The organism is Mycobacterium pseudoshottsii JCM 15466 (assembly GCF_003584745.1).
GTDB lineage: Bacteria > Actinomycetota > Actinomycetes > Mycobacteriales > Mycobacteriaceae > Mycobacterium > Mycobacterium marinum.
In genome coordinates this window covers 3,170,444-3,226,823 of sequence record NZ_AP018410.1, presented here as the reverse complement: position 1 = coordinate 3,226,823, position 56,380 = coordinate 3,170,444, and the positions used below count along the sequence as shown (strand labels likewise).

The window sequence follows — 56,380 nt, the reverse complement described above, 5'->3', positions numbered from 1 at the left end:
CATTGGATCATCGACGGCATGAACGTAATCGGCTCGCGGCCGGACGGATGGTGGAAGGACCGCCACGGCGCGATGGTCGCGCTTGTGCACAGACTCGAGCGTTGGGCATCGGAGCAGGACGGAGCCGGCGGAAAGGACGTCACCGTGATATTCGAGCGGCCTCCGTCAACGCCGATCTGCTCGTCGGTTCTCGAGGTAGCGCATGCGCCCAAGGCGGCGGCCAACTCGGCTGACGACGAGATCGTGCGCCGGGTCGCAGCGGAACCGCAACCGCGCGACGTTCGGGTGGTGACGTCGGACAAGCTATTGGTCGAGCGGGTCACAAACCTGGGTGCATCAACCTATCGGGCGGAACGTTTTCGTGACCTCATCGATCCGCGTGGTGCCAAGCATGGGGGCGAGCGCTGAGGCCGCGTTCGCCAGCGGCCCGGGTGGTCAGCGCCAAATTGGCCTGCTAGATCCTGTTTATCCGCCGGTCGTTGCTGGATAGGATGGCAGCCATGGCGCATCGCAGTTGGCCGATTGCCTTGGCAGCCGCCACAGTTGCCCTGGGCACGATCCCCATGGGTATGGCCACGCGAGCATATGCCGCGCCGGCTCCAGAAGTGGAATACGTCTACAACGTGATGGTGCGGCGCCACTACGATTTTCCGAACAATGACGCGATCGGCTACGGACACGGGATCTGCGGCAAGGTCAGTGGCGGTCAAAGTTACGCCCAGGTGATGGGTGACGTAAAGAATGATGTGACCCCTAACGACGAGTTCGCGGCCAACTACCTGGTGTCCTACGCGGTCAATCTCCTTTGCCCCGAGCAAGTCTGGCAGCTGCGGAACTCGGCGGCGAACTACCGGCCACCGGCGGAGTAACTCGAGACCCAACGTTGGCGCCGGTACGGCAGCCGTGGGCAGAAGTGCGAGTCAACTTCTGAAGGTGTTGCACCCCTAGCCTATTCGGGTGGCATGGCGGGCGGCGGGTAGACGCCGCGCAGAATCCAGGGAAGCCAATTGATCCCGTATTCGATCTCGTCGCTGGCATCGTAGTCAGGGCTGGGGTCGATCGGAACGTTCTCGGGCAAAGCCACCGGTGGCGGCGGCTCGATTGGCGCTGTAACCGGTGGTGTCGCCACCGGGCGGTCGAGCTGTCCGTACATAGCCACCACGACCGTGCGATCCGGGCTGTTCTCTGACCACACCCCGATTTCGGTGTTGGCGCAATCCGACATGATCGCGAAATACGCCGGGTTGTAATACCACTGGTTGAGCAACTCCACGCCGCTGATCGCCAGGGCAGGATTGATGGCCACGGTTTCGGCGACTTGGCCGTGGAAGCCGGCGGCGCTGGCGCGGTCGGAAGGTGCGGATCCGTCAGAACCAATGCCGCCACCGAGGTCGCGGTTGTTCAACACATCGAGGGTGTGCCATTGCGCGGCCAGCTGCAGCTGCGGGTTGATTCTCACGTCATTGGTGCAGCCGGCTTGATGCTGGACGGTGTAGACATTGGCGACCACTCCGTCATTGAGGCGCTTGTTGTCGGCGCGCGCTGCGGGCATGCCCAGCGCAGCGCCGGACACCATGGCGACCGATGCGGACAGAATCAGGTATCGGTGTCGCATTGTCGTCTTCCTTCCCATACTGGCCCTTCGTGACCGGTCCGCCCCCTCGTGTCTGGCCGACTCACACCGGGTCAAATCGCGAAATCAGCCACCGCCCGTCGACCTTGTCGAGGGTGACCCGAACGCTGGATGCGGTGCTGGTGGGCGGGTCCTGGCTCACGATGATGGTCTGGTTCACAAACAGCAGAACGATCGCGTGCTCGCCGGTTGCGACACCGAGGCCCCGGCTGGCACGATGGCCACCGCCGAAATATCCTTCTGTTTGGCCCCCGGGATGACCACATCGCGGGTCAGCGATGTGTAGTCGCTCAGGAATGCGCCGGTCAATTTGGCTCGTGCGGCCTCGAGGTCACTGCGCACGGTGTCAGGCCGGTAGGACAGCAGCGCGATGGTCCCCGCGGTGGCGGCCTGGACGGATTCCGCACGTGCCTGTGCCGCATCGCGAACGGCGCAATCCTGCCACTTCGCAAACCCGGTTCCGCCTGCCAGCAGGAGCGCCAGGGCGGGCAGCAGGCCGTAGGCGATCACCGGCCACCAGCGAAGTCGACGCCGCACCACCGCCGGTGGTTCGCCGCTGCCCGCGGTGTCGGTGTCGCCGCACTCGCCCGCGCCGGGCCGGCTGACGGCGGTCACGGTACGAATCCGACCTTGGCGGCTTTGAATCCGTCGTCGACCCTCTCGAGGGTGATGCGTATCCGCCATATTCGCGGCATCGGGTCGGGTTCACCGCCATTTGAGGTCTGCACCGAAACCGCCACCAGCGCCTGGGCCGTGTCGGCTGTCTCCGACTCCAGTCCGGCCTCGGTTACGGTGCCCACCGTGGTGGCCTTGGCCTGCCGCAGGACCTCGATGAAAGGCTTTGAGCGTTCGGCGAAATCGTTGTAGAACTCCCCCGTCGCGCTGTCCAGAATGCGGTGCACGTCGGAATCGCCATGTTGCCAGTCGATGGTCGTCAGGTTCAGCGCAACCTGCCTGGCGACTCGCAGAGCTTGGCCTTGTCGGGCTTGCGCCTGACCGGCTAGATGAACGCGAAATCCAAACCACCCCAGTGGCGCTGCCAATGCAACAACCACGGCCAGGCCGAAGAGCGTGGCGCGCAGCGGCGCGGACCGGTGTTTCTCGGCGGCGGAGTCCGCGCATCGGTGTTCGAGTGCTTCGTCTGGGGGCGGTCCGGGACTGGTCACCACGCTCATGAGGCCCTCCGTTCTATCGGGGTGATCGTGTGCACCCTTGGCTTCAGGGCACCGGTGGTGGCAACAGCATCGATTGCCATGTCTGGTCTTTCGGAGCGGTTTGGGCCAGGTCGGACCGGGTGTACTGGCGGCCGTCCGGTCCCGTGTAGGTGCCGGTGGCCGGGTCGTACTCGGCGGCGGCGATGGGCGGCGGAGGAGCCTCCCCGGGCCCAGCGGCGGCAGGCGGCGGCGGGCCGGGTGGGAGTTGTGGGATGTCTTGGCCGGAAAGGGTGGAGTTGGGGTCGCCCTTCCAGTTGTAGCCGTCATTGAGCGGCACGTACTGTTCGTTGCTCTCGCACAACTTCACCGTTGGTGCACGCTTGCCGGGAACGGTTTCGCACGGGATATTGCGCGCCCCACGCACATTGAGCGGCGAATCCTGCGGCACCCGGCAGTACAGGTCGCCGGCCGGACGGTTCGGGTAGTCCTCGAAGGTGGGGACTCGCTGCTGCTGGGCTGGCAGGAATCCGGTGGAGCACGGCGGTGGCAGGTTGAGGTTGAGGTTAAAGCTCAGATACTGGCCGTGGTAGGCCTGTTTGGTGTTGACGTTGGCCAGGATTCCGGCTTGTTCGGCGCTGATGGCCATCGGGAACACCACCAGCAGCTGCTCGATGTCGTTCTGGTAGGCCAGCGCGACCTGGCCGACGCTGACGAGGTTGGCAAGCAGGATCGGCAAGGTGGGTTGCACCCGTTCGAGCAGTGAGTTCACCTCGTCCAATGCTGGGCCGCCATTGTCGATGGTTGCGGCGACGGCTTGGTCGTGGGTCTGCAGTTCGGTGGTGACCGCGGCCAGGTGCGACGCCCATCCGGCTATCGCATCCGAGCTATGGGTTTGTGAATCCAGCACCGGCGGGGTCTGGTCGATCAGTGCGATCAGCGGGTCGAGGTTCTTGCGCGCGTCGATCGCCAGGTTGGAGGTGCCCGTGATCAGACGGGAGAGTTCGGGACCGAGGCCGCCGACGGCTGTGTACGACTCATTGATGACGGTTTGCAGGTTCTCGTGCGGGATGGCTCCCAGGGCGGTGTTGGCCGCGCTGAGCAGGGTGTTGATGTCGGGCGGAACCGAGGTGTTGACCAGTCTGATCACGTCGCCGTCCTTGAGCGGGGGCGAGGTGGCGTTGCGGGGCAATAACTCGACATAGGTTTCGCCGATGGCGGTTTGGCTATGCACTTCGGCTTTGAGGTCGGACGGAATGTCGATGCCCGACTTCAGCGATAGGACGGCCACGACCCCGGTGTCGGTCAGCTGCACCGACTCCACCCGGCCCACTTCGGAGCCGCGATAGGTGACATTGCCGGGGGTGTACAGCCCACCGGACTTCGTCAGCTCCATTGTCACCGTGTAGCGGCCGACGCCGAAGAGCATGGCCGGCAGTTTGGCGAAGTGCAGGAACGTGATCGCCAGTACGCTCAGCGCGATGACGGCGAAGATGGTCAGCTGAATCATGACGCGGCGCTCTAGATGCATCTAGGGCCCCTGGTCCCAGTGGTACGGCACGGTGAGTGGATTGCCTGGGGTTCCGCGGTATCCGGCGGTGCACGGGCTCGGGAACTGACCGATGGTGCGTCCCCACTGCAGTTCGAGTTCGGTGAGGTGGCATTCCCAGCGGGTGCCGGTCAGTAGCCCTTGGTCTATTCGACTCAGCGTGAGGTCGACGATCGCCGTCAAGTTGGCGTAATCACCACGCTGGAAGTTCTGGAACGTTTCGTTCGGAAAGGGAAAGGTCGCCAGCAGTGATAGCGACCGGGTCATGCTGGGTCCGGCGTTGGCCAACGATTCCAAAACCGGTCCGAGCTGCCGCAGTTCGCTGACCAGGTTGGCCTTGGTCTTGTTCACCGAGTCGGCGGTTAGGGCGCTGAACTTGCTGAGCTGGTCGGCTGCCGTAACGAGCTTGTCCCGCTCGTCATTGAGCACGGCTAGGGCGTCCGGAATGGTGGCCAGCGCCCGATCCAGGACGGGCTGCTGTTCGGCGAACTTTCCCACCAACCGGTTCAAGCTCTCAGTGGCTTCGATGATGTCATCGGATTGGTCGTCGAGGGTCGCGGTGAAGCTATCCAGCTGTGCGATCAGGCTGCGCACATCGTGCTCGCGCCCGCGGAATGCGGTGCTCAATGCCTCGGTGATGTCTTGGACTTGGCCCAACCCGCCCCCGTTGAGCACCAGCGACAGCGCCGCCAGGGTCTGCTCGGTGCTCGGGTAGACTCCGCCGCGGGACAGCGGAATCAGCGATCCCTCGCGCAGCCTGCCTTGCGGTGCATCATGTTTCGGGGCAGCCAGCTCGATGTGATAAGAGCCGAGCAGGCTGGTGGTCCCGATCCGGGCGGTCGCGTTGGCCGGCAGCGCGACGCCGGCATCCAGCCGGATCGTCACCAGCGCGTGCCAGCCCTGGCGCTCGATTCTTGCCACATGGCCGACCGTCACGTCGGCAACCCGCACCCTCGAGTTCGGCTGGATGTTGTTGACGTCCGGCATCTGCGCCTGGATGACAAACGAACCCGGCCTGTTGCCCTCGGTGCCCGGCAGTGGTAGCGAATTCAGACCGCGCCAGCCGCAGCCGGATACTGCGGCCAAGGTAACCATCGTCACCAGGACTGTGGCCAGACGCGGCGCCACCCGGCGCCGGTGGCGGACGCGCATCAGCCACCTCCCGGCGGGACCATCATGCCGCGTAGCCCGGCGGCGGGGTCGGGTTCCACAGTCACATCTGCTGGTGGTTCCGCAGGCGGCATATCCGGCTGCGGCGGAACGTAGTCCGGTCTCATCCAGTCTTCGCTGTAGGTGACTTCGTTGGGCCGGGCCTGGGCGCCGACGAACAGGTTCTCCCCGAGCGGGGGAAAGTTGTATTGGCGGTTCTTCAGGATCGGAGCCAGATATTGCACGCAGAGTTTGGCTGCCTGTTCGCCGCCCAAGCGGGAGGCGGACTGAATTGCACCGCACAGAAACGAGATTGGGTTGGCGAAGTCGTTGGCGGCCAGCGCGCCGGTGAGCGCCCCGTTGGCCGGTTCGAAGATGTTGTTGAAGTTCTGCAGCACCGTGGGCCCGATGTGCAGGGTCTGCTTGATGTCGTCGAGGCTGGCCACCAGCGCGTTGCTGATCGACGCCAGCTTGTCTGAGGCGGTGCCGACCGCCTCCCGGTTCTCGGCGGCGAAGCTCTGCACATCGGCGACCACCGCGTTGATGTCTTTCACGGCCTGACCGACCTTGTTCGGATCTGTGGCCAGCAGCGAGGAAACCGCGGCGAGGTTGTGGTTGAGTTGCTCGAGCAGGTCGGCACTGTCGTGCAGTGCAGACACCAGCGTGGACAGGTTTCGTACGGTGGAGAAGATGTCATTCCGGTGATCGCTGAGAGTCGAAACCGTCTGTGAAAGTTCGACAATCGCGTCACGAATGGTGGATCCCTGGCCACGTAGATTGTCCGCGGCGGTATTGATGAGGGCACCCAACGTGCTGACGCCGCCCGGCTCGGTGGGCTTGAGCAACTCGGTCAGTCGTTGTAGCTGGTTGCGTAGGTCATCCCACTCCACCGGCACCGCGGTGCGCTGCTGCGAGATGATCGCGCCGCTGGCCATGGTGGGTCCACCTGAGTAGGGCGGGGTGAGCTGGATCGCCCGACCCGTCACCAATTGTGGCGACAGGATCGCCGCCTTGGCGTCGGCGGGAACCTTGTACTTGCGGTCGAACCAGAACGAGATCTTGGACCGCAGCGGCTGCGGCTCGATCTTGACTATCTTGCCTACTGGCACGCCCCGGATGAGGACGTCGTCACCGGCGAACACCCCGTTGCTGTTGTCGAAGTAGGCGACCACGAGCGTTCGGGTCGCGTCCCCGGCGGTGCGCATTGCCGCGATCACTCCGGCGACCAACACCAGGATGAGTGTGGTTGCCAGCACCGAGCGGGTCCGCCGCAACCTCGTGGTCATGACGCACCACCCGGCTGCGGGCCCGGCACCTGGACCGGTCCCGGGGTGGACGCCAAGCCCGGCGGTGCGACCGCGGGCGGCCCCGGTGGTGGCCCCCCGGGCGGTGGAGCCGGCGGTGGCTCCCGGTATGGGTAGCGCGGATCGCCGGGGTTGCCGGTAATCGCGTCCGGCAGCGTCAACCGCGGCTCGCCGCCCTGACCGGTGCGCGGGTAGGCCATCGGCAACGGCGGGATGCCGGGTTGCCCAGTGGGCGGATCGGTCAGCTGCGAGGGCAGCAAGGTGGCCGGGTCCAGCCCCAGATCGGAGAATGCGGCGCCGATGAACGGTTGCACGAACTGGCCCGGTAGCAGGTTGACCACGTAGGCCTTGAAGAAGGGGCCCGAGGACACCGATTCGCCGAGTGACATGACGTAGGTGTTGATCAACGGAATCGCTTGCTGCAGGCGCTCTTTGCGACTCTCGACAATGTCGAGCACCCCGTTGAGTTTGTCCAGCGCCGGCCGTAGCTCCTGGCGGTTGTCGGCGATGAAGCCCTTCAATTGCCGTGCTACCGCGGAGATGTTCGCCCAGATCTGGTCCAGGGCCGCACTTTGGGTCCGAAGCTGCACCAGCAGTGCATTGGTGTCGCGTACCAGGCCCGCGATCTGATCGGTGCGGTTGGCCAGCACGCCAGTGGCTCTGGCCGCGTTGTCCAGCAGGCTGCGCAGTTGCACGTCACGCTGGTTGAGTGTTCGTGCGAGGCGGGCCACTCCCTGTACCGCGTTGCGGAAATCGGCCGGGGTGTCGGCAAAGGTCTGCGCCAGGGTGTCCAGTGATTCGGACAGCTGACCGGTGTTCAATCCGCTGATGGTGCTGGCCAGGTCGCCCAGCGCGTCGGGCAGCTGGTAGGGCGACATGGTCCGCTCGACGGGGATCGGGCCGGTGAGATGGCCCTCTCCACGCGGCATCACCTCGACGAACTTGCTACCCAGCAGGCCTTTGGTCTTGATAGCCGCCTCGGTGCGCTCACCGAGGCGGATGTTCTTGTCGACCTTGAACGTGACCCGGGCGCCGGGCTCGTCGAGCTCGATGCTGGACACCTTCCCGACGGGATAGCCGGAGACCTCCACCGTGTTGCCGGTCCGCAACCCACCCACATCGGCGAAGTATGCGCAGACGCTGGTGCCCTGGTCGAAGAACGGGAGCTTCTGATATTGCAGGGCACCCCCCACGACGCCAGCGGCGGTAAGGATGCCCACGGTGCCGACCAGCAACAGGTTGCGTTCAGCGAATGACTTCATTTCGGTGTGCACCGACCTGTGGCCTGACCGGCGACCTTGATGTACACCGGCTGCCCACCTTTGCCGTTGACCTTCAGCACGACGTCACACAGGTAGAAGGCGAAGAAGTCGCCGTACATGCCCTGCCGTACCAGCGCCTGGTATCTGCCCGGCAACGTGTTGAGCAGATTGTCGAGGTAGTCATGATCGGCCAGCGCGATGGTCGCGACCCGGTCGGTCTCGTGCAGCGCCTTCGAAAACGGTGCGCGGGCCTGCGAGAGCAAGTCGGCGACCGATCCGGCCGCGGCGTTGGTGTATGCCACCGCGTTGGATATGTCGGTTCGGCGTTCGGAGAGCCCCGCAATCAGCTGCGACAGCGACGCCACGGCCTTGTCCAGCCGGTCGCTTTGACCCCCCAGCGAACCAAGCACCACGTTGAGATTGGTGACCACCTGACCGATCAGCTGATCCCGATCGGCCAATGTGTTGGTCACGGCCGCAGCCTGGTCCAGAAAAGTTCCGATGGTGGGGCCCTGGCCCTGAAATGCTTGCAGCAGTTGGTCGCTCAGCGCATTGACCTGGTGGGGGTCCAGGGCGCGAAACAGTGGCCGGAAGCCGCCGATCAAGGCGTCGAGATCCAGTGCCGGTTTGGTGTTGGCCAACGGAATTGTCTGACCGGGCTTGAGGATCGTGAGCCCGCCGGCTCCTTCCTCGAGTGCCAGATAGCGGTCGCCGAAGAGATTGTCGTAGCGGATCACCGCCTGGGTCCCCTGGGTGAGGGTGACCGAATTGTCGGCGGTGAACTCGACTTTCACGGTCGCATCGGGATTGATGGAGATCTTCTCGACCTTGCCGACCTCAACCCCTGCGATGCGGACCAGCTTGCCTTCTCTGAGGTTGGAGACATTGCTGAACTCGGCGTAGTAGGTGTTGCCGTCGCCGAAGCGCACCTGACCGAAGACAGCGACCAGCAGAAAGGCGGTTAGCGCGCAGACCGTCAGGAACACGCCGAGGCGGATCACGACGCCTCTGAGGTCTTCCCGCATTGCTACTCCCCCGCTTGTCTTGACCGGCACGCACCGGCGCCGCCCTGGTGCCGTCATGGGTCTGTCATGGTGATGGAGGCCCCGTCTCCTGCTGGGGTGCAGGGGGTTCGGGTATCGATGCGGGCTCAGTGGGAGCCGGCGGGACCCCCGGCCATAGCGGCACCCCGCCAGGGCCGTACAGCGCGGCCTCATACGGCGGCCCCCCGGGGTTGGGGCCGATCGCCGGCCCCGGCAGGCAGGGGCGCACCGAAGGAGGCTGGGGCACAGCGCGGGTCACGGGCAAGTAGTCGGCCCAGCAAGGATGCCCGATTCCGGGGTTGGGCCGGATGTCGAGTCCGGTTCCCCAACCGGTGTCGGTGACGAGCTGACGCACTGGGAAGTTCTTGGTCGCATCTGGCAATGATCCGCAGCCCGGCGCTCCGCCGGGGCCGCCTTTTGCGGCGACGAGCGGCAGGTTGTCGGGAAAGACATAGGGGTCATTGCCCAGCAGCAGTGCGACATCGAGCTGCAGGGTGCGGCCGTCGGCGCCACCCCAGGCCGCATAGCCGCCATTGTCGAGGTACCACTTGGTGCCCTGTAGCAAGCAGGTGTATTCGGGGTTGTACTTGAGTAGCAGATTCGTGGTCGGCTCGAGGATATTGATCGATGTGGTCAGGTTCTCTCGGTTGTTGGCGAGCAGATTGGTCCCGGTGTCGGCCAAGCCGATCACGTTGAGCAGCAGGGAATCCAGCGACCTCGCGTGGTCCACCACGGTGGTGCTGGTGGTGCTGGCCGCATCGAGGATCGTCAAGATGTCGCGCGCGGCCGCGTCATAGGTGTTGCTGAAATCTCGCAGCGACCGCCAGTTCTGGCGCAGCGTGTCCCGACGTGCATTGAGTCCCTGCAACACCTGGTTCAGATCGGTGGTTGCCTGACCGATGCGTTCCCCCTGTCCGCGAACGCCTTCGGCCACCGCGCTCAGCACGGCGTTGAGCTTCAGCGGATCGATCATGTTGAGCAGGTCGACGACGTTCTCGAAAACGGTGTTGATCTCGGTGCTGAGGTTCTTGGAATGCAATACCGCCCCGGCAGCCAGCCGAGCGCGACTCGGGGTCGGCGGTATCACCAGGTCGACGAACTTCGCGCCGAACGCGGTGGTGGCGCTGATCTGCGCCTCCACATTGGCAGGGATGTAACGGATCTGGTCGGGGTCGATTTCCAGTTCGAGACTGGCGCCATGGTTGCTGTCGATCTGACGGACCCGGCCGACCTGCACCCCACGCAACATGACCTTGGCGCCGGCGTCCATCACCAGCCCGGATCGTTCCGAAGTCAGGGTGACCGCAACATACGGTCGCAAGGTGCCGGTGAAGGACACGGTCGTCACGAGGATGGCCGCGACGATCGCCGCGAACAGGATCACGGTCCACCAAGCATCGTGCAGACGGTGTTTTCCCGGCCCGCGACCCATGCCACTAGCTCGCCAGGTGGAAGTTGGGTGACTGGCCGTAGATGGCCAGCGTCATGATGACGATTGCTATCGAGGCGACGACCATTGACGCGCGTACGGCCCGGCCGACGGCCTCGCCGACCCCGGCCGGCCCGCCGTGCGCATTGTACCCGTAGTAGGTGCAGACCAACATGATCATGAGTGCCACCACGACGACTTCGAAGGACGACCAGAGCACGTCGGTGGGGCGCAGGAACGTATTGAAGTAATGGTCGTACACACCGGACCCCTGGCCGTAGATGGCGGTGGTGCCAGCCCGCGCGGCCAGATATGCGGTGATGAGTCCGACGCAGAACAACGGGATGGCCACCACCACTCCGGCCAGCACCCGGGTGCTGGCCAAGTAGCTGACGCTGCGGATACCGATCACCTCGAGCGCGTCGATCTCTTCGTTGATCCGCATCGCACCCAGCTGCGTGGTGGCGCCGGCGCCGACGGTTGCGGCCAGCGCGACCATGACGGTGCCCGGCTGAATTTCGCGAGTATTGAAGAAGGCCGACGCAAAGCCCGTCAGTGCTTCCACACCCACCGACGCAAACTGGTTGTAGCCCTGCACCGCCACGATTGCGCCGGTCGTCATCGCCAAGAACCCGACGATGACGACCGTCCCGCCGATCACCGCGAGCGTCCCCGCGCCAAAACCCATCTGCGCGATCACCCGCAGCAGCTCGCTGCGATAGTGCATGACCGCATCGGGGATCCCGGTCAGCGTGGTGACATAGAACCGCATCTGTGAACCCAGCCGATTCCACTCGCGCACCAGGCTTTTCGCCGTGCGTCGCAGGCGATGGCGGGAGCTTCTCGAAGCGCTGACTGTCATGGTTTCACCTCACGACACCATGAACGGGATGCCGACGGCGGTCACGACGATGTTGATGACGAACAGCACCACGAACGCGAAGACCACGGTCTCGTTGACCGCTCTGCCGACGCCCGCCGGACCGCCGCCCACCGATATGCCCTTGTAGCAGGCGATCAGCCCGGCCATCAGCCCGAAAAGGGTCGCCTTGATCATCGAGATGACGACGTCGACCGTGTGAGTGAGTGTGGTGAGTCCGGTGACCCACGCACCTGCCGAAACATGCATGAGGAACACCGAACACAAGAATGCCCCGATGAGTCCCGTCGCGATCACCAGCGAACTCAGCGCCAGGGAGACGGTGGTGGCGGCCAGCACTCGGGGAACCACCAGAGCCTGGATCGGGTTGATTCCCATCACCCGTAGCGCATCGAGTTCCTCGCGGATGGTCCGCGCACCCAGATCGGCGCACATTGCGGTGGCGCCCGCGCCCGCGACCACCAGGACGGTGACGATGGGAGCGCTCTGGTCCACGGTGAAGATCGCGCAGCCGGTGCCGGAGAAGTCCGCGGCGCCGATATCGGTGAGCAGCACGTTGAAGAGGAACCCCGAGATCACCGCCCACGGGATTGTCATCAAAACCCCGGGCAGCGTGGATACCCGCGCCACGAACCAGCATTGGAGTAGATATTCACGCCATGCGAACGGCGGCCGGAACATCGACACGAACGTGTCGAGCGTCATGGCGAAGAAGTCGCCGAGCGCTCGGACCGGCTTGGTGACCGATCCGGCCAGCGGACGTGCGACCGGGTCGGCTACCGGATCTGCTACCGGGCTGGCCGCCCGATCGGTCAGAGTCACCATGGTGTCGCGCACCATGTGGCATTGATGCCGAGGCCTCGGGTGGGGTTGCTCACGCTGACCATCCGGACAGGTCGAGTTGGACGGGTGACATCGGTGAGGGTACGCGGCGCAAGCTGCACATGTCCATAGACAATACGCGCTATTGAAGCCTCGGTATCTGTAAATATCGAAGCAAGATGCCAGTTATGGCTAATGATGTATCTTGATAGTACCCTAATGATAGGCGCGCTTGAGGGAGATCGAGTGTGGCGGATGTCCGCGGCGTTCGCGCGCTCTGGGCCGGTGCTGACTTCGCCGTCGAATGCGGCGCCGGGCCACATCCCCTCAGCCCGACATCAGCTCGAGCGCCCCCGACGGGCACAGTTTGACCGCATTGCGCACCCGGCGTTCTTCGTCGGCGGGCACCTCATGGGCGGCCAGTACCACGATGCCGTCGGCGTCCTGATCGAAGAAGGCGTCGGCCGTCATTACGCACATGCCGGTCGCCATGCAGATCTCCCGGTCGGCGGCGACCCTCATGAGAAGGCCTGCAGGGTGAGGGCGGAATTCATGAAGTCCCGGAAGTGCAACCAGCGACCGTCGCGCAACGTGATGATGTGCGCGAACTCCGATTCCCATTCGTGTCCGGTGGCCAGCCGCCGGAACCGCTGCCGGCCCCAGGTCGCGAGATCGTCACCTTGCGCGATGAACTTCCACGGCTCCATCTCGACGATCTCGATCGCCTGGCCAACCTTGGCGAAGAATGTCATCGCCTCGTCGATGCCGCGGTAATCGCCCGCGTAGGGGATCTTTTCGGTCCCGTAGTAGGTGATGCGCACGTCGGGGTCGAGGTGGTGCAGCGCGGTATCCAGGTCGCCGGCCGGCACCGCGGCATAGATGGCCTTGGTTGCCTCGATGTTGCGCGACTCCCGTGACTCGGTGGTGACCGTCATGACAGGTGCAGGGGTAGCCGGACAAATGCGTGGGTCAGCAGGCTGGCCGTCTGCTTGGTGCCGGGGTCGTCGGTCAGCGCGATCTTCTGATAGCGATCCAGCACGGCGTTGAGGACGGCGAGCACCTCCAGTCGGGCCAGTGAGGCACCGAGGCAGAAGTGCAGGCCATGCCCCAGCGAGAGCTGCTGGCGAATGTTCGGCCGGTCGATGTCCAATCGTCCCGGGTCGGGGAACACGGCGGGGTCGCGGTTGGCCGAGCCGAAGAACAACGCGACCCACTCCCCCTTGCGGATCAGCTTGTCGCCGACCTCGACGTCGCGCGTGGCGATGCGGAACAGGCGCTGTGGCGGCCCGTCGAGCCGAAGCGTCTCCTCAACGAAAATGTTCAGCAAGGTCCGATCGGCGCGGACGCGTGCCTGCACCTCGGGCTCTCGGGCCAGCGCGTGCAGCAGATTTCCGATCAGGGATGTCGTTGTTTCGCTGCCGGCTACCACCAGCGTCACACAGAACCGGACGATCTCTTCGGGGGTGAGCCGCTGCCCGTCGACCTCGGCGCGCAACAGCGCCGAGATGAGGTCTTCGGCATCCTCAACGCCATCGCTGGCTTCGCGTTCGGCCAGCCGGGCGGTGTGTTCGGCGAGCCGGGTGGCGAAGGTGCCCACCATCTCCTGGTTGCTCGCCATGCGTTCTTCGGGGGTGAGCGACGAGGACAGCATGAAGGCGTTGGCCCACCGCCGGAACCGCACGTGGTCGCCATCGGGCAGGCCCAGCAGTCGCACCATCGCCCGGGTGGGAATCTCGGTGGCGAAGCCCATGACTTCTACGACCCCGTCCGGTGAGCCGTCTTCGGCCCCATCCCGAGAATCCTTTTCGAGATCGTTGAGCAGCTGCGGGATCAGGTCATTGAGCCACCCCTCCAGTCGCTTGACCCGGCGCGGCGAAAACGCCTGGCTGACCAGTTTGCGTTCGACTTCGTGCTTGGGCGGATCGGTGTTGACCAGCATCAGGCTCGGCGCCGACGACGCCTCCTGCAAGGGATCGCGGGACGAGAAGGTTGCCGCGTCGCGCGCCGCGGCAAAGACCTGGTCGTAGCGGAACAGCGCCCAGGCGGTAACCGGTTCGTCGGCGCCCGGGACGGTTCCAGGGGCCAGTCCCGATACCCCGCAACGGGCGAGAGCCCTCTGAGTTCGTCATAGAGCGGATAGGGATTGGCGATGCCTTGCGGGGTAGTCAGAAGTTCGACGGCTGGCACCGTCCCTGAAACGGTCTCTGTTGACATGTCATCCAGCCTCTGACAACCCCGGTGGCAGGTCGATCCCCCGTTGGGGAGGACTCTTGCCCCCGTAGGAGGGGAGTTTGGGCTTTTCGCCGCGACGGGCCATCCCGGAGAGGACAGTGGGAGGGGTGATCGATGTGGTCGATATGCCCGATCCCCCCGCATTCCCCACGTTGGCCGACGACGAGCACCCCGGCTGGGCGTCGCGTCCGATACGGGAAAGCGATGCCACTCGTCACTATCGGGAAGCGTTCGGCGATTGCAACGTCGATCCCACCGATGACCCCATGGCGGTGGTTGCCGAGGCCATCGACGTCAACGCCGCCGCGGTGCGCCACGCCCTGGAGTCCCTCGGTGACGTGCATGCGGTCAACGCCCTCGAAACGCTGTTGGATTTGTCCTCGCTGGAACGGGAGATGATCGAGGACGGTGCCGCACGCCGCACGCTGGCGCTGTTGCAGGTGCAGGAGGCCTTGAGCAAGCTGCGCGCCGTGGACGACGTCGCGATGATTGTCGACCGGGCGCCGCGTGAACTGGTGGAGTCGTGCGGGTTCGATCGTGGTGTGCTGTTTCGAGTGCACGAAGGCCGAATGGTGATGGAATCGGCCTACTTTGGGGAAGACCGTGAAGGTGCGGAGAAGATGGTCGCCTTCGCGCAATCGGTAGCACCGCTGTTGGATCACATGCTGATCGAAACCCAGATGATTCGCCGGCACGCGCCCGCGATCGTGCGCGATGCCCGCAATGATCCGCGGGTGAATCGACCGATCGTGGACTTTTCGCTGACGCATTCCTATGTGGCGGCCCCGGTGATGCCGACCGGCAAAGTGATCGGTTTCCTGCACGCCGATCGGTTGTACTCCGGGCGCATAGTCGACGAGATCGACCGAGACACGGTGTGGGCGTTCGCCGAAGGCTTCGGATATGCCTATGAGCGAACGGTTCTGCTGGAGCGCATGCGGCGCCAGCACGCCGAGGTGCGCAGTGCGCTTGCGTCCGCGGACGAGGCGGCGCGCGCTCTGCAGGATGCCGATCTGGACCTGCGCAAGATCGAGCCGGTCGAACGTAGCCCCGCGGCAAGGTCGTTGGCCGAGGTGCAGACGCGAGTGATGGCCATGCTGACCCGCCGGGAAGTGGAGGTGCTGCGGCTGATGGCGGCCGGCCGCACCAATCAGCAGATCGCCGACGAACTGGTGATCTCGGCCGGCACGGTGAAATCTCATGTCAAAAGGGTGCTGCGGAAGCTGCATGCGACGAATCGGGCCGAGGCGGCCTCGGCGTACGTCCGGTTGGCCAGCGTTCCCGAAGTTGTTTGACGTCAACCGGTTTCGGGGTAGCCGAGTAGGACGTCGTAGGGTTTTGCTTCGCGTCCGCCGGACAGGTCCAGATGGATCGTCTTGACCTCCGTGTAAGCATCGAGCGCATCGGGGCCCAGTTCGCGACCGACGCCGCTCTGCTTGTAACCGCCGAACGGGAGACGACAGTTGATCTGGTGGGCATCGTTGATCCACACGCTGCCGGATTGGATGCGTTCGGCCATCGCCAGTCCCCTGGCGTTGTCGGACGTCCAGATGCTGGCGGCCAGTCCGTAGTCACTGTCGTTGGCGATCGCGATGGCCTGTTCGTCCCCGTCGTAGCCGATGACCACCAATACCGGGCCGAAGACTTCCTCCCGGGCGATCGCCATGTCGTTGTGCACGCCGGTCAGGATCGTCGGCGCCACCCAGAACCCCTTGTCGAACATTCCGCCCGTCAGTGCCTCTCCCCCGAGCGCCACGGTCGCTCCGTCGGTCTGCGCACCACGGATGTAGTTCAGGATGCGAGTGCGTTGTGCGGCGTCGATGACCGGCCCCAGGTCGGTGTCCCAGTCCCTGGTCGGGCCTACCACGATGGTGGCGGCGCGCTTGACCAGCCGATCGACGAATTCCTGGTAGAGCGTCGTGGGGACCAGTGCGCGGGTGCCGGACTCGCAGACCTGACCCGAATAGGCGAAGCATCCGTAGAGCACACCTTCGACGGCCATCTCGAGATCGGCGTCGTCGAGGACGATCGTCGGGCCCTTACCGCCGAGTTCGAGGGTCACCTGTTTGACGGTGCCGGATGCCAGCCGCATGATCTCGCGTCCGACCGCGGTGGAGCCGGTGAACGCAATCTTGCCCACGTCGGGATGCGAGGCCAGTCTGGCGCCGGCCTCGGGCCCCTCGCCGGGGACTACGTTGATCACTCCGGGCGGTAGTCCGCTGCGTTCGGCGATACGGGCGAACTCGAGTATCGACAGCGGTGTGTGCTCGTCGGGTTTGACCACCACGCTGTTTCCCGCCACAATCGCAGGTCCGACCTTCCACAGGGTCAGTAGTAGCGGAAAGTTCCATGGCGTGATCGCGCCGACCACCCCGATCGGCTCGCGGTGCACGACACTTTGACTGAGCACCGGGAAGGTCTCGATCGGTGCCGGACGCTGGTAGGCGTAGCTCTCGGCAAGGTCTGCAAAATAGCTGAAATGACTTAGTGCGTGACCGATATGGAATCCAGTGGCCAGCCGGATGGTCGCGCCGTTGCACGCCATCTCCAGCTCGATCAGCTCATCGGTGACCTGGTCGGCCGCGGCGACGATGCGGCGCATCACGGCGGCGCGCTCCTGTGGCGTGGCCCGCGACCAGCTACCGTCCTCGAAGCTGGCTTTTGCGGCCGCCACGGCGGCATCGACGTGCGATGCATCACCGCAGGCCACCGTGGCGACCGGGCTCTCGTCGCCGGGGTCGACCAGCGACAGCCGCCGATCGGAGTCCACCGACTCGCCGCCGATCAACATCGCATGATGCGGAACAGCCACCGTCGTCATCGGGTCAGGCCACCTCGGGACTGTTCGCGATCTTTCTCGGCGATCTTTTCGCGGTAGCTGCCGAACAGCGGTTTGGTCAACGGGATCAGCCGCAGGATCTTTCCGATCGGCCCCTTGGCCTTGACCTGGCCCTTGGCCAGGCCAATGGTGAGATTGTAGTTACCGCGCCAGAATTGGTCGGCGACATCGGCGGGCATGGTCATCGTGACGTCGGGTGTGAGATTGCTCGGGCCGCAGACGACTCGGAAATCGTCGCGCAGTGCGACGGTGAGTTCGCAGTCGGGATTTGTGTAGACCACCCGCATGACGATGTTGGCGGCGCGGAATTTCGGCCCCGACTGTGGGTGGTCGCCGGCATCACGAAAGACCCCGCCGATGTACTTGTCGATCTCGCTGCAATCCTTGAAGAAGCCCATGATTGGTCCTGCTCCTGCGCGATGTGCGGTGCTCGATGGCACCGGATGCTGCCTGGATGGTGCGTGGATGGTGCTCACGCAATGCAATCACCGGGTCGAGGCCGTGGTCAGCCCCCAAAGGAGAAGTCTTGGTGCCCCGAAGGGGGGAAAGCGCGGATTGGCAGCTCTTGGCCGACACCGGTGCAAGTGGGCCGCGCAGTCCCATGGATAGCCGGCATGTCTATAACCGATACGCAATATTAGCCAAGGCGTGGACGTTAAACATCCATGTAATGTCGTTTTAGTATCGGATGATGTATCTTGATAATCCGATGTTATCTGTCGCGACCGGGGTGCTGCGGCCACGACCGGAGGAGCTATCCACATGATCGATGCCAGGCGAGCTGACAACAAGTTTGTCCTGACCCGGCGCGGGACGAAGCCCTAGGCGGTGCTTCTGGCAGGATTTGTAACCCCGATGCGCAAGAAGGGAGTTCGAGTCGATGGACTCCGTCGTCGCGCCCGTTAGGCGCCGGCCGAAGGATCGAAAGCAGCAAATTCTGGAGCAGGCCGTTGGGCTCTTCATCGACCGTGGCTTTCATTCGGTCAAGTTGGAGGACATCGCCGAGGCGGCGGGAGTCACCGCGCGTGCGCTCTATCGCCACTACGACAACAAGCAAGCGTTGCTCGCCGAAGCCATCCGGACCGGTCAGGATCAGTACCAAAGTGCGCGCCGACTCACCGAGGGCGAGCAAGAGCCGACACCTCGCCCGTTGAGTGTTGATCTTCCGGACCTGATCGCCGCGGCTGTTGCGTCGCGGTCCTTGACGGTGCTGTCGCAGCGCGAGGCGCGCTATCTTAATGACGCCGACCGTATCGAGGTCCGGCGCCGCATCAACGCGATCGTCGCCGGCATGCGCGAAAGCGTCTTGCTGGAGGTGCCCGGTCTGAGCCCGGCGCACTCGGAGTTGCGGGCATGGGCGGTGTCCAGCACGCTGACCAGCCTCGGTAGACATAGTCTGACGCTTCCCGCCGAGGAGCTCAAAGAGCGCCTGTACCAGGCGTGTATGGCCGCTGCCAGGACGCCCCCGGTGTGCGAGCTGGAGCCACTTGGAACGGCCGCTGGCGGGCGCGACGGGCAGGACGTGCTGTTCTCCCGCTATGAAACCCTGTTGGCCACGGGTGCACGGCTATTCCGTGCGCAGGGCTATCCGGCCGTTAGCACCAGTGAAATCGGCAAGGGCGCCGGAATCGCGGGACCCGGGTTGTATCGCTCGTTCTCGTCCAAGCAGGCGATCCTGGACGCGCTCATCCGCCGCCTTGATGAGTGGCGAAGCCTGGAGTGCATCCGCGCCTTACGCGCGAATCGGCAAGCGGCGCAGCGGCTACGCGGGCTGATCGAGGGACACGTCCGGATCAGCTTGGACGCACCGGATCTGGTTGCGGTGTGCGTGACCGAGCTGAACCACGCCTCCGGCGACGTGCGGGACGGATATCTTCGGAATCAAGCCGACCGTGACACCCTCTGGATTGATCTCATCGGCGAGCTGGTTCCACAGACCAGTTCGGTCGAAGCGCGACTTTTGGTCGCGGCGGCCATCAGCTTTATCGAGGATGTGGCGCGTACCTGGCATCTCACGCGCTACGCCGCGGTGGCAGACGAAATCACCGAGATCGCACTATCAATCCTGACCAGCCGGTCCTGACTTCGAACTTGGTAGCGCACTGTTTGCGCGGTGGAACGGGAGTGTCGCGACCCTCATCGGATCGGATTCTCTTCGGGTGATGTTTTGGATTGGGTTGGGGTCCTTCGCGATCCAAGTGCACAGGTGGGATCCACACGGTCTCACGAACAATTCGGTCGGCGGGTACAGCTCGGTGCCCTGGTGCATTTCGTGCCTGCCGATCGCCCTGGCCGCGCGGTAGCAACGAGAACACGAACGGGCCAGATGATTCCAGAGGGAGCCGCCCGCCGGGGCCAGACGTCGCGTTGGGTGAATGGCGAGCAGACCCCGGTCAGGCTCGAACGGAATCAGTGTGCGAGCTTGAGGCCGATCACGCTTCCAATGATCATTGCCAAGAACGCCACCTTGAGAAGCGACGCCGGCTCATCCCCGGTGGCCATCGCGTAGACCACGGTGAGAACTGCCCCAATGCCCACCCAGACGGCGTATGCGGTCCCGACCGACAGGTCCCGCATGGCGTAGGCCAACCCGGCCATGCTGACGATGAAGGCCACCAGAAACACCACGCTCGGCGCAGGCTTGCTGAACCCTTCGGACCTGCCAAGGGCCGTTGCCCACACAGCTTCTAGAACACCAGACATGACCAGCACGATCCACGACGCGGCGTTTCTCCCCGGGCCGTCTTGTCGCACACCGGGTACGGCACCCATCGTCCGGAAGCCTTGATCAAGGCTCTGTCACGAACTTCTCACACCCGCGGTCGGGTGGCAATGTTAGCCCAGTCACCACAGCGGCCCGCGGAACCTGTCAACCGGAATCAGGCACCGTTTCGGGTATTGACAGGACATCCCGCGCTGGTTGCTTGGGGGCCAGCGACTCGACCGTGAGGTGGTGAACACGCCAAAAGTCAACTCGCACAGGCGCTCCAGACTCACACCGAGAACTGCCTTGTTGTGACCTCTGAAGCCACAGTGGCACAAGGAATTACAGTGACCTGTAGGCGCGCGGCGGTAACGTTGGCCGAGCGGTCAGGGCTCCGGCGTTGTTGATTAGCAGGCTTGTGAGCTGGGTTGATGATCTTTGGTGCCGCGCTATTGGGGCCGGAGTGTAGGCACGGGCTATCTGGAGAACGATCGAGTTGGTTACTGTTCGTCGTTGGTCTGGAGTTGCCCGTGCCTACCGTTTCAGTATTGCGTGTGTCGTCGGTTCCAGAGGTGTTCGACCGCTGGAGTCCTGGTGAGCGCAGCGAGCTCATCGGATCGGAGTTTCTCGATGTGTTGGCCTCGGTGCCAGACCCGAGGGACCCACGCGGTCGGAGGTATTCGCTGATGGCTTTGTTGGCGATCGCGGTTCTGGCCACTGCCGCGGGGATGCGCGGCTATGCTGGTTTTGCCACATGGGCGGCCACCGCTCCCGATGATGTGTTGGCCCAATTAGGGGTCCGGTTCCGGCGGCCCAGTGAGAAGACCTTCCGCGCTGTTTTGTCTCGGCTAGACCCCGCCGACCTCAACGCCAGGATGGGCAGTTACTTCACTGCACACGTGGCCAGCAGCGACCCCAGTGGATTGGTGCCGATCGCGTTGGACGGCAAGATGCTGCGTGGTGCTTTACGCGCCAAAGCGACAGCCACGCATCTCGTGTCGGTGTTCGCCCACCGTGCCCGATTGGTGCTCGGTCAACTCGCTGTCGCCGAGAAAAGCAATGAAATTCCCTGCGTACGTGCCCTGCTCACGCTGCTGCCGGGTAGCTTGCGGTGGCTGGTCACCGTGGATGCGATGCATACCCAGGTCGTCACCGCGAAGTTGATCTGCGCCACCTTGAAGTCGCACTACCTGATGATCGTCAAGCCCAACCAAGCCAAAATACTTGCGCGTATCACCGCGCTGCCCTGGGCCGAGGTGCCCACAGCCGCTACCGACGACTCCCGCGGCCACGGCCGTGTCGAGACCCGCACCCTGCAAATCATCACCGCTGCACGAGGAATCGGCTTCCCCTACGCAAAACAAATCATCCGGATCACTCGTGAACGCTTGATCACCGCCACCGACCAGCGCAGCGTGGAGGTGGTCTATGCCATCTGCAGCCTGCCGTTCGAGCACGCCCGCCCTACCGCGATCATGACCTGGATGCGTCAACACTGGGGAATCGAGAACAGCCTGCACTGGATACGCGACGTCACCTTCGACGAAGACCGTCAAAGGGCACATACCGGAAACGGCGCACAGGCCCTAGCAACGCTACGCAACACCGCGATCAATCTGCACCGCCTCAACGGCGCCGACAACATCGCCGAAGCCTGCCGGATCACCGCTTTGACCGCCAACCGCCGCCTAGACCTCCTCAATCCACAATCCCCCAGCTCACAAGCCTGCTAATCAACAACGCCGGAGCCCTGGCCGAGCGGTGGAGGTGCAAACGAACTATGACAACGCTTCTATGAGCTCGCCCACGGTGTGGCTGGCTTCCAGGGGGTGGCGCAGTCTGCCCTTGGGATTGAGGGTGTAGACATTGCGTCTGCCGTCCTTGGACTTGATCAGGTAACCCTCATCGGTCAAGTCCGCCAGGATCGTCTGTACTGACCGCTCGGTGATGCCGATTCGCATCGAGAGTTCACGAGCGGTCAAATGTTCACTGACTGATACGCACAGCAGTACATGTCCGTGGTTGGTCAGGAATGTCCATCCGCGTTCGGAGTCGCTATTGCGCGGTCGGCTTTGCTTCCCGGCCCTGGCAGCGCTCACAATTTCGATGTTGCTACACCGAGCTTTCATGTAAATTACTTCGCTAATTCAAATAGACGAAAGATTGCGCGACTTTGCTGTCACGATCACCCTGGCGCGCCCGCGCCGTCTCGCGGCCCGCTCGGCGCCAAGGCTGAAGTCGGCGATCCCGGGTTGGCGGCGCGTCATCGGTGTGGGCGCTCTGGCCAAACTCATACGAAGAACTATTGGCGAAGATGATTTCGTCATATTACCTTCGTAGTAGTCCGATGATGCTCCAGCCCGGAAAGCGAAGCCTCATGAAACCCCACCCCGGCACACGACCGCAGTCGTTGGCCACGGGACACGACGGCCACCTCTCCTCCAAGAGGGTCCTGCTCAGCTACAGTGGCTCACTGGCCTTCATCGCAGGCTTTGTCAATGCGGTTGGCCTGCTGCTGCTGGCCTTCCCGGTCGGCAACCTCACGGGAGTGACAACCCAGCTTGGCATGAACACAGCCAATCCCTGGCTGTATGAGGGTCACATCCTGGCCGCGATCTTGATGGGGTTTTGGATTGGCGCGATCACGGCCGGAGCGATTCTCGGCAATAACCAGCATCCCCGGGGGTCGCACCACGCCATCGTGCTGACCGTGGAGGCGATATTGCTGATGCTCGCCTCGCTCGGTGTGGAGGAAACTCAGGTCAAGGCGGGCATTCAGGCGCTGGGCGTCGAGGAACCCGTCGTGCAGGCCCTGTTTATCGCGGCGGCCCTTGGAATGCAGAACGGCCTGACGTCAAGCTTCCGCGGGATGGCGGTTCGCACCACCCACTTCACCGGCACGGTGACCGATCTCGGCTTGATGCTTGGCCGCGCCCGTCGGGAAGGAATCGAGAGCTGGAAGGCCGCAGTCCTTGCGCTGACCTTGGTGCTCTTCTTGGTGGGTGGCGCCGCCGGCCTGCTGATCGGAACCTGGCTTGGCGGATATGCGCTGCTTCTTCCGGCGGCGGCGTGTGCGGTCTTTGCGGCGACGTATTTGCTGCGTAGCCGGAAGACCAAAGTGGCCACGGCGACAACGGCCGAGAACCCAGCGCGAGACGTCGGCGAAACCGCAACAGTGACCGTGTGAGTGCTGGGCGAGCGACGCTCACCACAGTGCGGCGATGGTTCCGCCGTCCGCGATCTGGGTTGTTCCGGTAATCATCGACGAATCGTCGGACAGCAGGAACGCCACGATGCTAGCCATCTCCTCGGGTCTGGCCATGCGGCCCTGCAGCCTGGCAATCATGGTGTTCGCGCCCCCCGTTCCTAGGACCTCGTCGAACATCGCCATCGCACTCTGTTGCATGGGGGTATCCACGAACGCGGGCAACAACGCATTGGAGCGCACATTGGCCGAGCGCAGTTCGGCGGCAGTGACTCGGCTGAGGTGGCTGATCCCGGCCTTCGACATGCCGTACGCCGCGGTTCCGCCCACCCCGATATGGCCCGCCAGTGACGACATGTTGACGATCGCTCCCCCGCCGCGCTCGACCATCTTGGGTGCCGCATGCTTGGTGCACAACCAGGCTCCACGCAGGTTGATGCCGATGACCCGATCAAAGTCCTCGACCGCGGTGTCGAGGATCGGGGCCAGATGAACGACTCCGGCATTGGCGACGAGCTTGTCGAGCCCGCCGAACGATGTGACGCAGGCTTCGACCATGCCGGCGACCTGTTCCTCGGCACTGACATCGACCTGATACCCGACTGCGCCGGAGCCGATTTTTGCCGCTGCTTGCTCGGCCGAAGCGCCGTCGATGTCCGCGCAGAGTACCGCGGCGCCTTCGGCGGCCAGCCGCTCGGCGATCGCGAGGCCGATCCCGGCCCCGGCCCCGGTCACGATCGTGGCTTTGCCGGCCAGGTCCGGGTACCTCACGGGCTAGCCCGCGGCCGCGAGTGGCGTGTCTGCAGGCCCGGCGGCCGCACCAGCCTCGCGAATGGCTCCGAACATCACAAGGCCAAATCCTGGCATGTCGTCGGAGAGTTTGATCGCATACACCCCAAGATCGCGCAGCATCCAGGTCACGGTCTCGGACATGAAGTCAGCGGGGGTCTCCTCGTCAGAGGCGAACAGGCCGCATGCGCGCGGCGGTCCCGGGGGCCGCAGGTATAGGACCACGCCGCTGCCCTGGGCTGACATTGCGCTGAGTGCGCCGTTGAGTTCCCCGCCGCATCGGCACCCGGTCGACCCGAAGACGTCGCCGGTCAGACACTCGATGTGGACGTGCAGTGCCACGGGCACGCCGGAGTCGGGGGCACCGATGATCACCGCCAAATGCTCGCCTCCGGGGTTGGCTGGCCCCAGATCACGAAAACCGATGACGCGGGAATTTGCCGGCCCACGTGGGTAGGGTCGTCTCGGTCAGCCGGATGACCTGCGGTTCGGTCCGTTGGCGATAAGCCAGGAGTTCGGCGATGGACACGACGGCCAATCCGTGTTCCACGGCGAATTCGACCAACTCGGCGCCGTGCGCCATCAGAGTGGGATTACGGCGAGAGACAATCTCACACAATGCGGCGGCCGGCCGGTGTCCGGCTAGGAGGGCAAGGTCTACGGCGGCTTCGGCGGGCTCGCACTTGGTGAGCACCCCGTGCGGCTCGGCCAGTAGTGGGGCCACGTGCCCGGGCCGGAGAAAATCCGCAGCTTGCGAGCCCGCCGACGCGAGAGCCGCGATGGTGCGGGCACGGTCGCGCGCCGAGATGCCGGTGCCGGTTGCTCGCACATCGACCGATACCCGATGTGTCGGGTTGTGATGGCACATCGGCGGTAGGTTCAACCGCGCACACTCGGCGCCCGGCAGCGCGACGCGGACATATCCCGCCGTGTGCCGGACGGTGAAAGCGGCCAGAGACGAGGTCGCGGCCTCGGCCGCGAAGACCAGATATCCCTGGGCGGCGTGATCGTGGGTGACAACGACGGGGCGTCCCGCCGCTATCGCGGTGATCGCCCGGCGCACCCGGACATCGGTGGTTTTCATCCAGGCTCCGTTGCAGGGTGAGCGGCCAACCGGCGGAACCGGCTGCCATGAAAAACCAGTGGCGGTGTCTCGGGATCGGCTCCCAGCGAGCAGATTTCGAGCAATGCGATGGTGTGATCCCCCGCCGGGACCTCGGAGTGCAGCCGGCACTCCAGCCAGGCGCTGGCTCCGAGAACGACCACGCCCCCGCCGGGCAGCTCGCTGTGGAACACCCCGGCGAATCGGTCACCTTCCTTGCGCGAGAGGCTGATACATGCCTCGTCGTGGCCCTCGGCAAGAACGCTGACGCCGAGGCGCGGACGGTTGCGCAACTTCGGCCACGTCGTGGAAGTGTTCTGCACGCAGATCGACACCAGCGGCGGGTCGATCGAAACGGAAGTGAACGAGCTCGCCGCCATCCCGACCGGGGCATCGCCGACCATCGCACAGACAGCAATCACACCGGAGGGGAAGCAGCCGAAGGCGTAGCGCAACGCGGCGCCGTCGAGAGGGTCGACGGTCTGCGGAATCATGTCGAAGGTGCAACTCACTGCCGCAGCCCCCCAAGGAATTCGAGTAGCAGCCGGTTGGTCTCATCGGGCGCTTCCTGCTGAATCCAGTGCCCGACGTCGGCCACCATGTGGGTGCCGCGGTAGTCGGACATGACCTCGTGTGCCCGCGCTATGGCCTCGGCTCCCCAGGTGGTGCCGACATCGTATTGACCACCGATGAACAGCGCGGGCGCAGACAGCGGCTTGCCTTCCTGGTCGGCGAGGTCGTGCCAGTCGTTGTCGATGTTGTGATAGAAACTCAGCGGTCCACCGAAGCCGGAGCGTTCGAACTCGCCAGTGTAGAAGTCAAGATCGGCATCGGTGAACCAAGCGGGCATCGTCTCCGGGTAGACGAACGCGTCCTTGAGCCGCGCCCCATCGGCCATGCACAAGGGGCCGGCCCGGATAACGTCGATCGGATCCATGGATGCCAGATCGACACCCGCATCGGCGGCCGCCTTGGTGGCCGCGATCATGCCGTCGCCGGACACCGTGTAGGTCAGCCCGAGTAGCCAGGTCCGCACATCTTCCTCGATCTCGGCGATGATGCCATCCTGAGCGGAGAAGTAGTCCTGATACCAAACCCGGCCTTCGCCCGCCAGCTCGAGGTGGTAGTCATTGGGCCGATGCTCGCCAAAGGGGCTGCCCGGCAAGCCGATCACACCACGCCCGGCGAATGGAACGCTGATCCCCACCACCCCGGCGCATCTTTGCGGATATAACCAGGCGAAGGTCCAAGCGACCGGCGCGCCCCAGTCGTGACCGATAACGAATGCCTTGTCCGCACCATAGGCATCGACGACACCAAGCACGTCACCGACTAATTCTTTGATGCGGTAGGCCTTTTGCACCCGGTACTTCGACGATCTGCCATAGCCACGCTGATCGACGGCCACCACCCGGTAACCCGCGGCGGCCAGCGCCGGAATCTGATGGCGCCACGAGTACTAGGACTCTGGAAACCCGTGCAGCAGTATCACCAGCGGTCCTTCGCCGTCTTCGACGGCATGGATGCGGGTGCCCCGGCAGTTCAAGATCCGATGAGCCTGCGCCATGGTCGCCTTCCTTATCTCAGATCACCCACGGTCACCAGCTGGTCCGCGGGTTCGGCAGGTGCGGTGTGGTTTTCGTAGTTGCGGGCGATCAACGTCTTCTGGCCGGACAGCCTGGTTCGCGCCCATTTACCGATGACGCGGCTGGCGATTCCGGGCTTCATGAGCGCCAGCGGCGGTTTGACCAGGTGGACGACGGCCAGAAACTCGCGGTAGGCGTCGAGGTCGTCGTGCACCAGCTCCAACAGCCGATCCATGTACCAGGTGAGCGCACCGAAATAGAACGGGCGTTTCTTGTCGACGTCCTTGAGCCAGTTGAAGCGCAGGTTCTGCTCGCGGATCACGAACCAGGCGGTGTCGGCCATCTTGGCGATCGTTCGGTAGTACTTGCGCGGTAGCTCCCGGTGCGTGGGACCGTATTTGGACAGCAGCAACTGCATCTCCCGAACTTCCTTGAGCGCCAGACTCATGCCCAGCCCGGAAACGGGGTCCGCACTGGTGTAGGCGTCGCCCACCGCCAACAGAGCGCGCGGCAGGTTGCGCTTCTTTTCGTAGTGCAGCCGCAGCATGTTGGGATATCGGAAGTTGTAGATCGGCGAGGCCGGCTGAAGTCCGTCGATGTTCTCTCCGATGACCGGTGACGGCATCAGATCGGCGAACTCGCGAAATTCTCGGACGGTGCGTGGCGGCGAGTAGCAGTTGTAGGCCACCAGTGAGGTGGGCAGGATGGTCCGGGAGCTGTCGGTGTAGTACTGCGCGGCGTAGGTGTCTTCGTAGGGCCGGTACGCATAACAGATCACCATCACCTTGTCTTGCCACTGCCGCTCCGGCGGCACCTGGTGTTGCATGGTGGAGTAGAAGCAGTTGATGATGTCCTGCTCGACCTCGGGGGCTCCAATGCCGATGCGCTCCAAGAACTCCGGCACGTGGGTGTTCTTTCCCGAGGCATCCAGGACGAACTCCGCGGGAATCACCTCCGGTTCGCCGCCGTCACCCGGGACGGCAACCCCGATGACGGCGTTGGTGGCGCGATCGAACACCAGGTCGGTGACCTCTGACTCGTAGCGGAAGTCGATGCGCGGTTCGTCGTCGAGTCGACGGCGCACGCACCATTCCAGCAGCGGCCGCCCGGCGCACACGATCTCGATGTCGCTCGTACCGGGTTTCTTCCAGGTTCCGCCCAGCCGAATCCGGTACTGGGCTGCCATGTCGACCTTGAATGCGCCCTCGCGCACCATGTCGTCGACGATGCCGGGGAAGAAACGTTCGAGTTCGATCTGCCCGGCGGTGAGGAGGTGGTGCAGGTGCCAGCCCTGCGCAGCGCCCGGTCTGCCCTCGCGGCGGCGGTGGGGGTCGTCCTTCTCGAGCACGATGACGCGGTCAAAGGTGTCGCTGCAGACCTTGGCCGCGGTGATGCCCGCGATGCTGCCGCCGATGACCACAGCGATACCGCGACCGCTGCGCCGCACCGCGGCGAGATCCAGGGCCGAGTAGTCCAGGCGCGCCGGCGTGCGGCGGCGCGCCGCCCCGCTGGCCACGAACTTTTCGTGGTAGAGCCCAGCTCGGTGAAAGCCATTGGCCGACAACCAGGTGCGGGTAGCCTCGACCATCGCAGCGGGGCCGCACAGGTACACGTCGGCGTCGCCGCCGGCCAGCATCGCCTCGTCGAGCAAGTCGGTGACCAGCCCGGTGCGCCCGGACCAGTCGTCGTCGCGGCGCGCCACGGTGACGTGCACCTGCAAGCCCGCAACACGGTGCTCGAGCTGTTCGAGTTCGTCGAGCTTGCACAGATCTTCGGCCGAGGTCACTCCATAGAGCAGACTTACCGGTTGGCCGGGATCGGCCGGCAGACTCTGGGCCATGGCCAGGATTGCTGACAGGCCGGTACCGCCGGCGACCAGCACCACCGGCCGTACAATCGGGCGAAGATAGAAGTTTCCCTTGCTGCCCCGCAACGCAATTCGATCACCCTGTTTGGCGTGGTCCCGCAGATAGTTCGACATCGCGCCGTCGGGCAACAATCGGATAATGAACTCGAGCTCACCACCTCCGTCGGCCGGATGCGCATAAGAGTAGTTGCGCCACTGGTCGCTACCGGGAACCTGCAGCTGGGCGAACTGGCCCGCTCGATATCCGATCGTGCCGGCCATGGCCGAGACATCGACACGCAGGACGGCGGTGCCCGGTGACACCATGTCAACACCGGTCACCACGCCGTCGCCGCTTACCAGCAACGCCGCGTTGTCGTCGACGGGGTACTGCAGTTCGATCTCGCAATCGGACTCGGCAAAGGTCTGGCAGGTGAGGATCTTTCGGGCCGCTCGCTCCACATCGGAGAGGCCCTCGGTACGTCCCATGTCGTACCGGCCGGCGGTGCAGGTGGCCACGCAGGTGCCGCAGATTCCGCTTTGGCATTCGTTGACGATGGCGACACCGTGTTCTTCGGCGGCCTCCAGTATCGACTGGTCGGGCCGCACCGGCATGGTCTTGTGCGTTCCGTCCGAGTAGCCGACGGTAACGTGCCGAACTGTCATGGCGGTGCCCTTCTCGCCTTTGGTTCGCTAGACGATCGCGGCTTCGGGCTTTGGAGGTTTGTGGGGTCCCCCCGGCTTCTTGGCGATGCGAGCATCGAGCCGGGGCATGACTTCCTCGGCGAGCAGCCGTAGTGACTCTTTCCATGGCCCCGGGTTCTCCCGGTAGTCGAATCCGAGAACCAACAGGTGACCGAATCCGCCGACCTGGTCGTAGGTGGCTTCGAGTTTGTCGACCACGGTGTCCACCGAGCCGACCACGAAGGTGTTTTCGGCGAGGTACTCCGGGGTCACGTCGTCGTCGGGCACCGAGGGGTTGTGCTTGTAGAACTTGGTCATGCCGAACATTCGGAAGGTCGGCAGGACGTACTCGCGCATGGCTCGCCCCATGGTCCCGTCGACGGCGTACCGGAATGCTTGCTCATCGGTCTCCGCCACCAACACCTCACGCACGAGTCGCCAGTCGCGGCGGTCGGACGTCCGGCCGCTGCGGGCGGCGCCTTCGAGGACCGCATCCCAGTGGGTCGCGACATACTCGGTGTTCAGGTCCAGGCTCATCGGAAGGTGGCCCCGCTCGCCGGCCAGTTTGAGGGTTTCCGAGCCGGCGCTGAACCCGGTTACTCCGATCGGTGGGTGGGGTTTTTGGTAGGGCTTGATGTGGCGCCTCATCAGACCTTCGAACATCGGCGCAATACCGTTGGCGTTCCAGTACTTTCCGCGATGTTCCCAGGGTTGGTCTTCGGTCCAGATCCGCAACATGATTTCGAGGGCTTCGCGGGTCATCTCGCGATGCTCGCCATTCTTGCCGTCCACGTCATAGAGTGCCCAGTCTCCTGGGATACCGCTGGCTCCGACGCCCAGCATGAAGCGGCCCTGTGCCAGGTGATCGAAATACGCTACGCGATGGGCAAGTTCGACCGGGTGATGATAGGGCAGCAGGTGCGCGCCGGGTGCGAGCTTGATCTGCTTGGTACGCAGCAGCGCCTGGGCCAACAGTAGATCCGGGGCGCAGATCGGCTCCCACGGCACGGTGAAGTGTTCGCCGACCCAGGCTTCGACGTAGCCGAGTTGGTCGGCCAGTTCGATGATGTCGAGGTCCCACTGGGTGGCGTCGTAGAGAGTGCGTTCCGGCGGATGGGCCGGCATGAGGAATATTCCGATCTCCATCATTAACCCTTCTGGTCTGTCCCCGGCCCTGATGTGTGGCGCCGTGATCGCGTCTTCTGTAGGTATACCACAGTACTAGCAAGATACTTGACTGCGCACAAGACCCAATTTGCATGCGAGTTTATGTGTCATGGATCCCCTGATAGGCCGTATTAGCTATGGACATACTGGTCCGTAGCCGCGTAACCTCGCACAGATCACCCGTTCAGCGCCCAGTGAGCAGTAAGGAGCCGCCATGAACGTCGCCGGTGTCAGTCCAGTCGATCGCTGGTCCAACGGGAAGCGTGCGGCGCCGGACTTCACATACGTCCGGTACGAAACGATCGACGACGGCCGTATCGCGACGATCACCCTGAATCGTCCGAAACAGCGCAACGCGCAAACGCGCGGAATGCTGGTGGAGTTGGGTGCCGCCTTCGAACTTGCCGAAGCTGACGACACCGTCCGGGTGGTCATCCTGCGCGGCGAGGGGCCCGCCTTTTCCGCCGGGCACGACCTGGGCTCGGCCGATGATGTCCGGGAACGCGCCCCGGGGCCCGACCAGCACCCCACCTATCAGTGCAATGGCGGCACCTATGGCGGGGTGGAGTCACGCAACCGCCAGGAGTGGCACTACTACTTCGAGAACACGAAGAGGTGGCGCAATCTGCGCAAGATCACCGTCGCCCAGGTGCACGGGACGGTGCTGTCGGCGGGTTTGATGTTGGCCTGGTGCTGTGACTTGATCGTCGCTGCCGATGACACCGTATTCGCCGATATCGTGGGCACCCGTCTCGGCATGTGTGGAGTCGAGTACTTCGGCCACCCGTGGGAGTTCGGCCCGCGCAAGGCCAAGGAGTTCTTGCTTACCGGCGACTCGATCGGCGCGGACGAAGCCCACGCGTTGGGCATGGTGAGCAAGGTATTTCCGGGCGAGGATCTAGCCGATAGCGCGATCGAATTTGCGCGCCGCATCGCCAAGCTACCGACGATGGCTGCGCTGCTCATCAAGGAATCGGTGAACCAGACCGTGGACGCCATGGGTTTCACCACGGCGCTGGACGGGTGCTTCAAGATCCATCAGCTCAATCATGCCCACTGGGCCGAGGTCACCGGCGGAAAGCTGTGCTACGGCACCGTCGAGTATGGACTCGACGACTGGCGGGCCGCTCTGGAGATTCTGCCCGCGACCAAGCGGCGGCCCTGAGCAAGGGAGCGCCGCACGTGGACGTCGCTTACCCGCCCGAGGCGGAAGAGTTTCGCGAGCGGGTCCGCGCGTTCTTGGACGAGCACCTGCCGTGCGGCTGGTCGGGGCCTGGCGCTCTGGCGGTGCAGGACCGCAAGGCCTTCGCTGCGAGGTGGCGCCAACTCCTGGTGGCGGCCGGGTTGATCGCGGTGTCCTGGCCCAAGGAGTACGGCGGGGGCGGTTACTCCCCCGTCGAGCAGGTGGTGCTCGCCGAAGAGTTCGCCCGCGCGGGAGCACCCGAGCGCGAGGAGAACGATCTGTTCGGGGTCGATCTGCTGGGCAACACGTTGATCGCCCTGGGAACCGAAGCGCAGAAGCGGCATTTCCTGCCGCGCATCCTCACCGGCGACGATCGCTGGTGTCAGGGTTTCTCTGAGCCCGAGGCCGGCTCGGATCTGGCCTCCGTGCGGACCCGAGCCGTACTCGATGGTGACCAGTGGGTGATTAACGGTCAGAAAATCTGGACATCGGCCGGATCCACCGCCAATTGGATCTTTGTCTTGGCGCGAACGGATCCCGTTGCGCCCAAGCACCAGGGGCTGTCGTTGTTGTTGGTGCCGATGGACCAGCCCGCCGTGGTAGTTCGGCCGATCGTCAATGCCGCCGGACATTCCCTGTTCAATGAGGTCTTCTTCGCCGACGCCTGAACCGGCGTTGCCAATGTAGTGGGCGAAGTCGGCAGCGGCTGGACGGCCGCCATGAGCCTGCTGGGTTTCGAACGCGGCGCGCAGGCGACCACGGGGGCGATCGACTTCGCCCGTGACCTGTCGCGGTTGTGCGATCTGGCCCGAGCGCGGGGCCTGGACAGCGACCCGCGCATCCGAGACCGGCTGGCGTGGTGTTATTCCCGCACCCAGATCATGCGCTACCGCGGCTACCGCAGCCTTACCTGGGCACTGAACGGGGTGTTGCCAGGCGCTGAAGCGGCGATCAGCAAGGTCATCTGGAGTGAATACTTCCAGCGCTATACCGAGCTTGCCGTGGAAATCCTCGGGTTGGACGCGCTCTGCCCCAGCGGCCCGGGCAATGGTGAGGCGCGCGTTGTTCCGCAGGCCGGTACCGCCAACTCCCCTGCCTGCTGGATGGACGAGTTGTTATACGCGCGCGCCGCGACGATCTATGCCGGCAGTTCGCAGATCCAGCGCAATGTGATCGGCGAGCAATTGCTCGGGCTCCCCAAGGAACCACGCCGAGAAGCCGTGCACTGACATGGATTTCCGCTATAGCACCGAGCAGGACGACTTCCGCGAGTCGTTGCGGGGCTTTCTTCGCGATCAGGCCCCACCGGCGCGGGTACGTCAGGTTGCCGCCGTGGGTGGCCATGACAAAAAACTGTGGCACCGGCTTTGCGCCGAACTGGAACTGCCCGCGCTACACGCCCCGCCGGAGTACGGCGGAGCGGGCGGCACGCTGGTGGAGACCGCGATCGCATTCGGTGAACTCGGCCGGGCACTGACCCCGGTTCCCTTCGCCGCAACGATCCTCGCGATCGAGGCGATACTGCGCATGGGTGATAGCGAGCAGCGCAAGGGCCTGCTCAGCGGTCTGCTCTCCGGCGATCGGATCGGGGCGCTGGCGGCGGCCGGACCCGACCTATCCGTGACCTCGGTGCGAGCCGGCCGGCGCGACGGTCGCCCGGTACTCACCGGCGAGTGCGCCCCGGTGTTGCATGGCCATGTCGCGGACCTGTTCGTCGTCCCGGCCGAATCCGACGGTGCGGTGATCCTCTACGTGGTGGACGCCGCTGCCCCAGGGGTCGCCGTCGTCGGACTCCCCTCGTTCGACATCACCCGTCCGGTCGCCAAGCTGCGACTGGTTCGGGCCCCGGCGGAAGCCTTGGCCGCGAGCTCAGCCGACGAGGTAGCCCGACTACTGGACGTGGCCCGGGTGCTGCTGGCCGCTGAGATGCTCGGTGGTGCCGAGGCATGCCTGGATCTGGCGATCGAATACGCCTGCAGTCGCAAGCAATTCGATCGGCCGATCGGCTCGTTTCAGGCCGTCAAGCACCGCTGCGCCGACATGATGATCGAGATTGATGCCACCCGCGCTGCGGTGATGTTTGCGCAGCTGTGCGCGGCAGGCGGGGACGAACTGCACGCCACCGCCCCGCTGGCGAAGGCGCAGGCCGCGGACACCTACGTATTGTGTGCGGGCTCGGCTATCCAGGTTCACGGCGGGATCGCCTTCACCTGGGAACACGACCTGCATCTGTATTTCCGCCGGGCCAAGACGACCGAAGCCTTGTTCGGCAGCAGTGCGCATCACCGGTCGCTGTTGGCCGATCGTGTCGGCCTCTAGCCGGTGAGCGACGGTGCCGATCTAGGTGCCGACTGCTGCCAGCGCCGCTTCGTAGTCGGGCTCTTGCGCGATTTCCGGCACCAGTTCGGTGTAGGAAACTTTGCCGTCGGCGCCGATGACCACGATGGCCCGGGCAAGGAGTCCGGCCATCGGGCCGTCGGTGATGGTGACGCCGTAGGCCTCACCGAAGCCGTCGCGGAACGCCGAGGCGTTTGTCACGTTCTCGATCCCCTCCGCCCCACAGAATCGCTTCTGCGCAAACGGCAGGTCTTTCGACACGCAGAGCACGTTCACTCCGCTGGCGGCGGCACGCTCGTTGAAGGTCCGAACACTGGTTGCGCACACCGGTGTATCGATGGACGGGAAGATATTCAGCACGACGGCCTTGCCGCGGAACTGGTCGCTGCTCACCGTTCCCAGGTCATCACCGGTAAGGGCGAATGCCGGGGCAGGAGATCCGACGGCGGGCAGTTCGCCGACAGTGTTGATCGCATTTCCACGCAGGGTTATCTGTGCCATGGGCACAGTCTGCCAAGACCGTCAAAGCGACCCACGATCAGGTCCAGACCGGGCTGACCCGCCGCTGTTGGTGCCCAAAGGACACCTTCAGCATGAATACGAAACCCGCGCTCCGAACGCCTCGACCACATGGGTCGCTGTGACCTCATGGACCATGGCGCTGAACTGTTCGTCGAAGAAGCCCCGATCCTCGAGGTGGGCCTCGATGCGCGGCAAGATATATCGATCGATCGGGCAGTCTTGCAGGATGTGGCTGTCGAAATTGCGTGCGATCGGGCTGGTGTCGCAGGCGCCGAGGAACGGGCACTGCGTGCAGACCGAATCCTTCAGTGCTGTCTCTTCCGCGACAAGGTAGCCGTAGGTGGCGCCATCCACGATGTCCTCGATGGTCGTCTCGGTGATATTGCCGAGGTCCCCATGCTCACGGTAGGCATCGCAGCTGAGTCTGCCGTCACGGTCGATGACGAGGACGTCGTTACCCAACAGCGCACGGTCTTGGCTCGGGCGCTCCAAGCCCATGCGCTTGAGGATCACGGTGCGCAGATACTGATCAAGAGGATCGACCCGCGGGGTCATACCGGCCGAGACCCGCAGGTCGAAGAACACCATCAACGCGTCGAGGATGTCGGACTTGTCGACGGTGACGCCGTTCATCGGACGCGCCGCGGGACCGCTGAACAGTGGGAGCAGTCGTGTCGGCTTCTGGAGCTGGCTGATCTCCTCGAATACGCGCTGAATCTGGCTGACGGTGTGCCCAGCCAACACCGTGATGATGCTGAAGGGTAAGCCCCGGTCCTGCAGACGGCGGATGTTCGAACGTACCGCCGCCTCTGTCCGCTTGCCTCCCGCCGTCAACCGCACGCCTTCGGCGAAATCTACCGAGATACCCAGTTCAACGTCATGTTCTTCGAAGACGTCGAGGTGCTCGTCGCGAACGGAATACAGGTTCGTTTGCAGGACATTTCTGACCCGGCGGCTTTGTAGCCAGTCGCTGGGGAAAACCTCTCTCTGCAATGCGAACACTCGTTCAAAGTATTCACGCGGCAACAGTGTGGGCTCGCCCCCGTGCCAAATGATGTCCACGGGGATGTCGTAGCCGCAGCGCCGGGTCGTCAGATCGGCGTAGTCCCGGATGGCGACTAAAGCGTCCCGCCAGACCGACTCCGACATCCTTGTCGGGTCCGATAGGTGCCCAGGGCTCCGGCGTTGTTGATTAGCAGGCTGGTGAGCTGGGGAATTGTGGATTGAGGAGGTCTAGGCGGCGGTTGGCGGTCAAAGCGGTGATCCGGCAGGCTTCGGCGATGTTGTCGGCGCCGTTGAGGCGGTGCAGATTGATCGCGGTGTTGCGTAGCGTTGCTAGGACCTGTGCGCCGTTTCCGGTATGTGCCCTTTGACGGTCTTCGTCGAAGGTGACGTCGCGTATCCAGTGCAGGCTGTTCTCGATTCCCCAGTGTTGACGCATCCAGGTCATGATCGCGGTAGGGCGGGCGTGCTCGAACGGCAGGCTGCAGATGGCATAGACCACCTCCACGCTGCGCTGGTCGGTGGCGGTGATCAAGCGTTCACGAGTGATCCGGATGATTTGTTTTGCGTAGGGGAAGCCGATTCCTCGTGCAGCGGTGATGATTTGCGGGGTGCGGGTCTCGACACGGCCGTGGCCGCGGGAGTCGTCGGTAGCGGCTGTGGGCACCTCGGCCCAGGGCAGCGCGGTGATACGCGCAAGTATTTTGGCTTGGTTGGGCTTGACGATCATCAGGTAGTGCGACTTCAAGGTGGCGCAGATCAACTTCGCGGTGACGACCTGGGTATGCATCGCATCCACGGTGACCAGCCACCGCAAGCTACCCGGCAGCAGCGTGAGCAGGGCGCGTACGCAGGGAATTTCATTGCTTTTCTCGGCGACAGCGAGTTGACCGAGCACCAATCGGGCACGGTGGGCGAACACCGACACGAGATGCGTGGCTGTCGCTTTGGCGCGTAAAGCACCACGCAGCATCTTGCCGTCCAACGCGATCGGCACCAATCCACTGGGGTCGCTGCTGGCCACGTGTGCAGTGAAGTAACTGCCTATCCTGGCGTTGAGGTCGGCGGGGTCTAGCCGAGACAAAACAGCGCGGAAGGTCTTCTCACTGGGCCGCCGGAACCGGACCCCTAATTGGGCCAACACATCATCGGGAGCGGTGGCCGCCCATGTGGCAAAACCAGCATAGCCGCGCATCCCCGCGGCAGTGGCCAGAACCGCGATCGCCAACAAAGCCATCAGCGAATACCTCCGACCGCGTGGGCCCCTCGGGTCTGGCACCGAGGCCAACACATCGAGAAACTCCGATCCGATGAGCTCGCTGCGCTCACCAGGACTCCAGCGGTCGAACACCTCTGGAACCGACGACACAGGCAATACTGAAACGGTAGGCACGGGCAACTCCAGACCAACGACGAACAGTAACCAACTCGATCGTTCTCCAGATAGCCCGTGCCTACACTCCGGCCCCAATAGCGCGGCACCAAAGATCATCAACCCAGCTCACAAGCCTGCTAATCAACAACGCCGGAGCCCTGGATAGGTGCTCCCACTCGTAACAGTATTTGCAACTTAGATTGCAGAGCTTGCTGGTCTTAATTACCCATTGCATAGCGGCACTCCCAGTCCGAAGACTGACACTTCTTCCCCTATTGGCATCGCTGCCGATCAACCGGCAGGAGGTAGAACACGGCCCAATCGGGGATATCTCCAGCCGCGGCGGTACCACCTACCAGGCGGCCATTTTCAATCACCAATGTCTTGCCGCAGGCCAGGACGTAGGTGCCGGTGGGTGTGACATCGATGGTCGTGCCCGCCGAGACCAACTCTGCCGCTGTAGCGGACTTGCTGGTCAGCGTGCTGACTCGGATCTCTTGTCCGTCGATGGTCTCAAGTGTGATGATGCTCGGGCGGAAAGTGTTCTTGGAAGCCGTGTTTCGTCCTTCGGCGAGGGCCGAAATGACCGACGTAGCGGTCGCCGACTCCAACGCCTCGATGATCACCTTGCTGACGGCTGATTGGGCGGTTTCCTGCAATATCGTCACGTTGTACTCCTTACGTTAAGTGGCTGTACTGCTATCGCTTGCTCGATGTGGTCAATGTGGCATATGTGACCTATTCGGCCTATGCGGCTGAGTGACAGCCGCCCTTCGCCAACGACGCAAGACAATGTGGTATGCAAACCATACACGATATTCATCATGATGTCTGCATTGGCGAAATGCGGCCGCAAATTCGAGCGCAATTCTAATTTGCCATTCTGGTATCGGGTTCACCCCAGGGCTCCGGCGTTGTTGATTAGCAGGCTTGTGAGCTGGGTTGATGATCTTTGGTGCCGCGCTATTGGGGCCGGAGTGTAGGCACGGGCTATCTGGAGAACGATCGAGTTGGTTACTGTTCGTCGTTGGTCTGGAGTTGCCCGTGCCTACCGTTTCAGTATTGCCTGTGTCGTCGGTTCCAGAGGTGTTCGACCGCTGGAGTCCTGGTGAGCGCAGCGAGCTCATCGGATCGGAGTTTCTCGATGTGTTGGCCTCGGTGCCAGACCCGAGGGGCCCACGCGGTCGGAGGTATTCGCTGATGGCTTTGTTGGCGATCGCGGTTCTGGCCACTGCCGCGGGGATGCGCGGCTATGCTGGTTTTGCCACATGGGCGGCCACCGCTCCCGATGATGTGTTGGCCCAATTAGGGGTCCGGTTCCGGCGGCCCAGTGAGAAGACCTTCCGCGCTGTTTTGTCTCGGCTAGACCCCGCCGACCTCAACGCCAGGATGGGCAGTTACTTCACTGCACACGTGGCCAGCAGCGACCCCAGTGGATTGGTGCCGATCGCGTTGGACGGCAAGATGCTGCGTGGTGCTTTACGCGCCAAAGCGACAGCCACGCATCTCGTGTCGGTGTTCGCCCACCGTGCCCGATTGGTGCTCGGTCAACTCGCTGTCGCCGAGAAAAGCAATGAAATTCCCTGCGTACGTGCCCTGCTCACGCTGCTGCCGGGTAGCTTGCGGTGGCTGGTCACCGTGGATGCGATGCATACCCAGGTCGTCACCGCGAAGTTGATCTGCGCCACCTTGAAGTCGCACTACCTGATGATCGTCAAGTCCAACCAAGCCAAAATACTTGCGCGTATCACCGCGCTGCCCTGGGCCGAGGTGCCCACAGCCGCTACCGACGACTCCCGCGGCCACGGCCGTGTCGAGACCCGCACCCCGCAAATCATCACCGCTGCACGAGGAATCGGCTTCCCCTACGCAAAACAAATCATCCGGATCACTCGTGAACGCTTGATCACCGCCACCGACCAGCGCAGCGTGGAGGTGGTCTATGCCATCTGCAGCCTGCCGTTCGAGCACGCCCGCCCTACCGCGATCATGACCTGGATGCGTCAACACTGGGGAATCGAGAACAGCCTGCACTGGATACGCGACGTCACCTTCGACGAAGACCGTCAAAGGGCACATACCGGAAACGGCGCACAGGTCCTAGCAACGCTACGCAACACCGCGATCAATCTGCACCGCCTCAACGGCGCCGACAACATCGCCGAAGCCTGCCGGATCACCGCTTTGACAGCCAACCGCCGCCTAGACCTCCTCAATCCACAATTCCCCAGCTCACCAGCCTGCTAATCAACAACGCCGGAGCCCTGGGGTTCACCCTTAGCAAGTAATGGCGTTGGAACGAGGGATTCCGGCTGGCGGTGCCGGCATCACGCCGGTCGCGCGCCGCTCGGCCTTCTCGCTGCCGAGCTTGCGCCGCGGTCGAGATGTAGCGGCCGCCGAGATCCTGTTTACGGTTTCGGGGTCGGGCCAGCACAATCAACAAGCGCGGATTGATGCGGCGGGTCGACTTAGCGAAGGCGGGCCAATGACGACACGGCAGGATCGAAAGGCCAAGCGGCGCAGCTTGATGCAGCACCTCACGGCGCTGTGCGTGCGCTACGTCGAACGCTTCATGCCAGATCCGTACCTGTTCGCGGTCCTGCTTACCGTCATCGTGGTTGCGTTGGTCGCGCTACTGGTCCGGGGCGCAACGCCGAGCGGCGTCCTCAACGCCTGGTACGACGGTGTCTGGGGATCGCAGAACATCTTTACCTTCGCGTTCCAGATGGTGCTGATCCTGGTGACTGGTTACACGCTCGCCGAAGCGCCACCGCTGAAGCGGGCGATCGTATTCGTCGCCAGTAAGCTAACGAACCAGATTCAAGGCGCTCTGCTGTGTTTTAGCCTGAGTGCCGCATTGTCGCTGCTGAATTGGGGGCTCGGTCTGGTGGCGGGCGCCCTGGTCGCTCGCCAGGTGGCGAAGCGACTCGAGGGCGTGCATTTCGGCTACCTCATCGCAGCCTCATTCATGGGCTTTATCGTCTGGCCCCAGGGCCTGTCGTCGTCGATCGCGCTGGCGAACACCGACTCCAAGAGCCCAATCAATGTGATTCACAAGATGACCGGAATCAACGTGCCGCTGCGGCTGACGATCTTCCAGCCCTACAGCTGGGTGGCCGCGGCGGCGGTACTGGTGCTGCTGGCCATCGCGATCCGGCGCATGGAGCCGGCGCGTCGCCTCGAGCCGGACCCCGCGGTCTTCGCGGACGAGGAAACGCCATCGGGCCCCGCCACAGGCCACCGGACGTTTGCTGACTGGTTGGAAAACCTGTGGATTCTCAACGTGATCGTCTTTGTCGCGGGACTAACATACTTCTGGCTAAGTGGTTTTGCGCTGAACATCTCGTCGATGATCATGCTGTTCACCGTGACGGGAGCGTTGCTACATCGCACGCCAATTCGCTTCATCCGGGCGTTTTCCGGCGCGGCCAGAGTGTCGGGCCCGCTGCTGCTGCAGTATCCGCTGTACGGTGGGATCATCGGGCTTCTGGGTTATCTGCCCTCGCAAGCACCCGCGGGTTCGGGCAAGCCGCTGCAGACGGTGCTCGCCGAGGTGCTGGTCAGCGGCGCGAACCAGTACACCCTCCCTTTCCTGACCTTCGTCGGCTCGATCATCATCTCGCTGTTTGTGCCCTCCGGCGGTGGACACTGGGCGGTGCAGGGGCCAGTCGCGGTCGACTCGGCGCTCGTGCTGGGCCAACATTCGCCGGCCTACCTCGGACTGATCTCAATGTCGGTGGCAATCGGCGAGGCGGTTGCCAACATGATTCAGCCGTTCTGGCTGCTACCATTGCTGGCAATCGCGAAACTCAATGTCCGTCAGGTAATGGGATTCACCATCATCGCCTTCCTGATCGGTTCGGTGGTCTCCAGCGCCGCCGTCCTCATCGCGCTGCACATCCTATGAATCGATCAACTCCGGCGCCTACCAATGCACTGACATGTGCTCCCCTGGACTCATTACTCGGCTGCCGGTGCGGCGGGGACACGCCGGCAGCTGACGGCCTGGCCTAATTTGTGGGGTACCCGACCTAGACGACATAGCGGAACCTGAGCAGCATTGAGCCCATGGCCCGCAAGGTGGTTATCGTCGGTTTCCCCGGGGTCCAACCGCTCGACGTGGTGGGACCGTTCGAGGTGTTTGCGGGTTCATCCCTGCTGAGCGAGGGCGGTTACGACGTGGCGCTCGCATCGATCGACGAGCGTCCGGTGGCCACCGGAATCGGCTTGGAATTCATGACCACGCGGCTGCCAAACCCGAGTGCGCCGGTAGACACCGTTGTGCTCCCCGGTGGCGGTGGCGTCGATGCCGCACGCGACAACGTGGCGCTGATGGACTGGGTCAAAGCCGCTGCGGGTACTGCACGGCGCGTTGTCACCGTGTGTACCGGCACATTTTTGGCCGCCGAAGCGGGGCTGCTCGACGGTTGTCGGGCCACCACACATTGGGCCTTCGCCGACCGACTGGCTCGTGAGTTTCCCGCCGTCGACGTCGATCCTGACCCGATCTTCATCCGCAGCTCCCCGAAGGTGTGGACTGCCGCGGGAGTGACGGCGGGTATTGACCTCGCGCTCGCCTTGGTCGAGGGCGATCACGGCACCGAGATCGCCCAGACGGTTGCCCGCTGGCTGGTGTTGTATCTGCGTCGCCCCGGCGGCCAGACGCAGTTCGCGGCACCGGTGTGGATGCCACGGGCCAAGCGGCCTTCGATCCGGGACGTGCAGGAGGCGATCGAGGCCCAACCGGGTGGCCCGCACAGCATTGAAGAGCTGGCCCATCGGGCGGCGATGAGTCCCCGCCATTTCACGCGGGTATTCACTGGTGAAGTTGGCGAGGCGCCGGGCCAGTATGTCGAACGCGTCCGCACGGAGGCCGCGCGACGACAGTTGGAAGAGACCGAGGACACCGTCGTGGCAATCGCGGCCCGCTGCGGGTTCGGTACCGCTGAGACGATGCGGCGCAACTTCATTCGCAGGGTTGGCATCTCACCAGACCAATACCGCAAGGCCTTCGCCTGACCGGAAGGGAGAATACCGATGCCCCAGTTCGCTTTCGTTGCTTACCCGGGTTTTACCGCTCTGGACATGATTGGCCCGTACGAGGTATTGCGCAATCTCCCCCACGCCGAGGTGCGTTTTGTCTGGCATGATCCCGGACCGATCACCGCCGACTCGGGGGTGCTGGTGCTCGGCGCCACGCATTCGCTGGCTGAAACTCCTGCGCCTGATGTGGTCGTGGTTCCGGGTGGCCCGGCTACTCCCGTGCATGCGCGCGATGAGAAGCTACTCGACTGGCTGCGCCAAGCCCATCGGAGCGCCAGCTGGACTACTTCGGTGTGTTCGGGCTCGGTAATCCTGGCCGCGGCCGGCTTGCTCAAAGACCGGCGCGCGACTTCACACTGGCTGACCATCCCGGCGCTGAAGGCGTTTGGCGCGATTCCGGTCGCTGACAAGCGAATCGTTCAGCAGGACAACATCATTACGAGTGCTGGCGTGTCCGCGGGACTGGACTTGGGGCTGTGGCTGGCCGGGCAAATCGGTGGCGAGAGCCGGGCGAAAGCGATCCAGCTGGCCCTCGAATACGATCCTCAGCCGCCGTTCGATTCCGGTCACATGTCGAAGGCATCGGCGAGCACGAAGGTTGCCGCGACGGCGCTGTTGTCGAAAGATAGCGCCACGCCGGTCAACTTGAAGGCCGCCACCATGTTGGCGTGGCAGCAGGCGCTGGCGGCGGCTCGGGCGCGACGGCGCAAGCGCCAGCCGGTTGACTCGACGCCGTAGCGGACCCGGCCCGTCTTCGCGCGGTCGCCATTGCTCCAGCGACGCCATTTCCACCTTCACGCCTCCGGCTGGGGATAGCTGGGACAAAACAGCGGTGCATCACCGAGGAGTAAGACGGTAAGGTACAGCCCGGTTGCCCTGACGACCATGCCGGCGCCGAAAATTGCTGGCAGCCGGATCCATTCGCGGCCCCGTATGAATGTATAGCTGAGCACGAGGTAGAACCCGCCGAACAGCAGCGCCGAAACAAACCCGACGGACAGTTGCACAAAACGAGGGTTGGCCATCATCAGCGGATCGGCACCGCCTATCTGAGCGTAGAGGAGCCGTGCTGCCGGGTTGTGCGAATGCGGATTCGGGCGGCCAACCATGTTGGCGGTATCGATCACCAACGATGTACATGCGAACGTTGTGAATGCGACGACGAAGAACCAGTGATATCGTCGCTCGCGCAGCGGGATCGACAACGATGGGGCATCGTGTCGACCGGTATGGTCAGGCCCGGCGGGCCTGGTTGTCATGCTCCGAATGGTAGGCGGGTCACCCTTGGGTGTGGATGAATCCACCACGGACAGCGGCCCCGCACCGATGTTGGGGTGCGGCCGTATGGTCTGGTCTATGGGACAGATTGTGTTCGACACCGCGACGACTCTCAACGGCTGGATCGCCGACGAAAACAATTCGCTGGCTTGGCTGTTCGCGGTCGACCAAGGCGGACTGCCCGAAAGCGGACTGGTTCCGACCGAAGCGACAGTCATGGTGGAGGGCTCGACAACCTACCAGTGGGTCATTGAGACGGAGAGCATTCTCGACCACCCCGAGAAGTGGCAGCAGTTCTATGGCGACAAACCAACATTCGTCTTCACTACACGTGAGCTGCCCGTCCCCGCCGGCGCAGATGTGCGGTTCGTATCCGGCTCAGTCCTCGATGTGCTGCCGACGATAGAAGAGGCCGCGGGCGCCGGAGACATCTGGGTGGTCGGTGGCGGAGACCTTGCCGGCCAGTTTCTCGATGCCGGCGCCCTGGATGAGATCAGGTTGTCCGTTGCGCCCGTAGCCTTGGCCGGCGGAGCGCCGCTACTCCCGCGATGCATCGGGGCCGATCGGCTCCGCCTGGTTTCCGCCGCTGCTCATGGGCAGTTCGCCCGTCTTGTCTACACCGTCACCTCACCAGAGTGACCCCCTACTGCCATGAAGTCCCCGGGCAGGTCAGTCCCGACGGTCCGACCCCGTCGCTCGCGCGCCGATGATCCGCTCTGCGACCTCGGTGAACGCATCGCGCACCGCGACCGGCTGTTCGATCCAGGGGAAGTGCCCGGCCTCGGCGATGACGCGCCGGATCACGTTGTGTGCCTGGAAGCGCTCGGTTTGCCACAGCGACTGCGTAACGATGCGATCGGCCGCGCCGCTGACGATGAGCGTCGGTAGTCTGGTCGGCCACCAGGCCAACCGGTAGCTGCGATCGAAGTTCGCGTCCGACCATTGCGTCGCACCCGTGTTGTAAGGCAGCCGGGCCAGCATCCGCGCGCCCCTGGCGACGCTATGTTCAGCGAAGTTCCAGGGCGCCGACTCGACGGTAACGGCGCGAAGATTCTCCGGTGTTTGATCGGATTGGTAGCGGGCCATCGCCTGCTCGACGCCCGGCAGCCAATTGTTGCGGGTCATCTCCTCGAAGGCCGGCATCCACGAGGCATCAGGAGCGGTGCTGATCAATACCAGCCCCTCGAGCACTGCATCCAGCGCGGGCGTCGACAGCAGGTACTCGCCCCCGGTGGAATGCCCGACAAACACGGGATGCGGGACTTGTCGGGCCGCTTCCGCGACAACCCGCGGCCACAGACGATAGGGATCCTCGGAGGCACCCGGCGCATTGACGTTGGAGCCATCGCCGGGAAGATCGACCAGCCAGCAGGTGCCGGGGACATCGACCGTGTCGACCAGTTCGTGCAGGCTCTCGGAGCCGATTCCCGGGCCACCGGGCAGAAATAGCCAATTGAGGTCACCGGCGCGAGCGATCCGGCGAATCAGGCGTACCCCGGATCGGGTCCACTGGACGTGGTGCATGTGCGCGTCGGCCCAGCCGGGTTGCGGCAACCTAGGGCCCGGGCTGCAGGATCTGGTCGGAGGCGAGCTGGCCGCCGGCCAGCAGCCAGGCAGCTATCACCCGTGGCGCATCCCGGTCGGGGTTATAGATGTCTTCCTCGCTGCAGAACAGGCCGTCGCCGGCGTAGACGAGTCGAGTCCAGTTCGGGAACCAGAACGGCTCACCGTTTGGATCGGTCGGGTAGTCAAGGCTGTTCTTGATCATCAGGACAACAGCATCGTTGTCTTGGTCGTAGGCGGTCCAATCCGAGGGAAAGCGCATATGCGGGAAAGGCGCCATGACCGCAACGATCCACTCGCGCACCGCCTCGCGGCCATGGAAGACCCCATAGTGGTGTTCGGTGTAGACGACATCCTCGGTGAACAAGTCTGCGAACGGTCGCCAGTCGCCGGAGGCTGAGCACCCCTCGACGACGGTGGTGTAGTGCCTGACGGCTTGTTCTATCTCGGCCTTGGTGAACCTGCCCATACCGGACACACTAGAACGTGTTTCGGTTGGAGGTCACCGTCTGAAGGGACTGGCGAATGAGCGTGTTGGATCTGTTCGACTTGAGCGGCAAGCGCGCCCTGATCACCGGGGCGTCCACCGGCATCGGAAAGAAGGTGGCGCTGGCCTATGCCGAGGCCGGGGCCCAAGTCGCCGTTGCGGCAAGGCATTCCGATGCGCTGCAGGTGGTTGCCGACGAGATAGCTGGGGTCGGCGGCAAGGCGCTGCCTATCCGCTGTGATGTCACCCAGCCTGACCAGGTCAGGGGCATGCTCGACCAGATGACCGGCGAGCTGGGTGGGATCGACATCGCCGTCTGCAACGCCGGCATCGTCTCGGTGCAGGCGATGCTGGACATGCCACTCGAAGAGTTCCAGCGCATTCAGGATACGAACGTGACCGGTGTCTTTCTCACCGCACAAGCGGCAGCCCGGGCGATGGTCGATCAGGGCCTTGGCGGAACGATCATCACGACCGCGTCGATGTCCGGACACATCATCAACATTCCTCAGCAGGTCAGCCACTACTGCACGTCCAAGGCGGCGGTTGTTCATCTGACCAAAGCCATGGCCGTGGAGTTGGCTCCGCACCAGATCCGGGTGAACAGCGTCAGCCCGGGCTACATCCGCACCGAGCTCGTTGAGCCATTGGCGGACTACCACGACCTATGGGAGCCAAAGATTCCGCTGGGACGAATGGGCCGGCCCGAAGAACTCACCGGCCTCTACCTCTACCTAGCCAGTGCGGCTTCCAGCTATATGACCGGCTCGGACATCGTGATCGACGGTGGGTACACCTGCCCCTGACCCCGAATCCGGATGCCGCTCGGCTCGCTTTGCAATGAACCACGCATTCAACGAACCACGCACGGGCGCCCGAATAAGGTTCGTACTCCGGGAGAGAACAGGGCACGCAGGTGTTTGCCGGCCGGCCGCACCCCGCTGGCCGCGGTGAGCTCATCGTCGAGTTCGAGGATCTGGGCCGAGTGCAACGGCCACGATCCGTGCTCGTTGGGCATCCACCACGTCCGTCCCCCATGGCGGGTGTGCGCTCCCCAGCGCGCGGTGAGCCAAGTCTCCAGCGGAGTCGGTTCAACCGCGTCGCCCACGCGGATCGTCAGCAGGCTGCGCAGGCCGCGGTGGGGCCAGCGCCGCACGCTTGCATAGCTCAGGCGCTGGCCCGACCATGTCATCTGCATTTTCGCCCAGGTGTAAGGAATGCCCATCCCAATCCGGGTGACGGGCACAACGGCCAGCCGGGCCGTTTCCAAGGAACGGAACAACACGCCGTGGCGCCCGGAGTCATCGATCGAGTAGAGCCGGATGTTGGTCTCCAGAAACCTGCCGAAATATGGGAGCGGGAGCGCGGTGCCGATCTTGGTGCTGGTCATCGCGAACGGAACAAAGCCCAGATATGTCAGACCGTCGGCGAAGATGTCGGGACGAGTGCCGGGCGGGTACATGTGCGCGACGCTGTCCGGCAGCACGGGCCAGTGGACGAAGGTCAGGTCACTCCAGCGCTGGTCGAAGGTGACGGGGCGCGGCAATGGCGGTGGCGTCACCGGGTATCCGGCAAGGGGGTCGCAGTGGCTGGAATCCGATTCTGGGGGGCCCGGTACGACAGTCATTTCACCATCGTGGCAGGGTCGGTCCCATCCAGCGACCCCGAACCCGCAACGCGGCGATCAACGTTGCAGCGCAGGGTATTACGAGCATCAATCCGTCTAGGATCCACCCAGGATCCACTGTTGTGCTTGTTCGACTTGGCCGGCGGGAAAGTGGCGCACCTCAGCCGACACGAAATGCGATGTCAGATGCTCGGCGACATCCCCGAGGTGGGAGTCGGTAACGACGGCGATTTTCTTCACGTGCTTCTGATGGTCCCGAATGAAGCGGAAGTGATTGACCATCGCTCCGAAACTGTCCCAGCCGGGGAAGGACGGGGCGTTGAGAATCAGCCCGGCAAGATCGCCGGTCGCTTCGATATGAGGATCCACCACTTCAGCGAGCTTGACGAAATCTTCCTTGTCCAGCGCCGTTTCGGGCCGTACGTGGAGAATGGAATGTTCGGTGTCCAAAGAGAAATCGATCATGAGGGCTCCTAGGCTCCTAGGCGACAGTCGGCCGCGAACTGTCATGCCGTCATGATCGGCTACCCCGGTGCTGGCTGGTTAGAGGCCAAAGTCACCGGATTGGGCGAAGCCGGGATCAAGCTTGCAGATGGGGTTTCGGAGTGATCTTGAGGGCGTAGGCAGGCCAGACGTCCAATCGGTCGGGGAACGTCACGTTGATCCGGTCGTCGGCACATTCATGTTCGAGGGTGCCACCGCCGAGTAGCTCGACCTTGGTATCCGAAGTGCCGGTGAGTCCACGCAACCCGACCCGGGGTTCGCCGGGGGCCTGCAGGAACGTCACATACACGGCGTCCTCTTTTTGGGTGAAGCGCAGCGGGGTTCCATCTGTAGCGGTGGCTTGCGCGGTTGCCCACGGGCGGGTGTTGAAGTAGGCGTCGCCGGTCACGTCGAGCCACGCGCCGAAATCGGCGAGCAGCTTGGCCTGCAACTCGGGGATGGTGCCGTCCGGGTAGGGCCCGATACCCAGGAGCAGGTTTCCGTTCTTGCTCACCAGGTCGGCGAAGCCGCGGGCGAGGTCGGTGAGGGTCAACATCTGGTCGGGACCCTCTTGGCGGTTGTTTCCGAACGAGTTGCCCACACCGCGGGTCGATTCCCACTTGTACGGTTTGATCTCGTCGTACTGGGCGTACTCCGGGGTGCGGAAGTCGTAGTGGAAGTTGATCGGGAAGTCCAAGACCCGAACCCGGTCGGGCAGCAACCGCCACAATGCGTTGGCCAGACCGAGCCCGCCCATGACCAGTGGCTCCATTCCGGGGACCCTGGGGAGCTGCAACTGCGCCCACCGGTCGTTGATGACACCGTCGGGCACCTGGTTGTAGTAATGCGCGAACAACTCGGCCAGGTTCGACTTGGGTGGGTAGCCGATGTCGTTCCACAGCACAGACGGCTGGTACCGGTTGATGAGCTCGCGGATGTGATTGTCGGCGTACTGCGCATACTCGTCGGTCTGTACGAGCGAGGATGCCATCCCCGGTAGGTCGGTGATGACGGTCGGGTTGAACGTCCAGTCGTAGCCACCCGAGTAATAAAGGCCCATCTTCATGCCCCGGTCGTGGACCGCGCTGGTCAGGTCTCCGACCAGATCGCGGCCGGCATGCCAGGAGTCCTTGTGCGGGTAGGGATGCCGGCTGGGCCACATGGTGAATCCGCCGTGGTGCTTGGTGGTGAGCACCACGTAGCGGGCGTTGGCCCGGACAAAGAAATCGGCCCAGGAGTCGGGATCGAACTGCTTGACCGCCTTGTTGAACATCGGCTTGAAGTCGTCGTAGGTGAAGTTGGAGCCGTAGGTCTTGAGGTGGTACTGCTGCGACGGGCTGCCGGGGATTCCGATGGTGTTCTGGTACCACTCGGCATAGGGGTTGTGCTTGAGCCAGTACGCCAGCCCCCTGGTGGCCATCAACTCTTGGGTGTCGGCCTCGAGTGGGGCCCACCCCGGCACCGAATAAAGACCCCAGTGGATGAAGATGCCAAACTTCGCGTTCTCAAACCAGTCGGGCACACGATGGGTGGCGACCGAGTCTTTGGTCGGCTGGTATTCGGGCACTCCCGCACCCTACTAGCACTATCGGCATCGTGCCTGGTCCCATCGTGGTTGTCGGCGGTCACCCCGCGCTGCGGCGCCGGCCATCAACAACCCCGATGTGTGGAAACTCGGACGGCCCGGAATATACCCCTATGGGTATTTGTTGAACGGGCTGAGATACGCGAAAGGATCATCACGATGACCATCCCCGACACCCCGGCCCCAGCCGCAGTCATGCCACGAATCGGCGATCCGGCTCCGGAGTTCACCGCTGTCACCACACAGGGGCCCATCAATTTTCCGGCCGACTATGCGGGCAAGTGGGTCATCTTCTTCTCTCATCCGGCCGACTTCACCCCCGTATGCACAAGCGAGTTCATCACGTTCGCGTCGATGCAGCAGCAGTTCGCGTCCTACAACACCGAGTTGGTCGGACTGTCCGTGGACGGGCTCTATAGCCACATCGCATGGCTGCGAACGATCAAGGACAAGATCAGTTTTCGCGACATGCACGATGTGCAGGTCAACTTCCCGCTCATCGAGGACGTCTCGATGGAGATCGCCGGCAAGTACGGGATGATCATGCCTGGTGAGGACTCGACCAAGGCCGTACGAGCGGTGTTTGTCATCGATCCCACCGGCACGATCCGGGCCATCATCTACTACCCGCTCAGCCTCGGCCGCAATTTCGACGAGCTCCTTCGCGTGATCAAGGCCCTGCAGACTGCCGATCACTACGACGTCGCGACACCGGCGGACTGGCGCCCGGGTGACCCGGTGATCGTGCCCCCCGCGGGCTCGTGCGGCACGGCGAAAGAGCGCATGGAAGGTCAGGTCGACGGCGTTGAATGCGAAGACTGGTTCTTCTGCACCAAGGAACTCAGTGCTGAGACCGTCGAGTCGGCGATCACAGCCGGTGCCCAACCGTGACGGGCGCCGGCATCGGTTCCGAAAAAGCCGCGGGCCAGATGGGTGAGACGACCATGGACGAGTCAGCGAAATGCCGAGAGCCAGCCGGCCCGCGCCGGAGCGGGAGCGCTGCGGCCCCCGCGAACGCAACGAACACGCCCCCCCGCCGAGTCGGCCAACATGTCGGGAAGTACCCGACGATGACCCCTATGACTTGGGGTGCCAACCCGCTGCCGAGCTGGGTCCTGCGCCGTCCGTCGCCGACTGAGCACCAAGCGGCCCTAACTCGGCATTGGCGGCGTTCCTCATTCGGCGACGGGCACGGGCTGCGGCTAGCCGGATCCCCCGGATCCCACAGCTCCCAATGGATTTGCGTCAAAAGGGATCTGAGGGCTACTGGCAGGTCCGCCGAGGGGCTCAGTGGCCGGCGCCGGCCAGGCCTAGCCGCGTTCCCGCAGAGTCACCGCGGCGTTCTTGGCGTCTGTTGCCAAGGTCTCGGTGTCGGCGGTGCGCAACTCGCCGTCTTCGACGACGGTGTTTCCACCCACCAGGAGTAGCCGCAACGGCGCAGGCGGACCATAGATCAGCGCCCATACCGGGTCTTCGACATCGGAATGGCCGAGCCCGTCCAGCTGCCAGAGTGCGATGTCGGCCAGCTTGCCGACCTCGAGGGACCCGAGGTCTTGGTCGCGGCCCAGGCACCGGGCGCCGCCAACGGTCGCCATCCACAAGGCCTCGCGCGCGTCGAGCGCCTGCGGGCCCAGTCGGAATCTGGCCGCCAGCGCGGCCTGGCGCATTTCGTTGGCCAGCCCACGGTGTTCGGCGCCGGCGCCGTCCACGCCCAATCCGACCGCGACATCGGCGGCCAGCAGTTCGGGGATCGGGGCGATCCCCGCGCCAAAGCGGCCATTGGAGGTCGGGCAGTGGGCTACCCCGGTTCCGGTAGCGGCGAGCTTGGCGATGTCGCCCTTGGACAGGTGCACGCAGTGCGCCATCCAGACGTCACTTCCCAGCCAGCCCAGCGATTCCACGTAATCAACTGGCCGGGAACCGAATTGGGCGAGACAAAACTCGTCTTCTTCGACGGTCTCCGAAAGATGAGTGTGCAGCCGCACCCCAAGGTCGCGGGCCAGCAGCGCGGACTGCTTCATCAATTCACCGGTGACCGAAAACGGTGAGCAGGGAGCAAGGGAGATCTGCACCATCGAGCCCTTCGTGGGGTCGTGGTGCTCGCGTACGGCGTCTTGGCAGGTGGTCAGGATCGTGTCGATGTCTTCGACGGTGTGCTCCGGCGGGAGTCCCCCCGATGCGACGCCGAGGTCCATCGAGCCGCGGGTCGGATGAAAGCGGACGCCGATGCGCTTTGCTGCGGCGATCTCCGCGCCCAGCATGTCTCCCCCGGCATGCGGGAAGACATAGTGATGATCCATGGTCGTGGTGCAACCGGTCAGGGCGAGCCCGGCCAGCCCCGCGCTGGCGGCAGCGAACTCCAGCTCAGCGTCCAGGCGTCCCCACACCGGATACATCTCGGTCAGCCACTGAAACAAGGTCCCCTTCTGGGTGTAACCACGGGTGATCCACTGATAGAGGTGCTCGTGGGTGTTGACCAATCCGGGAGTTGCCAGGCAACCGCGTCCATCGATGACAGTTGCGCCGGGGACCTCGGGCGCGGGTCCATCGCCAACCGCGACGATCAGATCGTCCTCGACGATGATGTGGCCTTCGGAGAACTCGGCGGCCTTGGGGTCAACGGTTGCTATAGATACGCGGTCGATCACGAGTTTGGGCACGCGACACTCTAACATCAGCGTGAGCAGAATGATTGACATGGGAGGGGTCTACGTAAAGTTGACACGACCAGCTCGAACATGCACCAGCGGTGCACAATTGGTTCGGCCGTACCAATTTGGATTCCAATTTCGGATTGTTTTCCGGTCGGCGTGGTGCCATCGCGCTAGGGTTGAGCCGAAGTTCACCGGCCTGAACCGATTGTTGTTGGTGGGAACAGTTGTTGACGGGAACAAACGATGACACCTGAGCGGTCCGTGGCCATGGCGATTCGGCTGGGCGGTGTATCGGTTGGCGCCGGCCGGGCAGGCGGGCACAACCACGAGTTGCGATATTCCGACTCAACCCCAGGCGATGTCCGGGGCCGTAGCGCGAACGAAGGCAGCTGTTGATGGGACAGAAGGCGCCCGGCGGCGACCGGTCGGGGTCCTACCGTGCGGTCGAGCCACGTGACAACGCGGTGACCGTGATGATCGGTCAGGCAATACATTCCGGTCGCGAAGACGACTACGTCGCTTGGCAGCAGAAGCTTCACAAGGGGCTTTCGCACTATCCGGGCTACCTCGGCTCCGAGCTGCGGCCACCCGGCGGGGCGCAGTCCGAGTGGATTGCCGTCTATCGCTTCGATTCGGCTCCAAACGCGAAAAGTTGGTTGGACAGTTCCAGCCGCCAGCCCATGGTCAGTGAGGCGGCGGGGATTTTTGCGGGACCAGCCAGCTGTCAGGTGATCGCACGCAGTACCGAGGCTGATGACTCGCTGATGACCGTCGTTGTGTCGCACCGGGTTCCCGAAGAACGGGTGGATGAGTTCCTGGCTTGGCAGAAGGACATCGTGGCAGCCGAAAGCAAGTTCGCGGGCTTTCGCGGTGCCGAGATGTTCCGCCCGGTCGCTGGCATCCAAGACGAGTGGACAATCTGCTATCGATTCGACACCGCCGAGCATCTGGATGCCTGGCTGACGTCGGAGGCGCGCAAGCAGCTCATGCACCACCCGCACTTCCGGGACTACAAGATGCGCAAGATCGATCAGTCATTCGGCAGCTGGTTCGTACTCGGTGACGAGACAGCCCCGCCACCTTCGGATTTCAAGACTTCGGTGGCGGTGTGGTTAGGGCTCTACCCCACCGTGGTGTTGTTGACGATGCTGCTCAGTCCGCTGCGCATGCCACTGTGGTTGGGGATGCTGGTGGGCAACCTGTTGTCGAGCTTTGTGATGAGCTACATCACCATGCCCTACTACAGCATGCCGATCATCGGGTGGTGGCTCAGGCCGAAGGCCAGCGCTCGTCAGCCGCGTACCGACGTCGGCGGAATGCTGTTGGTGGTGCTGGTCAACGGGGCCTGGGCCGTGGTGTTCTACCTGGTTACGGTCCGGCTTTGGCACCCATAGGCTCGCTATTGCTTTAGCCGGCAACGCATTCAGGTCTCACCGATCTGCCGGTCGTGGCAAGCTGGCGCGGTGACGATGGTCGAAGCGGCGAAGATCGCCTTTCAGTTGAGCCTGTTCGTGGTGATCCTCGGCTACGGGTTGACAGCACACTTTTCCGACGTGCTTTGTGTGCTGAGACGCCCGGGTCTGCTGGCCCGTTCGGTGTTGGCCGTGCTGATCGTTGCACCCGTGCTAGCAATACTGCTCGTTCGCTTGCTGGAGCTGCGTCCACAAATTGCGATTGCGCTTGTCACACTGTCGTTATCACCGCTGCCCCCGTTGTTGCCGCGTCGCGGAGAAAAAGCGGGCGGGCACGTTCAGTACGCCCTGGGTCTGGTCATCATCCTCGCCGTCCTCGTCGTTCCCGTGCTAACTGTGGCCGCGATGTTGCTCGATGACATCTTCGGGCGCCAACTCGTCTCCAGACCCGGGGCCATCGGAGAGCTGATGGCCATATCTGTGCTGGTCCCGCTGGGCGCCGGGATGGCGATCAGAGCGCGCTGGCCGGATGCGGCAACCCGCATCGCGCCGCCCATCCAGCGCGCGCAGAAGTGGGTGCTGCCGATCGCAATGATTGCGCTGCTGATCTCAGCTGCGCCCGAGATGTGGAAGCTCATCGGTGAATCGACCTTGGTGGCCATGTTGGCATTCATCGCTGGCACCTTCGCCATTGGTCATCTCTTGGGCGGCCCCGACCGGGAATCGTCGACGGTGTTGGCGTTCGCCAGCAGCTGCCGCCATCCCGCGACCGCGTTGGCGATCGCGTCGGCCAATTTTCCCAACGCTGACGAGCACGCCGCCGTGGCGCTCTACGGTTTGCTCACCGCGGTGTTGGGGATGCTCTATACGTTGTGGACGCGCCGACGCGCGGTCACCTCACCATCGTGACTGGCCGTCCGTTGGCGCATCGCTGGGCTGCGGGATCTAGATCACCCCGAGGCCGTGCAGGGCCTTGAATCCGAACCAGATCCCAAACCCCAATCCCACCACGATCATGATCGGTCTGTCGTTGTCCTGCAGCCAGCGCTGGATCCGGTCCAGCAGGGCGCGCGACTGATCAGGGAACAGTGCGGCCATGGCTACCACGAGCAGATTTGTACTCAGGGCAAGCAACACGAAAAGCACGTAGGAAGCCATGTTGCCGACTCGCGCGCCGATGGGGCCAAACCTGGCGCCGGTGTCCAGGTTCGGTTGTGAAACTTGAGCCACTAACGATGCGAGCGCTTCAGGCAGCACGGCAACGCGGTGGGTGCGTTGCCGCTGATCACCGACGGGTGCGGTGTAGGCCACCGACCAGCGCGATCTATTGGGAGCCCAGTGCCGCGCGCATCTCGATGTCGGAAAGGGCGGCGGCAAGGTCGGCCGGACGCGGGCTCACACTGGCATCGATCCGGTGGATACGGCCGGTGAACGGGAAACTGTGCTCGTAGGGCGCGAAGGGTGAGCCGGTGTCGAGTCCAACATCGAGGGTTTCTCCGCTCATTGAAAATCGGAACGGAACCGTCTGCTCAACGCGTCCGCTGGCCACCGTGGTGCCGTCGACGAGCAAGGTGACCAACGCGCCCTTCCCCAGTCCCCCGCCGTCGTAGTCGAACGAAAGCGCCAGGGTTATCTGGCCCTCGGGAAGCGGATCGGTGGCGGCGACCGTGGTGAGTTCGTGGCCCAAGTAGTTGTAGGCGAACGTGGGGATGCCGTCTTGCAGATACAGGCTCCACCCGCCCATTGACCCACCGATGCAGATGACCACCCCCTGGGCGCCGCCGCGTGGGATCTGCAGCTGCGCCCGCAGTTCGAATGAGGTGCTGGTGTAGGGCAGCGTCGAGGTCTCGGGGATCCGCACATGGCTGGGGTAATAAGTAGCCGAGGTGCAGGTTCGGCCGGTTAGCGGGCAGCGCGCGGGCCAGCCTCGCGTCGCTGAGCGGGTAGACGTCGTACTTGCGCGCTTCGGTGTCGAACACGGCCTGCAGCTCGGCGAGCTTGTCCGGGTATTGCTCGGCGAGATCTACCCCCTGGCTGAAGTCGTCGGCGAGGTGATAGAGCTCCCAGCGCTCGGAGTCGCCGAAGGGGTTGGTTCGCTGGGTGCGGACCCACGGCAGCCGGCCATGGAAACAGGACGCGATCCAACCTTCGTGATAGATGGCGCGATTGCCGAAGATCTCGAAATACTGGGTCCGGCGTCGGCTGTGGGCATCGGCCTCGTCGAAGGAGTAGCGCATGCTCACACCTTCGATCGGCTTCTGCTCGATACCGTTGACGCGCTCGGGCATCTCGATTCCGGCGGCCTCCAAGATCGTCGGAACGACGTCGATGACGTGGTGAAACTGGCTGCGCTGCTCCCCCGCGCAGGTAATCCCGCGGGGCCAGGAGACGGCCATCCCGTTGCGAGTTCCGCCGAAATGGGATGCCACCTGTTTCATCCACTGAAACGGTGAGTCCAGCGCCCAGGCCCAGCCGACGTTGTAGTGGTTCTCGCAGCGCACCGTGCCGAAATCGGCCAAGTGGGCCAGCAGCCATTCGGGGTCCTCGGGCAACCCGTTTTGAAACGAAGGAGAGCTCCAGGCGCCGTGCACCGTTCCTTCGGCCGAGGCGCCGTTGTCGCCGCAGATGTAGATGAACAAGGTGTTTTCCCACTGCCCCAGGTCGTCGATCGCATCGACGACACGGCCTATCTGGGCATCGGTATGGGCCAGAAAACCGGCATAAACCTCCATCAGGCGACGCGCCACCGGCTTGTACCGATCGTCGTAGTCCGCCCAGGCCGGAATTTGTTCGGGTCGTGGTGTTAGTTGGGTCCCGGGGGGAATGATTCCCCTCTCGAGCTGGCGGGCATACGTCTGCTCGCGCAGCGCGTCCCAGCCCTCGTCGAACTGTCCGGCGAACCGGTCCGACCATTCTGGCCAGACGTGGTGGGGACTGTGCGTTGCGCCGGGTGCCAAGTAGAGCAGGAACGGCTTGTCCGGCGCGGATGTCTGTTGCCGCTGAATCCACTCGATCGCCTTGTCGGCAAGATCCTCGGTGAGGTGGTAGTCGTCGCGCCCGACGTATGGCTCAACCGGCGTGGTTTGGTCAAATAACGCGGGCTCGTACTGTGACGTGTCGCCGCCCAGGAAACCGTAGAAGCGTTCGAATCCCAGGCCAGTGGGCCACCGGTCGAAGGGGCCCGCCGGGCCAATCTCCCAGGTGGGAGTGAAATGCGCTTTGCCGAACAGTGCGGTGTTGTATCCGTTCATGCGCAGGATCTGTGCGATGGTGGCGGTGCTCTGCGGCAGCACACTGTCGTAGCCGGGGAACCCGTAGGCGATCTCGCAGATCGTCCCCATATGCGCGCTGTGGTGATTGCGGCCGGTCAGCAACGCGGCGCGGGTGGGCGAGCAAAGTGCGGTGGTGTGGAATTGGTTGTAGCGCAAGCCGGCTTGGGCGATGCGGTCCAGG

At 63.8% G+C, this 56,380-nt stretch carries 51 protein-coding genes, 5 pseudogenes and 1 riboswitch (2 of these 57 cut by a window edge); of the genes and pseudogenes, 18 read left to right on the top strand and 38 right to left on the bottom strand.

Going from position 1 to position 56,380, the window contains the following annotated elements:
- On the top strand, positions 1-408 hold the 3' portion of the coding sequence (locus MPSD_RS14650) for an NYN domain-containing protein (protein WP_020725390.1). The gene continues 3 nt to the left of window position 1, outside the view; the window shows 408 of its 411 coding nt (coding positions 4-411); its start codon lies off the left edge, out of view; the stop codon is at positions 406-408.
- Between the two features lie 92 nt (positions 409-500).
- Positions 501-869, top strand: a complete 369-nt coding sequence (locus MPSD_RS14645; RefSeq protein ID WP_015355629.1) for a DUF732 domain-containing protein — start codon at positions 501-503, stop codon at positions 867-869.
- An 80-nt stretch (positions 870-949) separates the two neighbouring features.
- On the opposite strand, the gene MPSD_RS14640 is transcribed toward MPSD_RS14645, so the two are convergent.
- From MPSD_RS14640 to MPSD_RS14575, 14 genes and pseudogenes are all read right to left on the bottom strand, one after another.
- A complete protein-coding gene (locus tag MPSD_RS14640) occupies positions 950-1,615 on the bottom strand; it encodes a CAP domain-containing protein (protein WP_106407455.1) in 666 nt (221 codons plus the stop codon).
- A 61-nt stretch (positions 1,616-1,676) separates the two neighbouring features.
- A pseudogene (locus tag MPSD_RS14635) lies at positions 1,677-2,170 on the bottom strand (hypothetical protein).
- 74 nt (positions 2,171-2,244) lie between these two features.
- Positions 2,245-2,808 (bottom strand): hypothetical protein, encoded by a 564-nt coding sequence (locus tag MPSD_RS14630; RefSeq protein ID WP_011740762.1) that lies wholly within the window; start codon positions 2,806-2,808, stop codon positions 2,245-2,247.
- A 43-nt stretch (positions 2,809-2,851) separates the two neighbouring features.
- Entirely contained in the window at positions 2,852-4,315 is a 1,464-nt protein-coding gene (locus tag MPSD_RS14625) for an MCE family protein (protein WP_020787342.1), read from the bottom strand.
- Positions 4,316-5,485, bottom strand: a complete 1,170-nt coding sequence (locus tag MPSD_RS14620) for a virulence factor Mce family protein (RefSeq protein ID WP_086085706.1) — start codon at positions 5,483-5,485, stop codon at positions 4,316-4,318.
- Positions 5,485-6,768 (bottom strand): virulence factor Mce family protein, encoded by a 1,284-nt coding sequence (locus tag MPSD_RS14615; RefSeq protein ID WP_015355625.1) that lies wholly within the window; start codon positions 6,766-6,768, stop codon positions 5,485-5,487. The genes MPSD_RS14620 and MPSD_RS14615 overlap by 1 nt, the downstream gene beginning before the upstream one ends.
- Positions 6,765-8,048, bottom strand: coding sequence for a virulence factor Mce family protein (locus MPSD_RS14610; protein ID WP_020787344.1), 1,284 nt, complete (start codon positions 8,046-8,048; stop codon positions 6,765-6,767). The genes MPSD_RS14615 and MPSD_RS14610 overlap by 4 nt, the downstream gene beginning before the upstream one ends.
- Positions 8,045-9,073 (bottom strand): virulence factor Mce family protein, encoded by a 1,029-nt coding sequence (locus MPSD_RS14605; RefSeq protein ID WP_036426559.1) that lies wholly within the window; start codon positions 9,071-9,073, stop codon positions 8,045-8,047. Before MPSD_RS14605 ends, MPSD_RS14610 begins: the two co-directional genes overlap by 4 nt.
- A gap of 64 nt (positions 9,074-9,137) precedes the next feature.
- Positions 9,138-10,523, bottom strand: a complete 1,386-nt coding sequence (locus tag MPSD_RS14600; protein WP_086085705.1) for an MCE family protein — start codon at positions 10,521-10,523, stop codon at positions 9,138-9,140.
- 4 nt (positions 10,524-10,527) lie between these two features.
- Positions 10,528-11,382 (bottom strand): ABC transporter permease, encoded by an 855-nt coding sequence (locus MPSD_RS14595; protein ID WP_015355621.1) that lies wholly within the window; start codon positions 11,380-11,382, stop codon positions 10,528-10,530.
- Positions 11,383-11,391: 9 nt separating this feature from the next.
- Positions 11,392-12,225 (bottom strand): MlaE family ABC transporter permease, encoded by an 834-nt coding sequence (locus MPSD_RS14590; RefSeq protein WP_085981917.1) that lies wholly within the window; start codon positions 12,223-12,225, stop codon positions 11,392-11,394.
- A gap of 324 nt (positions 12,226-12,549) precedes the next feature.
- Positions 12,550-12,744, bottom strand: coding sequence for a ferredoxin (locus tag MPSD_RS14585; protein WP_036426561.1), 195 nt, complete (start codon positions 12,742-12,744; stop codon positions 12,550-12,552).
- Complete coding sequence (locus tag MPSD_RS14580) at positions 12,741-13,157, bottom strand: nuclear transport factor 2 family protein (RefSeq protein WP_012394578.1); 417 nt, start codon at positions 13,155-13,157, stop codon at positions 12,741-12,743. Before MPSD_RS14580 ends, MPSD_RS14585 begins: the two co-directional genes overlap by 4 nt.
- Positions 13,154-14,436 (bottom strand): annotated as a pseudogene (locus MPSD_RS14575) (cytochrome P450). The gene MPSD_RS14580 and the pseudogene MPSD_RS14575 overlap by 4 nt, the downstream one beginning before the upstream one ends.
- Positions 14,437-14,552: 116 nt before the next feature.
- Here MPSD_RS14575 and MPSD_RS14570 point away from each other — a divergent pair.
- A complete protein-coding gene (locus MPSD_RS14570; RefSeq protein WP_020787351.1) occupies positions 14,553-15,749 on the top strand; it encodes a LuxR C-terminal-related transcriptional regulator in 1,197 nt (398 codons plus the stop codon).
- A 2-nt stretch (positions 15,750-15,751) separates the two neighbouring features.
- Here the strand turns inward: MPSD_RS14570 and MPSD_RS14565 are convergent, their stop codons facing one another.
- Both MPSD_RS14565 and MPSD_RS14560 read right to left on the bottom strand, forming a co-directional pair.
- The gene (locus tag MPSD_RS14565; RefSeq protein ID WP_020787352.1) at positions 15,752-17,275 is read right to left on the bottom strand and encodes an aldehyde dehydrogenase family protein; all 1,524 of its coding nucleotides are present in this window, start codon (positions 17,273-17,275) and stop codon (positions 15,752-15,754) included.
- A complete protein-coding gene (locus MPSD_RS14560) occupies positions 17,272-17,691 on the bottom strand; it encodes an SCP2 sterol-binding domain-containing protein (RefSeq protein WP_011740773.1) in 420 nt (139 codons plus the stop codon). Before MPSD_RS14560 ends, MPSD_RS14565 begins: the two co-directional genes overlap by 4 nt.
- A gap of 482 nt (positions 17,692-18,173) precedes the next feature.
- On the opposite strand from MPSD_RS14560, the gene MPSD_RS14555 reads away from it, so the two are divergent.
- Positions 18,174-19,376, top strand: a complete 1,203-nt coding sequence (locus MPSD_RS14555) for a TetR/AcrR family transcriptional regulator (protein ID WP_020787353.1) — start codon at positions 18,174-18,176, stop codon at positions 19,374-19,376.
- Positions 19,377-19,702: 326 nt separating this feature from the next.
- Here the strand turns inward: MPSD_RS14555 and MPSD_RS14550 are convergent, their stop codons facing one another.
- Positions 19,703-19,996: a QacE family quaternary ammonium compound efflux SMR transporter gene (locus MPSD_RS14550; protein WP_036427304.1), complete on the bottom strand. Its 294-nt coding sequence runs from the start codon at positions 19,994-19,996 to the stop codon at positions 19,703-19,705.
- 31 nt (positions 19,997-20,027) lie between these two features.
- Positions 20,028-20,093: riboswitch (guanidine-III (ykkC-III) riboswitch) on the bottom strand.
- A gap of 434 nt (positions 20,094-20,527) precedes the next feature.
- On the opposite strand from MPSD_RS14550, the gene MPSD_RS14540 reads away from it, so the two are divergent.
- Positions 20,528-21,730 carry an ISAs1-like element IS2404/ISMul1 family transposase gene (locus MPSD_RS14540; protein WP_420811923.1) on the top strand — a complete coding sequence of 401 codons (1,203 nt, stop codon included), beginning with the start codon at positions 20,528-20,530 and terminating at the stop codon, positions 21,728-21,730.
- A gap of 45 nt (positions 21,731-21,775) precedes the next feature.
- Here the strand turns inward: MPSD_RS14540 and MPSD_RS14535 are convergent, their stop codons facing one another.
- The gene (locus MPSD_RS14535) at positions 21,776-22,126 is read right to left on the bottom strand and encodes a helix-turn-helix transcriptional regulator (protein ID WP_012394572.1); all 351 of its coding nucleotides are present in this window, start codon (positions 22,124-22,126) and stop codon (positions 21,776-21,778) included.
- Positions 22,127-22,374: 248 nt separating this feature from the next.
- On the opposite strand from MPSD_RS14535, the gene MPSD_RS14530 reads away from it, so the two are divergent.
- Complete coding sequence (locus tag MPSD_RS14530; RefSeq protein WP_012394571.1) at positions 22,375-23,184, top strand: YoaK family protein; 810 nt, start codon at positions 22,375-22,377, stop codon at positions 23,182-23,184.
- Positions 23,185-23,202: 18 nt separating this feature from the next.
- Here MPSD_RS14530 and MPSD_RS14525 read toward each other — a convergent pair whose 3' ends face one another.
- The 6 genes and pseudogenes from MPSD_RS14525 to MPSD_RS14500 form a co-directional block, all read right to left on the bottom strand.
- Entirely contained in the window at positions 23,203-23,973 is a 771-nt protein-coding gene (locus MPSD_RS14525; protein ID WP_020787356.1) for an SDR family oxidoreductase, read from the bottom strand.
- 3 nt (positions 23,974-23,976) lie between these two features.
- Positions 23,977-25,075: pseudogene (locus MPSD_RS14520) on the bottom strand (3,4-dihydroxy-2-butanone-4-phosphate synthase).
- Positions 25,072-25,605 carry a flavin reductase family protein gene (locus MPSD_RS14515; protein WP_011740779.1) on the bottom strand — a complete coding sequence of 178 codons (534 nt, stop codon included), beginning with the start codon at positions 25,603-25,605 and terminating at the stop codon, positions 25,072-25,074. Before MPSD_RS14515 ends, MPSD_RS14520 begins: the two are co-directional and overlap by 4 nt.
- Positions 25,602-26,660, bottom strand: a pseudogene (locus tag MPSD_RS14510) (alpha/beta fold hydrolase). The gene MPSD_RS14515 and the pseudogene MPSD_RS14510 overlap by 4 nt, the downstream one beginning before the upstream one ends.
- An 11-nt stretch (positions 26,661-26,671) precedes the next feature.
- On the bottom strand, positions 26,672-29,191 hold the full coding sequence (locus MPSD_RS14505; protein WP_086085845.1) for an FAD-binding oxidoreductase: 2,520 nt from the start codon (positions 29,189-29,191) through the stop codon (positions 26,672-26,674).
- Positions 29,192-29,218: 27 nt separating this feature from the next.
- Complete coding sequence (locus tag MPSD_RS14500; RefSeq protein ID WP_086085844.1) at positions 29,219-30,355, bottom strand: LLM class flavin-dependent oxidoreductase; 1,137 nt, start codon at positions 30,353-30,355, stop codon at positions 29,219-29,221.
- Between the two features lie 235 nt (positions 30,356-30,590).
- Between MPSD_RS14500 and MPSD_RS14495 the strand changes: the two genes are divergently transcribed.
- The 3 genes and pseudogenes from MPSD_RS14495 to MPSD_RS14485 all read left to right on the top strand — a co-directional run bounded on the left by MPSD_RS14495 (position 30,591) and on the right by MPSD_RS14485 (position 33,878).
- A complete protein-coding gene (locus tag MPSD_RS14495) occupies positions 30,591-31,541 on the top strand; it encodes an enoyl-CoA hydratase (protein WP_086085843.1) in 951 nt (316 codons plus the stop codon).
- A 17-nt stretch (positions 31,542-31,558) separates the two neighbouring features.
- A pseudogene (locus MPSD_RS14490) lies at positions 31,559-32,788 on the top strand (acyl-CoA dehydrogenase).
- Position 32,789: 1 nt separating this feature from the next.
- Positions 32,790-33,878 carry an acyl-CoA dehydrogenase family protein gene (locus tag MPSD_RS14485; RefSeq protein WP_012394562.1) on the top strand — a complete coding sequence of 363 codons (1,089 nt, stop codon included), beginning with the start codon at positions 32,790-32,792 and terminating at the stop codon, positions 33,876-33,878.
- Between the two features lie 21 nt (positions 33,879-33,899).
- Here the strand turns inward: MPSD_RS14485 and tpx are convergent, their stop codons facing one another.
- The 4 genes from tpx to MPSD_RS14460 all read right to left on the bottom strand — a co-directional run bounded on the left by tpx (position 33,900) and on the right by MPSD_RS14460 (position 37,463).
- Entirely contained in the window at positions 33,900-34,397 is a 498-nt protein-coding gene (gene tpx, locus MPSD_RS14480; protein WP_011740785.1) for a thiol peroxidase, read from the bottom strand.
- Between the two features lie 87 nt (positions 34,398-34,484).
- Positions 34,485-35,567 (bottom strand): radical SAM protein, encoded by a 1,083-nt coding sequence (locus MPSD_RS14475; RefSeq protein WP_020787363.1) that lies wholly within the window; start codon positions 35,565-35,567, stop codon positions 34,485-34,487.
- A gap of 43 nt (positions 35,568-35,610) precedes the next feature.
- Positions 35,611-36,813: an ISAs1-like element IS2404/ISMul1 family transposase gene (locus MPSD_RS14470; RefSeq protein ID WP_420811922.1), complete on the bottom strand. Its 1,203-nt coding sequence runs from the start codon at positions 36,811-36,813 to the stop codon at positions 35,611-35,613.
- Between the two features lie 254 nt (positions 36,814-37,067).
- Entirely contained in the window at positions 37,068-37,463 is a 396-nt protein-coding gene (locus tag MPSD_RS14460; protein WP_020787364.1) for a hypothetical protein, read from the bottom strand.
- Positions 37,464-37,839: 376 nt separating this feature from the next.
- On the opposite strand from MPSD_RS14460, the gene MPSD_RS14445 reads away from it, so the two are divergent.
- From MPSD_RS14445 to MPSD_RS14425, 4 genes are all read left to right on the top strand, one after another.
- Positions 37,840-39,042: an ISAs1-like element IS2404/ISMul1 family transposase gene (locus MPSD_RS14445; RefSeq protein WP_420811921.1), complete on the top strand. Its 1,203-nt coding sequence runs from the start codon at positions 37,840-37,842 to the stop codon at positions 39,040-39,042.
- Positions 39,043-39,280: 238 nt separating this feature from the next.
- A complete protein-coding gene (locus MPSD_RS14435; RefSeq protein WP_036427306.1) occupies positions 39,281-40,702 on the top strand; it encodes a TIGR00366 family protein in 1,422 nt (473 codons plus the stop codon).
- Between the two features lie 161 nt (positions 40,703-40,863).
- Positions 40,864-41,814, top strand: a complete 951-nt coding sequence (locus MPSD_RS14430; protein ID WP_086085747.1) for a GlxA family transcriptional regulator — start codon at positions 40,864-40,866, stop codon at positions 41,812-41,814.
- An 18-nt stretch (positions 41,815-41,832) separates the two neighbouring features.
- Positions 41,833-42,576, top strand: a complete 744-nt coding sequence (locus MPSD_RS14425; protein WP_012394556.1) for a DJ-1/PfpI family protein — start codon at positions 41,833-41,835, stop codon at positions 42,574-42,576.
- A gap of 56 nt (positions 42,577-42,632) precedes the next feature.
- On the opposite strand, the gene MPSD_RS14420 is transcribed toward MPSD_RS14425, so the two are convergent.
- Positions 42,633-43,043 carry a hypothetical protein gene (locus tag MPSD_RS14420; RefSeq protein WP_020787367.1) on the bottom strand — a complete coding sequence of 137 codons (411 nt, stop codon included), beginning with the start codon at positions 43,041-43,043 and terminating at the stop codon, positions 42,633-42,635.
- Between the two features lie 151 nt (positions 43,044-43,194).
- Here MPSD_RS14420 and MPSD_RS14415 point away from each other — a divergent pair, with 151 nt between their 5' ends.
- Positions 43,195-43,755 (top strand): dihydrofolate reductase family protein, encoded by a 561-nt coding sequence (locus tag MPSD_RS14415; RefSeq protein WP_012394554.1) that lies wholly within the window; start codon positions 43,195-43,197, stop codon positions 43,753-43,755.
- Positions 43,756-43,785: 30 nt separating this feature from the next.
- Here MPSD_RS14415 and MPSD_RS14410 read toward each other — a convergent pair whose 3' ends face one another.
- Positions 43,786-44,640, bottom strand: coding sequence for an alpha/beta fold hydrolase (locus MPSD_RS14410; RefSeq protein ID WP_020725363.1), 855 nt, complete (start codon positions 44,638-44,640; stop codon positions 43,786-43,788).
- Between the two features lie 31 nt (positions 44,641-44,671).
- Complete coding sequence (locus tag MPSD_RS14405; RefSeq protein ID WP_020787369.1) at positions 44,672-45,148, bottom strand: nuclear transport factor 2 family protein; 477 nt, start codon at positions 45,146-45,148, stop codon at positions 44,672-44,674.
- A gap of 56 nt (positions 45,149-45,204) precedes the next feature.
- Here MPSD_RS14405 and MPSD_RS14400 point away from each other — a divergent pair, with 56 nt between their 5' ends.
- On the top strand, positions 45,205-45,972 hold the full coding sequence (locus MPSD_RS14400) for an SDR family oxidoreductase (RefSeq protein WP_020787370.1): 768 nt from the start codon (positions 45,205-45,207) through the stop codon (positions 45,970-45,972).
- A gap of 47 nt (positions 45,973-46,019) precedes the next feature.
- Here MPSD_RS14400 and MPSD_RS14395 read toward each other — a convergent pair whose 3' ends face one another.
- The 3 genes from MPSD_RS14395 to MPSD_RS14385 all read right to left on the bottom strand — a co-directional run bounded on the left by MPSD_RS14395 (position 46,020) and on the right by MPSD_RS14385 (position 48,843).
- On the bottom strand, positions 46,020-46,793 hold the full coding sequence (locus MPSD_RS14395; RefSeq protein ID WP_086085746.1) for a YqjF family protein: 774 nt from the start codon (positions 46,791-46,793) through the stop codon (positions 46,020-46,022).
- A 96-nt stretch (positions 46,794-46,889) separates the two neighbouring features.
- Positions 46,890-47,258 (bottom strand): SpoIIAA family protein, encoded by a 369-nt coding sequence (locus MPSD_RS14390; RefSeq protein WP_015355594.1) that lies wholly within the window; start codon positions 47,256-47,258, stop codon positions 46,890-46,892.
- Positions 47,259-47,373: 115 nt separating this feature from the next.
- Positions 47,374-48,843, bottom strand: a complete 1,470-nt coding sequence (locus MPSD_RS14385) for an alpha-L-fucosidase (RefSeq protein WP_086085745.1) — start codon at positions 48,841-48,843, stop codon at positions 47,374-47,376.
- A gap of 177 nt (positions 48,844-49,020) precedes the next feature.
- Between MPSD_RS14385 and MPSD_RS14380 the strand changes: the two genes are divergently transcribed.
- Positions 49,021-49,752, top strand: a complete 732-nt coding sequence (locus tag MPSD_RS14380; protein ID WP_020787373.1) for a peroxiredoxin — start codon at positions 49,021-49,023, stop codon at positions 49,750-49,752.
- Positions 49,753-50,171: 419 nt separating this feature from the next.
- Here the strand turns inward: MPSD_RS14380 and MPSD_RS14375 are convergent, their stop codons facing one another.
- Positions 50,172-51,521, bottom strand: a complete 1,350-nt coding sequence (locus MPSD_RS14375; protein ID WP_020725360.1) for an 8-oxoguanine deaminase — start codon at positions 51,519-51,521, stop codon at positions 50,172-50,174.
- 389 nt (positions 51,522-51,910) lie between these two features.
- On the opposite strand from MPSD_RS14375, the gene MPSD_RS14370 reads away from it, so the two are divergent.
- Together MPSD_RS14370 and MPSD_RS14365 are read left to right on the top strand one after the other, a co-directional pair.
- Positions 51,911-52,909 (top strand): antibiotic biosynthesis monooxygenase, encoded by a 999-nt coding sequence (locus MPSD_RS14370; protein ID WP_086085744.1) that lies wholly within the window; start codon positions 51,911-51,913, stop codon positions 52,907-52,909.
- 75 nt (positions 52,910-52,984) lie between these two features.
- Positions 52,985-53,836, top strand: coding sequence for a bile acid:sodium symporter family protein (locus MPSD_RS14365; RefSeq protein ID WP_223161554.1), 852 nt, complete (start codon positions 52,985-52,987; stop codon positions 53,834-53,836).
- Positions 53,837-53,872: 36 nt separating this feature from the next.
- Here the strand turns inward: MPSD_RS14365 and MPSD_RS29430 are convergent, their stop codons facing one another.
- The 3 genes from MPSD_RS29430 to MPSD_RS14355 all read right to left on the bottom strand — a co-directional run.
- Complete coding sequence (locus MPSD_RS29430; RefSeq protein WP_232022522.1) at positions 53,873-54,085, bottom strand: GAP family protein; 213 nt, start codon at positions 54,083-54,085, stop codon at positions 53,873-53,875.
- A 166-nt stretch (positions 54,086-54,251) separates the two neighbouring features.
- Positions 54,252-54,431 (bottom strand): hypothetical protein, encoded by a 180-nt coding sequence (locus MPSD_RS29425; RefSeq protein ID WP_020787377.1) that lies wholly within the window; start codon positions 54,429-54,431, stop codon positions 54,252-54,254.
- A gap of 25 nt (positions 54,432-54,456) precedes the next feature.
- On the bottom strand, positions 54,457-56,380 hold the 3' portion of the coding sequence (locus MPSD_RS14355; protein WP_020787378.1) for an arylsulfatase. It continues 188 nt past the right edge of the window; the window shows 1,924 of its 2,112 coding nt (coding positions 189-2,112); its start codon lies beyond the right edge, outside the window — the gene reads right to left on this strand; its stop codon occupies positions 54,457-54,459.

Excerpts from the sequence above, each read along its gene's own strand:
- MPSD_RS14625 (WP_020787342.1), bottom strand. The coding sequence starts at position 4,315 with ATGCATCTAGAGCGCCGCGTCATGATTCAGCTGACCATCTTCGCCGTC.
- MPSD_RS14560 (WP_011740773.1), bottom strand. The coding sequence starts at position 17,691 with ATGGGCTTCTTCAAGGATTGCAGCGAGATCGACAAGTACATCGGCGGG.
- MPSD_RS29430 (WP_232022522.1), bottom strand. The coding sequence starts at position 54,085 with ATGGCTTCCTACGTGCTTTTCGTGTTGCTTGCCCTGAGTACAAATCTG.
- tpx (WP_011740785.1), bottom strand. The coding sequence starts at position 34,397 with ATGGCACAGATAACCCTGCGTGGAAATGCGATCAACACTGTCGGCGAA.
- MPSD_RS14620 (WP_086085706.1), bottom strand. The coding sequence starts at position 5,485 with ATGCGCGTCCGCCACCGGCGCCGGGTGGCGCCGCGTCTGGCCACAGTC.
- MPSD_RS14535 (WP_012394572.1), bottom strand. The coding sequence starts at position 22,126 with ATGAAAGCTCGGTGTAGCAACATCGAAATTGTGAGCGCTGCCAGGGCC.
- MPSD_RS14595 (WP_015355621.1), bottom strand. The coding sequence starts at position 11,382 with ATGACAGTCAGCGCTTCGAGAAGCTCCCGCCATCGCCTGCGACGCACG.
- MPSD_RS14500 (WP_086085844.1), bottom strand. The coding sequence starts at position 30,355 with ATGGAGATCGGAATATTCCTCATGCCGGCCCATCCGCCGGAACGCACT.
- MPSD_RS29425 (WP_020787377.1), bottom strand. The coding sequence starts at position 54,431 with ATGAGCGGAGAAACCCTCGATGTTGGACTCGACACCGGCTCACCCTTC.
- MPSD_RS14405 (WP_020787369.1), bottom strand. The coding sequence starts at position 45,148 with ATGGGCAGGTTCACCAAGGCCGAGATAGAACAAGCCGTCAGGCACTAC.
- MPSD_RS14380 (WP_020787373.1), top strand. The coding sequence starts at position 49,021 with ATGACCATCCCCGACACCCCGGCCCCAGCCGCAGTCATGCCACGAATC.
- MPSD_RS14640 (WP_106407455.1), bottom strand. The coding sequence starts at position 1,615 with ATGCGACACCGATACCTGATTCTGTCCGCATCGGTCGCCATGGTGTCC.
- MPSD_RS14400 (WP_020787370.1), top strand. The coding sequence starts at position 45,205 with ATGAGCGTGTTGGATCTGTTCGACTTGAGCGGCAAGCGCGCCCTGATC.
- MPSD_RS14630 (WP_011740762.1), bottom strand. The coding sequence starts at position 2,808 with ATGAGCGTGGTGACCAGTCCCGGACCGCCCCCAGACGAAGCACTCGAA.
- MPSD_RS14580 (WP_012394578.1), bottom strand. The coding sequence starts at position 13,157 with ATGACGGTCACCACCGAGTCACGGGAGTCGCGCAACATCGAGGCAACC.
- MPSD_RS14365 (WP_223161554.1), top strand. The coding sequence starts at position 52,985 with ATGGTCGAAGCGGCGAAGATCGCCTTTCAGTTGAGCCTGTTCGTGGTG.
- MPSD_RS14485 (WP_012394562.1), top strand. The coding sequence starts at position 32,790 with ATGGATTTCCGCTATAGCACCGAGCAGGACGACTTCCGCGAGTCGTTG.
- MPSD_RS14605 (WP_036426559.1), bottom strand. The coding sequence starts at position 9,073 with ATGCGGGAAGACCTCAGAGGCGTCGTGATCCGCCTCGGCGTGTTCCTG.
- MPSD_RS14565 (WP_020787352.1), bottom strand. The coding sequence starts at position 17,275 with ATGACGACGGTGGCTGTTCCGCATCATGCGATGTTGATCGGCGGCGAG.
- MPSD_RS14370 (WP_086085744.1), top strand. The coding sequence starts at position 51,911 with ATGGGACAGAAGGCGCCCGGCGGCGACCGGTCGGGGTCCTACCGTGCG.
- MPSD_RS14590 (WP_085981917.1), bottom strand. The coding sequence starts at position 12,225 with ATGGTGACTCTGACCGATCGGGCGGCCAGCCCGGTAGCAGATCCGGTA.
- MPSD_RS14585 (WP_036426561.1), bottom strand. The coding sequence starts at position 12,744 with ATGAGGGTCGCCGCCGACCGGGAGATCTGCATGGCGACCGGCATGTGC.
- MPSD_RS14555 (WP_020787353.1), top strand. The coding sequence starts at position 18,174 with ATGGACTCCGTCGTCGCGCCCGTTAGGCGCCGGCCGAAGGATCGAAAG.
- MPSD_RS14550 (WP_036427304.1), bottom strand. The coding sequence starts at position 19,996 with ATGTCTGGTGTTCTAGAAGCTGTGTGGGCAACGGCCCTTGGCAGGTCC.
- MPSD_RS14600 (WP_086085705.1), bottom strand. The coding sequence starts at position 10,523 with ATGGGTCGCGGGCCGGGAAAACACCGTCTGCACGATGCTTGGTGGACC.
- MPSD_RS14435 (WP_036427306.1), top strand. The coding sequence starts at position 39,281 with ATGACGACACGGCAGGATCGAAAGGCCAAGCGGCGCAGCTTGATGCAG.
- MPSD_RS14475 (WP_020787363.1), bottom strand. The coding sequence starts at position 35,567 with ATGTCGGAGTCGGTCTGGCGGGACGCTTTAGTCGCCATCCGGGACTAC.
- MPSD_RS14410 (WP_020725363.1), bottom strand. The coding sequence starts at position 44,640 with ATGCACCACGTCCAGTGGACCCGATCCGGGGTACGCCTGATTCGCCGG.
- MPSD_RS14610 (WP_020787344.1), bottom strand. The coding sequence starts at position 8,048 with ATGAAGTCATTCGCTGAACGCAACCTGTTGCTGGTCGGCACCGTGGGC.
- MPSD_RS14425 (WP_012394556.1), top strand. The coding sequence starts at position 41,833 with ATGCCCCAGTTCGCTTTCGTTGCTTACCCGGGTTTTACCGCTCTGGAC.
- MPSD_RS14395 (WP_086085746.1), bottom strand. The coding sequence starts at position 46,793 with ATGACTGTCGTACCGGGCCCCCCAGAATCGGATTCCAGCCACTGCGAC.
- MPSD_RS14495 (WP_086085843.1), top strand. The coding sequence starts at position 30,591 with ATGAACGTCGCCGGTGTCAGTCCAGTCGATCGCTGGTCCAACGGGAAG.
- MPSD_RS14615 (WP_015355625.1), bottom strand. The coding sequence starts at position 6,768 with ATGACCACGAGGTTGCGGCGGACCCGCTCGGTGCTGGCAACCACACTC.
- MPSD_RS14390 (WP_015355594.1), bottom strand. The coding sequence starts at position 47,258 with ATGATCGATTTCTCTTTGGACACCGAACATTCCATTCTCCACGTACGG.
- MPSD_RS14430 (WP_086085747.1), top strand. The coding sequence starts at position 40,864 with ATGGCCCGCAAGGTGGTTATCGTCGGTTTCCCCGGGGTCCAACCGCTC.
- MPSD_RS14415 (WP_012394554.1), top strand. The coding sequence starts at position 43,195 with ATGGGACAGATTGTGTTCGACACCGCGACGACTCTCAACGGCTGGATC.
- MPSD_RS14645 (WP_015355629.1), top strand. The coding sequence starts at position 501 with ATGGCGCATCGCAGTTGGCCGATTGCCTTGGCAGCCGCCACAGTTGCC.
- MPSD_RS14530 (WP_012394571.1), top strand. The coding sequence starts at position 22,375 with ATGAAACCCCACCCCGGCACACGACCGCAGTCGTTGGCCACGGGACAC.
- MPSD_RS14505 (WP_086085845.1), bottom strand. The coding sequence starts at position 29,191 with ATGACAGTTCGGCACGTTACCGTCGGCTACTCGGACGGAACGCACAAG.